This window comes from Rhodococcus sp. IEGM 1372, assembly GCF_030056835.1.
GTDB lineage: Bacteria > Actinomycetota > Actinomycetes > Mycobacteriales > Mycobacteriaceae > Rhodococcoides.
In genome coordinates, this window is record NZ_JASHKS010000012.1 from 1 (window position 1) to 56,593 (window position 56,593).

The following is a 56,593-nucleotide window of genomic DNA, read 5'->3' on the forward strand; positions in this document are numbered from 1 at the left end:
GGCCCTCGCGGCCTAGGATTTCCATTAACCGGTCCAACCCACGGGGACCAGTGCAATGCAACGGTCCATTGACGCGGCATGGGGGGCGGGCGGCATGGGGGGGCGGGCGGGAAGGGGCCGGCTAGATCAGCACCGCACCGTTCGAGGCCGATCCGACCAGCTTGGAGTATTTGGCCAACACTCCTCGGGTGTAGCGCGGCGGCAGTGGTGCCCAGCCCTGTGCGCGGGAGTCCATTTCGGCTGCGTCGACGAGCAGGTCGAGGGTGCCCTTGCCGACGTCGAGTCGGATCTGGTCACCGTCGCGGACGAAGGCGATGGGTCCGCCGTCGACTGCCTCGGGTGCCACGTGTCCGACGCACAGGCCGGTGGTGCCGCCGGAGAATCGGCCGTCGGTGAGCAGCAGGACGTCCTTGCCGAGTCCCGCACCCTTGATGGCTCCGGTGATTGCGAGCATCTCGCGCATTCCCGGCCCACCCTTGGGTCCTTCGTAGCGGATGACCACGACGTCGCCTGCTGCGATGGTGCCGTCTTCGAGGGCGTCCATGGCCGCGCGTTCACGCTCGAAAACTCGTGCGGTGCCGACGAAGACGTCGGAGTCGAAGCCTGCGGACTTGACGACGGCTCCGCCGGGGGCGAGCGATCCTTCGAGGATGGTGATGCCGCCCGTCGGGTGGATCGGCTTGTCGAGTGCGCGCAGTACCTTGCCGTCGGGGTCCGGGGGTGCGATGTGAGCGAGGTTCTCCGCCACGGTCTTTCCGGTGACCGTCATGCAGTCGCCGTGCATGAGGCCTGCGTCGAGCAGAGCCTTCATCACGACGGGAACTCCGCCGATGGCGTCGACGTCGGTCATGACGTGCTTGCCGAACGGCTTGACGTCGGCCAGGTGGGGAACCTTCGCGCCGACGCGGGTGAAGTCGGCGAGGGTCAGGTCCACCTGCGCCTCGTGGGCGATGGCCAGGAGGTGCAGTACCGCGTTGGTCGAGCCGCCGAAGGCCATGACGACGGCGATGGCGTTCTCGAAGGCTTCCTTGGTGAGGATGTCGCTGGTGCGGATGCCGCGTCGCAGAAGATCGACGACGGCCTCGCCGCTGGCGTGGGCGAATCCGTCGCGTCGGCGATCGGGAGCGGGAGGAGATGCGCTGCCGGGCAACGACATTCCCATCGCTTCGGCTGCGCTGGCCATCGTGTTGGCGGTGTACATTCCGCCGCATGCACCTTCGCCGGGGCAGATGGCGCGTTCGATGGTGTCGACGTCGGCGCGTGACATCAGTCCGCGCGAACAGGCACCGACGGCCTCGAAGGCGTCGATGATCGTCACCTGGTGTTCGCTGCCGTCGGACAGTCTCGCGAACCCGGGCAACGTGGAGCCGGCGTAGAGGAAAACACTCGCCAGGTCCAGACGCGCTGCGGCCATGAGCATTCCGGGCAGCGACTTGTCGCATCCTGCGAGCAGGACGGAACCGTCGAGACGCTCTGCGCTGATGACGGTTTCGACGCTGTCGGCGATCACCTCACGGGAGACCAACGAGAAGTGCATGCCCTCGTGGCCCATCGAGATACCGTCGGACACCGAAATGGTGCCGAATTCCAGCGGGTAGCCGCCGGCGGCGTGGACGCCCTTCTTGACGGCCTTCGCCAGACGTTCGAGCGAGAGGTTGCACGGGGTGATCTCGTTCCACGACGACGCAACGCCGATCTGGGATTTGCCCCAGTCGTCGTCGCCCATCCCGACGGCGCGGAGCATGCCGCGCGCTGCCGTTTTCTCCAGTCCGTCGGTGACGTCGCGGCTGCGGGGCTTGACGTCGATGTCTTCGGGGGGATTCTGCGGGGTCGTCATGACTCTCCTGAGCGGTCGGCGGACGGTCGCGTCCTCAGGTTCCGCTCCTGAGTCGCATTCACCGTCAACACTAAACCTGTGGTTGCGGCTCTCGATCGGCATGCACCCAACTCGTACGTCTCGAGTGCCCTTCATCGAGTGACGAATGGCCCTGTCGAGCACCACCAGCTCGGGGAGAGAGTGGGTGTGTCACCGCATCGCGGTGGGAGTCCGAGGAGAGACGATGAACGATCAGCCGGATACGGCCGTGGTGGAGATGCTGGTGGAGCTCGCGTGTCGCGCTCCGTCGGTGCACAACAGTCAGCCGTGGAGGTGGATCTACTCCGAGCACGTACTCGATCTGTACACCGACAGCTCGCGCGTGCTCGGGGCGATAGACCCGACCGAGCGGCAGATGGTGATGAGCTGCGGGGCTGCCTTGGACCACCTGCAGAAGGCCGCGGCAGCCAACAGGTGGACGGCAGAGATCGACCTGTTGCCGACCCCGGGTGCACCGGATCATCTGGCGCGTGTTCGTTTCGTACACGACGCGCATCCCCGGTCGCACGAGTTCGACCTGCTCACTGCGATCAATCGGCGGTACTCGGATCGGCGAGCGTTCGGGCCGGTGCCGAGCAATCGCGATCTGACGCGATACCTGGGTCAGGAGCACTACGGCACCGAGATGACCGTCCTGTCGGCCGAGTCCAAAGAGACGTTGGCGAAGGCATCGACTCTGAGCGCGAGCGTACGTAAGTACGACGCGACGTATCAGGCGGAGATCAGATGGTGGGCCGGGCACGCGTTCCGATCGGGAGGAATCCCGCCCGAGGCTCTGACGAACCGCGCGGATGCATCGAGGGTGCAGGTCGGACGAGTGTTTCCCGAACCGCACCGGGTCGCCGCGACCGTGACACACGAGCCGGTCGAGGACGAATCCACCGTGGTGCTGCTCGAGACGTCATCGGACGAACGCCTGGATTGGCTGCAGAGCGGTCGAGCCATGTCTGCCTTCCTCCTGGCAGCGACAGCGGACGGACTGGCGACGTGCCCGTTGACGCACATGACGGAACAGTCGGGGAGCAGGCGCTTGGTCGAGTCTCTCGCTGCACGCACAGGGGTGGCGCAGGTGCTGATTCGAGTCGGTAAACCGATGATCGGCTCACCGCCACCCCGAACCCCACGACACGCGGTCGCATCGGTGCTCTCGGCACCCGCCCGCGCAACGAACAGGAGACGATCGTGATTCTCGCAGGACACCAGAAAATCGTTGTCGGCGTGGACGGCTCGCCCGCCAGTATCGACGCGGCCCGCTGGGCGGCCACCCTGGCCGAGAAAGTGGATTCTCCGCTGCTGATCGCCGGGGCAGTACAGCAGCCCGTGTTCTACATGGGCGAGCCCGCATCGGTGGTGCCGAGGGAGGTGTGGGACGAGCAGCGGCGCACGGCCGAACGCGTCGTCATTGACGTTGCCACCGCGGTGCTGGCCCGTCATCCGAACCTGGCCGTGACCACCTCGGTGGAGGAAGCGACCGCATGCACGATGATGGTCGGACACTCCCGCACCGCGCGCATGCTCGTCGTCGGTAACTCCGGTTCCGGCCCGATCGTGTCGGCGTTGTTCGGGAGTACGGCGCAGGAGACCTCGAACGCGGCCCTGTGCCCGGTGATCGTCTGGCGGGAGGGAATCGGCACCGTCGACGCACCGATCCTCGTCGGTATCGACGGCAGTGCGACGAGTGAGGTGGCCGTCGAGCAGGCCTTCGATCTGGCGTCTCTGTTGGGTGTGCCGATGATCGCCGCGCTTGCCTGGAGTTCGTTGTCCCAGGGGGCGGCGCTCTCCCTGCCGGGATCGCCCGACAGTGCCGAGATCGAGCGCGAGCAGCGAATGCTGCTGTCGGAATCTCTTGCCGGATGGAGCGAGAAGTATCCGGACGTATCCGTCGAACATATTGTGCAACAGGGCAATCCAGCGCATCTGTTGATAGATCTGTCCAAGCGTGCCGGCCTCGTGGTGGTCGGTAGCCACGGACGGGGAGTGGTGGCGAGAGCACTGTTCGGATCGACCAGTAGCAACCTCACGCGGCACGCGCGCTGCCCGGTGATGATCTGCAGAGACACGACGACAGCGGGGACTCGACGATGACGAACGACGCACGAGCAGCGGCAGGCACCCGGCGGATGGAGACCGATTCCATCACCGTCGACAGTCCGGCATCGACAGGGTCGACGGTGTTTCCGGTGACCACTGCGTCGACCGGCGGCACCGTGTACGCGGTGATGATCGCCGAATACGGACCGCTCGCCGGAACCTCCCCGGACGGACACGATCTGAGAACAGCGGTGCTCGGCCGGTGGCCGGGGGTGCGCGTGTTCGAGCGGCGCAGCACCGGTGTCAGCGGGGCCGACCCGCGCGGCTACGAGACCTTCTACGTCGAGCTCGAATCGAGCGGATGCCGCACCGATATCGATACCGACGAAGTATCTGCCCTGTTCCACCCCTGACCGACCCGACGGCTTCCCATCGAGCCAGGAGCACATCATGAGCAATTCCACCGACCGCGTGCTTCCCATCCTGGTGGGCATCGACGGCTCCACCGAGGCCGATGCCGCAGCGCTGTGGGCGGCCACCTACGCCGCGAAGACACATGCGTCCGTTCGGTTGATCCACGCTGTCCCCGACGGGGATTGGTACGGATCGGCAGCGTTCGTCGACGGCGGTGCGCTCGAGCGGGATCTCCGCATGATCGGGCGAAAGCATCTCACCCGCGCGGCCGGAGCGATGCACGACGTTGCACCCGAGGTGTCCGTCGACATCGTCAGCGTCGACGGCACCATCGCGTCGTACCTGTCGAATGCCGACGCCGAATTGATCGTGCTGGGATCGAGGAAGTCGAGTGCACTACGAGACCTGACCCTGGGCAGCAACACCCTTCGGGTCGTCACGCACGCCCGTTGCCCCGTACTGCTGGTGCGTGGTGGCGGGGAGAGCAGCGATCCCGCCAGGCCCATCGTGGTGGGCGTCGACGGAAGTGAGCAGTCGGATCGAGCGTTGAGTGCAGCGCTCGAGTTCGCCCACACCGTCGGTGCACCGGTGGTCGCGGCGAACTACTGGGGATTCGCGGCCCAACCCGGTCTGGGAACGGGATTCGAGGGCGTCGACTGGGTGAGCATTCGCGCTCACGAAAAGCATTGGCTCGAAACGCATGTGGAGAAGATGCACGAGAAGTATCCGGAGGTTGCGCTGAGCACTGTGAGCGCGCAGTCGAGCCCGACGCGAGGCCTGCGCGCGATGTCGGCGTCGGCGTCGATGCTCGTGGTGGGTTCTCGGGGTCGAGGTGCTCTGCGTGGGACGATTCTGGGGTCGGTCAGTCAGAATCTCGTTCACCACGCCGACTGCTCGGTGCTGATCGTGCGATGACCCAGTGCGGTGAGTCACGCGCTCCGACGCGAGGCGGGTGGTGGTGAGCCGATGTCGCAGTGCGGTGGGCAGTTCGACGCGTCCTCGCCGGTGCCGCGAATCAGTACCGCCGCGATGACCGCACCGATCACCAGCAACCCGGCGCACATCAGCATCGCGGTGTGGAAGCCGTCCGAGAACACCTCCGGCGCAGCGTAATCGGATCCAGCGATACCGGCGAGCGCAGGGAGCGCGGCCACGGCGAGCAGTTGGCTGGTGCGGGCCACGGCATTGTTGACACCCGACGCGATTCCGGCACGATCGGTCGACACCGCGCCCAGAACCGCTCCGGTCAGCGGGGCCACCAGAGCGGACAATCCGAGCCCGAAGACGAGAACCGCGGGCAGAACGTCTGTGGCATAAGTGGATCCGGGTCCGATGCGCAACATCAGCAACAGCCCCAGTGCCGAGAGCAGCGGCCCGATGGTCATCGGAACACGAGGTCCGATGCGTCCGGCGATTCTGCCCGCGCGGGCGGACAGGACGAGCATCAGAGCGGTGATCGGCAGCGTGGCCACTCCGGCCGCGATGGGTGAGTAGCCCACGGCGAACTGCAACTGCAACACCAGAAGAAAGAACACGCCGCCCAGAGCCGCGTACACGGCGAAGGTGACGAGGTTGGCCGCCAGAAACACTCGGGATGCGAACAGCGACGGCGGAACCAGTGGATCGTGCGAGCGACGCTCGATCACCACGAACACTCCGGCCGCGACGACACCCAGAGCGAGCGCCAGGGCATGTGACTCGATCAGACCGTACGTGAGCAGACCCAGCGCTGCCGCGACGGTCACCGCTCCCGGTACGTCGAGTCGGCCGGATGCGTGCGGATCTCGGCTCTCGGGAACGTGTTTCGCTGCCACCCACACGACCACGACGGCGAGCGGGATGTTGATCAGGAACACCGAACGCCACCCGACGGCGTCGACCAACCAGCCGCCGAGCAACGGACCGACCGCGGACGCGACGCCGCCGAGACCCGACCACAGACCGATCGCAGCTCCTCGATCCTCGGCCCTGATGGAGGCCGAGATCAGCGCGAGAGAACCCGGCGTCAACAAGGCCGCGCCGACGCCCTGCAGTAGTCGCGCCGCGACCAGCACCTCGATGCTGGGAGCGAGCCCGCAGAGCACCGACGCGGCCGCGAACCAGACGGTGCCCCAGACGAACACCCGCCTGCGCCCCAGCCGGTCGCCTAGCGACCCGCCCAGCAGAATCAGCGAGGCCAGCGTCAAGGTGTAACCGCTCAGCGTCCACTGCAGACCGGTGACGCCCGAACCGAGATCGCGACCGATCGCGGGTAACGCGATATTGACCACGGTGGCGTCGAGCATCGCCAGAGCCGAACCGAGCACCGTGGCTGCGACGATCCAGCGCCCCCGAGCGCTCGAGACCGAGATGTCGGTGGCGGTCACAACCGTTCGACGCAGACGACGAAGTTGCGTGAGTCCTTCTCGAATCCGTACAGCGCGGGGTCGGGGCAGTCGTCGACGGACGAGGTGCCCTGCAGGATGGTCACGACGCGGCGGGTGTCGGCACCGGGGGTCGCGCAGTCGATCCGCTGAGCGAATTCACCGACGAGGTCCATGCATCCACCGACCTGCCAGTCGATGTCGAGGCACAGGGCTCCCTGTTCGATGTCGAAGTAGGTCTCGTAGTAGTACTGATCGGCATCCGCGGGGCACTCGGCCGAGGTGGGCGTCTTGGCGAAGACGACGTAGTTGGACTGCGGAGATCCGCAGGTCGCGTTGTCGATGGCCGCCTCGTCGACGGTTCCGCCCAGGGCCACGCACTCGCCGATCTCCACGTCGATGTCGACACTGCCGCCGTCGTCGATGTCGGTTTGCGGTGTGGTGGTGGGCGGGTCGGTGGTCGTGGTGGCGGGAATGGTGGCACCGGAGATGGCGACGGCGGTACCGGACACTTCCGAGGCGCATCCGCCGAGTATCAGCGCCGCGCACGACGACAACGCGAGCACGAGAGCGCGGACCGAACGACTGGATGACGCCATGGTGAGTCCTGCCCTCGTAGGTTCGACCGTGCTCGTGTAGAAAATATCGGACTCGCTCGTCGGCTGCATGAGGCAGGATGAACTGCGTGGATCTTCCTCTTGCCGTGCCGGTCGCACCGATGCTCGCCAAAGCCGCGAAAGTGGTGCCCGCACAGCCCGAGGACGGGCCCGCGGTGTGGTCGTACGAGCCGAAATGGGACGGGTTTCGCGCGATCGTCTTCCGTGACGGAGACGAGGTGGTGCTGGGGTCGCGTGGCGGTAAGGACCTGGCACGCTATTTCCCGGAGTTGGTGGAGGCGATCAAGGCCGAGCTACCCGAGAAGATCGTCGTCGACGGCGAGATCGTCGTACCTCGCGAGAAGGACGGATCCACTCGTCTGGACTGGGAGTCGCTGTCCGAACGGATTCATCCCGCGGCGAGCCGGGTGACCATGCTCGCGGAGAAGACGCCCGCGCAGTTCATCGGCTTCGACCTGTTGGCCGTCGGCGACGAGGACCTGACGGGTGAGCCGTTCTCGACGCGGCGAGCGAGGCTGCTCGACGCGGTGGGTACCGGCGGGACGAGCTGTCACGTCACCTCCGCCACCGACGACGCGGCGGTGGCCGAGGATTGGTTCGAGCGTTTCGAGGGTGCCGGGCTCGACGGTGTGGTGGCCAAGAAGCTCGACGGTCTCTATCTGCCGAACAAGCGCGAGATGGTCAAGATCAAGCATGCGCGTACCGCCGACTGTGTATTGATCGGTTATCGAATCCATAAGTCCGGCAACGGTATCGGATCTCTGCTGCTCGGTCTGTACGACGGTGACGACCTACGCATGATCGGCGGCGCGTCGGCCTTCACCGACAAGCGCCGGCTGGAACTGCTCGAAGAACTCGAACCGCTCCGGCTCGGCGACGACGTCACGTACGACGGCGAAGCGACCCGCTGGAATTCGTCCAACGACCGCAACTGGATCCCGGTGCGTATCGAGCGGGTCATCGAGGTGGCCTACGACCAGATGGAAGGGGCTCGGCTGCGGCACGTGGCGCGGTTCCTGCGGTGGCGACCCGATCGTGAGCCGCGCTCGTGCGCGTACGACCAGCTCGAGGTTCCGGTGCGCTACGACGTCGCCGACGTCATTGCCGGGGGACGGTAGCCATGGCCGCGAAAACACCACCGGCGTTCGTGCAGGCCGGCGAGCGCGAAGTGCGGGTGTCGAGCCCCGATCGCGTGATCTTCGAGGCCACCGAACGCACCCCGGAGATCACCAAACTGCAGGTGTGCGAGTATTTCGCGGCCGTCGGGGAGCCGCTGATGCGGGCGATCGGTGACCGCCCCACCGCGATGGAGCGTTGGCCCGACGGCTATCGCGAGGGCATGCGATTGGCACTCGGCCCCCAGGACAAGGAGGGCGACGGTTTCTATGAGAAGCGGTTGCCGAAGGGCGCGCCCGAGTGGATCGAGACGGTGAAGATCGCGTTCCCCAGCAAGCGCACCGCGGAAGAGCTGTGCCCGTCCGAATCCGCGTCGCTGGTGTGGGCGGCGCAGATGGGCACGCTGACATTTCATCCGTGGCCGGTGCGGCGACCGGACGTCGACCATCCCGACGAGCTCCGGCTGGACCTCGATCCGCAGCCGGGAACCACGTTCGAGGACGCCCTGCGAGTGGCCGATGTGACCCGAGAGCTGTTGGAGGAACTGGGTTTACGCGGCTACCCGAAGACGAGTGGGAATCGGGGCATTCACATCTACGTCCGCATCGAGCCGCAGTACACCTTCGAGCAGGTGCGCCACGCGGCCATCGGTCTGGGCCGTGAACTCGAACGGCGCGACGACGGGGTGACCACCAACTGGTGGAAAGAGGAACGCGGAGAACGCATCTTCATCGACTACAACCAGAACAATCGAGACCGAACCATCGCCAGTGCGTGGAGTCTGCGGGCCCGGCCGGGTGCGACGGTGAGCACTCCGATGACGTGGTCGCAGTTGGCAGAGGTCACCGATCCACGTGAGTACAACCTCGTCACGGTGCCGGAGCTGGTCCAGGACGGAGACCCGTGGGCCGATATGGACGAGCAGGCCTACTCCCTCGAACCCCTTCTGCACCTGTGGGAAACACTGCCGGGCGGGGAGCTGAACTTCCCGCCGGATTACCCCAAGATGCCCGGCGAACCGCCCCGAGTGCAGCCGTCGAAAAAGGTTGCCGAGCACTGGGATGCCGAGGGTAATCGCACGGAGAGCTGACGCAGCCGGGCAAGGTTGCACACTACGACGCCGTATCGACGGGATTCCGTCGATGCAGGCATGTTCTGTGCAATCGTGCCCGGGCGAGGTCCCGATGGCGATGTCTCTGCCGAGACTGCCTGCACGGAAATCCATCACTCGACGCGTGCATGTCTTTTCGCTTCGCGATCGGCCTTGATTCCGCTCAGGGTCAGGACGACGGCTCCGCCGAGTGCCAAGGCCGCCGAGAGCGTCAGCATGGCCGTGGCGGGGACGGAGCCCAGGACCAGTAGCCCCGCGATCAACACCGCTGATGCGAGGCAATGGGTGGCGCCCGCCATCATGTAGGGATACGCGGCTCTGTGGCCGGCGCCCCAGGCTTCCTTGCTGGACTTGGTGGCCCGCGTTTTGATGCCGATCAACGAATTGGGTTCTTGGTCCGGGTCTTTGGTCACCAGTGCGGTCGCGTACACCGTCAGCGACAACACGAACAGTGTCAGCGCGATCGCTCCCGTTATCGCGCGCGCGGATTCTGCGTCCACGGTGGTCCCTTCTGCCGCCCCTGCGCGTCACTGCAGCATACCGGACGGTCTGCTTCGAGTCGCCGGGCAACGTTGCACACTACGACGCCGTATCGACGGGATTCCGTCGATGCAGGCATGTTCTGTGCAACCTTGCCCGCGCTCACATGGATTCGAGTTCCCGGATCAGCGTCGCCGCATCGTATGGTCCGATGTGCCGGGTCAGGTTCTTGTCGCCGCGTCCCAGGTAGAACGTCGGGGTGCCGTCCACGTCCGAGGACGATGCGTCGAGTTCGTCGTCCTCGACGCGAACGACGTGGTCGCCGGTGCGGATGTCGTCCTCGAATTTGTCCATGTCGAGGCCGAGTTCGCGTGCGTAGCCGTCGATGTCGTCGGGTTCGAGAGCATCACTGTTGCGGAACAACATATCGGCCATCTCCCAGAACTTCCCCTGCGCTGCGGCGGCCTCGCTGGCGTACGCGGCGTAGCGGGCGTGCGGGTGATAGTCGTCGAGCGGCAGGTGTCGGTAGACGTAGCGCAGGTCGTCGCCGAAGTGTTTGCGTACCTCGGCGACGCTGCCGGTTGCCTTGCTGCAGAACGGGCACTCGAAGTCCGCGTACTCCACGATGGTCAGTGGTGCGTCGGCCGGACCGCGGATGTGATCGCGCTTGGCGTTCACCGGGCGCAGAATGCGCAGGGATGCCTCGGCTTTCGGTGGATGGATCTTCTCGTCGATGCGGAACAGGAGCCAGCCCAACACCGCCGCGATGACCGAGGCGGCCAACACTCCCACGCGTGCCTCGTCGGCCAGTAGTTCGTCGTCGAGGGCGAGGTCGATGATGAACAGGGAGATCGTGAACCCGATGCCGGACATCGCCGCACCGCCGGCGATGTGCGACAGCGTCAATCCCGGAGCCAGGGACGACGGCCGCAGTTTCGCGAAAACGGCGGAGGCAGCGGTGATTCCGACGAGCTTGCCGAGGACGAGGCCGGCGATGATGCCCCAGGTGAGCGTCGAGGTCGATGCAGCTTTCAATGTCTCGGAGCTCAGCACCACGCCGGCATTGGCGAGCGCGAAGATCGGCACGATGATGAACGCGGTGTACGGCTGATAGAGCCGCATGAGACGTTCGTTGACCGACACCGCGCGATCGAGTCCGAGACGGGCCGCGCGGGCGTATTCGGGATTGGGCGACTGTCGGAACGCGCGCGTCAGATCCGATGCGCGTTCGACCTCGGTGCGTCGCGGCGGGTAGACCGGAAGGATCAGCGCGATCATCACTCCGGCAAGCGTGGGGTGCACTCCGGACTCGTACATTGCGACCCACGTGAACAGTGCGACGACGAAGTAGCCGACTCCGCGCCACACCTCGAGCCGGCGCAGCAGGAAGATCAGTCCGAGCCCGACGAACGCCAGGATCAGCGGCACCACGTCGAGGTTGTCGGTGTAGAAGAACGCGATGATCGCCAGCGCGCCCACGTCGTCCGCGACGGCGAGCGTGAGCAGGAAGATGCGCAGCCGCGCAGCCTTCTTCGGTCCGAGGACGGCGAGCGCCCCGAGCAGGAACGCAGTGTCGGTGGAGATGACGACGCCCCAGGCCTGGGCGGCGGGCCCGGACGGATTGAAGGCGAGGAACAGCAACGCAGGGGCGGCGAGGCCGGCAACGGCAGCGACTATCGGAATAGCGGCACGGGATCGGTCGGTGAGCTCACCCATCGCGAACTCGCGCTTGACTTCGAGGCCGACGACGAAGAAGAACAGCGCCATGAGCCCGTCGTTGACCCAGTGGGCCAGGTCGAGAGAGATGCCGTGCTCGCCGATGGTGATCGACAGCTCCGTGTGCCAGAACGACTGATAGGTCTCGCCGAAGGGTGAATTGGCCCAGATCAGCGCGATGAGTGTCGCCGCGAGCAGAAAGCCCGCCGCCAGGGTCTCGCTGTTCCTCTCGCCGCGAGCTCGCGAGATCCGTTCGACGAAACGCGCCATCGGCCGATTCGTCGGCGTGATCTGATCTGCCATCTTCCGGCCCGCGTCCTCTCGGAGAGTGTTGTGAAGCAGTCTGTACCAACGCGGCGGTCGGCGCTTTGCTTCCACGCAGGTGGGAGACCGCAGAGTAACGTTATTGCGCCGCCGAATCCGCCGCACGGCGAGAGATGTGCACGACATATTCGACAAACGGCATTAGTCCGCACATAAACGGGAATACGAGTCCGACTCAACCCCTGCCACGAAGGAACATCCATGCGTGATTTCATCTGCCGCAAATGCGGACAGAAGCTGTCGTTCGAGAACTCACTGTGTCTGAGCTGCTCGAGCGCACTCGGCTTCCATCTGCCGAGCAGAGCCCTGCTGGTGCTCCCGGACAAGGCCGACGACGGCGTCGCCGAGGCAGAGGTGGACGGGGCCACGTGGAAGATGTGCGCCAACCTCAACACTGCTCGCTGCAACTGGCTCGTCGACACCGCCGACACCGACGATCTCTGCGTGTCCTGCCGGCTCACCCGCACTCGCCCCGCCGACGACGACGTCGACGCGATGGCCGCCTATGCCGACGCCGAGACCAACAAGCGTCGCGTCGTACTCGAACTGACCGAACTGGGACTGCCCATCGTGGGCCGGGACGAGGACCCCGCGACCGGCCTGGTGTTCGATCTGCTCTCGAGCGCCGAACAACAGGTGATGACCGGCCACGACAACGGTTTGATCACCCTCGACCTCGCCGAGGGAGACGACGTGCACCGCGAACAGTTGCGCGTCGCGATGTCCGAGCCGTATCGCACGCTCGTCGGGCACTTCCGGCACGAGATCGGCCACTACTACCAGATGGTGCTGGTCGGAGACGGTGAGCATCGCGCGGCCTTCGAGGAGCTGTTCGGGGATCCGGATTCGAGCTACCAGGACGCCCTCGACCGCCACTACAGCGAAGGTGCGCCCGAGGGCTGGGAAGACAACTACGTCTCGTCCTACGCCACCATGCACCCCGCCGAGGACTGGGCCGAGACGTTCGCGCACTACCTGCACATCCGCGACACCCTGGACACGGCCGCAGCGTTCGGCATGGCACCGGCCGGTTCGACGCTGGAGAGCCCGTTGCCCGGTGACGTCGGCTTCGATCAGATCGTCGACTGGTGGTTGCCGCTGTCGTGGGCGCTGAACCAGATCAACCGATCGATGGGACACCAGGACCTCTACCCGTTCGTGCTGCCGCCGACCGTCGTGAAGAAAATCGGGTTCGTGCACTCGCTGATCGCACCCAGCACACTCTGACGCCCCGCTAACGGTCGTTGAGCTTTGCCATCAGGGGCGTATCCTGTGTTGTCGGCACACCGCCGATGCCGGGATGCGCCCCTGCGCAGTAGCAGGGCTCGTGCAACAGCAGGACGAGGTGACGACCATCAGCGAGCAGACAATGGATTCGACGGGCACGCGCTCGCGGGTCACCGATTTCGAGCTGAGTCGACGACTGGCCGAGGTGGCCGAGAAGCTGCGGCGTCAGCATTCGGATCCGGATCGAGTTCTGGCCGTCATCACCGAGTCCGCGGTGGCCAATGTGCCGTCCGCCGAGTTCGCGTCCATCACCACCGTGCTGCAGGGCAAGTTCGTACACAGCGCCGCGCTGTGTGGGGAGCCCGCCGGCCACTGCGACAAGATTCAGGAGCAGCTGGGCGAGGGACCGTGCCTCGAATCGGCAATCGAACAGACGACCATCAGGATCGACGACATGGACAGCGACACCCGCTGGCCGCAGTTCGCCGACGCGGCGTCTGCGCTCGGGGTCAAGAGCATGATCTGCTTCCAGCTCTACGTCGAGGGAGTCAACTTCGGCGCACTGAACCTGCACTCCACTCGTACCGACGCGTTCAGTGCCGAGGCCGAGTCGATCGGTTCGCTGTTCGCAGCGCACGCGGCCATCGCGTTCTCCACCGCCCGCGAGGAGCAGCAGATCCGAGCCGCGTTGACCAGTCGAGACTTGATCGGTCAGGCCAAGGGCATGTTGATGGAGCGCTACAACCTGAACTCGCAGGCGGCATTCGCCTTGCTGGCCAAGCTGTCTCAGGACACCAACGTCAAACTCGCCGATCTCGCCGAACAGCTGGTCATCGACGCCGCGAAATCGACCGACTGAGCCCTGTTTCGGGAGGTCGAGCGCAGTCAGCGCACATCGAGGCCGTCGGTGCTCGCGACCGACACCGCCGGACCGTCCGAGGCGACGAAGACCTCGATCCGAACGTCCTCGTCCAAGTACCGACTCAGTAGCGCCAATCCCGGTGTAGCGGCGATGATCTCGTGCACACGATCACCCGAGATCGGATAGTCGTCCACGTCGTGACGCCAATGCGCGGCCACCAGAGTGCCCCCTGCTTCCAGGTGATCGACGGCGCGAGTCATCGCCGATGCGAGATCCGCGGCGTCGAGGTAGTAGCCGACCTCGCTGACGACGATCAGATCGAACGTCTCCTCGGGTGTCGGCAATGCCGACCAGTGGTCGGACAACGACCACAACGCGAATTCGACTGCGGCAGTCCTACCTACACGCACGCGGGCCGAATCGAGAGCACTGTCCACCACATCGGTCGACACCACGTGATCGCACCGGGTCACCAACTGTTCGGTGAGCACGCCGATGGAGCAGCCGGGTTCGAGTGCTCGCCGATAGTGCGGCTTCGGCAGCGAGGCCATGGTCAATGCGTACTTGCGCCGCTCGTACCACTTGCTGTCGAGCATGAACGGATCGTCCTTGGCCGCATAGACATTGCGGAAGTAGTCGGCACCCAAGCTGGTCGGAGAACCGTGGCTCGTCCGAGAATCCATGCTCATGCGAACACCACCTCGAACGGTCGCCGGTAGCGGGCCAATATGTGCGGCGGCAACACCGCTCGATCCGCGGGGTGATCGGACAGGGGCCGGATCTGAGAATCGAACTGCTCGATCGACGCGCGCTTGGCGTCGAGGGCGTGCGCCGGGAGATCGACACGGCGGCATCGTGTCCACGGAACTGCAGGATGGTTCGGAGTTGCCCAGTGCCACATCCAGATCGGGTACTCGACCACCGGTATCCCGACGGCGTTCGCCGCAGTGAGACAGGCCCGCGCGGTCGCTTCGTGGTCGGGATGACCGTCTCCGCGCCAGGGCGTCAGGCACCAGGTGCCCGGGGTGGCGTCGAGCAACGGCATCAACGCATCGGCCACCGCACCCTCGTGCTGCTCGACGGAACCGTCGGCGATCTGCAACCGCGTCGGAGAGTGGTCGATTCCCAACTCCGCCAACGCGCGTTCGGACTCGACGGGGCGTCGTGCCCGCAGATCCTCCGCCGTCACCGTCGGGGAACCGGGGTGCGAGCCGTCACCGTCGGTCACCGCGACCACCCTCACGTCGACCCCTGCCGCGGCCGCCAACGACAGTAGGCCACCGACGCCGAGCACCTCGTCGTCCGGGTGCGGGCCGACGACGACCATCGTGACGACGTCCTTCCACTGCAGACCGGGGATGGACCAGTCGGCCGACATCCAATCCGACTCGGCGGTACCGACATCGACTTCGGCGTCGAATGCGTTCTCTACCATGGGTTGTCCTCCTCGGCGATGTCCTGCCCGAGGGCTTCGAGATCGCGTTCGGCGTGGCTCTGCCTCAGATAGACGGTGAGATCTGCGACGCGCCGCGCGTGCTCGGCATCGCTGCACAGCGGGCCGGCACCGAGAGCGCGACCGACGCGGTCGATGCACTGGGTGGCCGCGTCCTCGACCACTGCCCGCACGATGCGGGCTCGGGTCCGGGCTCGACCGGAACGGTCGAACGGATCGGCGTCCACTTCGGCGGCCGCGGTGGTCAGTGCGCTCGACGCCGCACCGAGTGCCGCTGCGATGGCACCGAGATGTGCGGCACGGTGCGGGTCCGGCCTGGTGCGGACGGCGGCGTGCAGAGTGTCCGCCACCGCGCACGCGCTACCGAACCAGGCGGCCGACACCCCGATGGCACCGTGCCAGAAGCCAGGACGGGTGAGGTAATCGGTCGGTCCGCCGACCGCAACGGCCGGGACGCTGTCGAATGCAACCGAGCCGGAATCGCTTTCGCTCATCCCCACGGCATGCCACGTGTCGGGTACCGGAGTCGCGCCCGGATGCGTCAGATCGACGGCGAACAGCCGCGGACTTCCCTCGACGCGCGCAGTGACCAGAGCGTTCGTGCACAGTGACGCACCCGAGCACCACGGCTTCGTTCCGGTGAGAACCCAGCCCGAGTCCTGCAGCACCCCCTCGAGAATCGGAGCAGGCGGTTCCGCAGCCCACACTCCCCAGATCTGACCGCGCTGTGGCGTCGGGCCGTCGAGTTCGTGCAGGATCGCGATCGCGTCGGTATGCGCTTCGGACCACCGGCCCAGCACCGTGTTGTGACGGCTCAGGGCGGCGAGCGACTGCCAGCGCAGATCGGTGTATCCCGAGCCGGGCAGCGCGAGGTCGAGACGACCGTCCGCCTCGAACGCCAAGAACGCCTTACGCAGACCGGTGTCGATGTCTGCACGGTCGGTGGATTCGAGAAAATCGGTCTCGCTCATGCGGTGGCCTCCAGGGAACGCAGGAATCCGGCCATGCCGTCGGGTGCTCTGCCGCTGAGGCGACCCGACGTCGTGACAGGGATGTCGCACACTCGACGGCACTCGATGCCGCCGAGCTCGAGGCGTCGGACCAGATCGTGGTCCTCGCCGGTGGTCAAAGGTGCAAATCCCCCGACGGAGAAGTACTCGGTCGCTCGGACGCCGAGGTTGGCGCCGTGCACGTGTGGGTGGCCGAATTCGTGCCGGTAGTGCGCGTCGTACGACGATCGCAACCCGAGGTTCTCCTCGACGTGGCCCTCGAAATCGACCGCCACTGTTCCCGCTATCGCTCGAGCGCCCTCGGCGGCATGCCGGAGATGGCCGAGCAGCCAGTTCTCACCCACCCTGGTGTCCGCATCGGTGGTGACGAACCAGGTGGCGTCGAGCCGACTGCCGTCTCGCGAGCCGGTCGCGAACCCGGCGGCTCTGGCCGCTCCGACGTTGCGATGGGCTACCTCGATCGCCGACACCGACGGGTGACGTGCGGCGATGTGCGCCGAGTCGTCGGTGCAGGCATCGAGTACGACGACCGTCGAGACGGTCACCGCCGCCACTTCGACTGCGCGGCGCTCCGCCCGTGACAGGGCCGTCAGACAGGCGTCGAGCAGATCCTGCTCGTTGTGTGCGGGTACGACGACGACGATGTGACTGACTGGGGTACGGGGGAAAGCATCGGAGATCACGGTCCACCCTTTTCGGACACCGGACGAAGAAGAGTCCGTTTCGGAAACCGCCGGTGTCTGGACGGGATGTGCTCCCCTCGCACATACCCGTTCCCCGGCTGCCGACACATGCGTCCTGGCCTGCAAAGACAGTGCTCGGGACCGGTTGCGGGAAGATACTCGTACTCGCGGTTTCTTTCGCCCGTTTCAGAAATATCCGATTAGCAAATGTCGGGGCGGTATGTGTTAATGGGCTTTGCTCACGCACAGCTCTGTCGGTGGGCATCGCGACGCAGCACGAAGGATGGTCGGGTTACATGGCATCACCGGTTCGCACACGCAGATTCGCCCGTATCGGCGCGATCGTTGCAGGTACAGCCCTTGCTGCGTCCGCCGCATTCGGTTCGGCACAGGCCGCGCCACTGTGGCCGGGCGGCCCGGACGTCTCGATTCCCGGCATGCCGGGGTCCTCGGATCCGGCTGCGCCCGCTCCCCAGCAGCAGATCGTCCCGCAGCTCGCGCCCGCGAACTTCGCCGATCCGAGCATCAGCCCCTCCGGCGGCGAGGTCGTCGGAGTCGCGCAGCCCATCGCCATCCGCTTCGACGAGGCAATCGGTGATCGTGACGCCGCCCTGCGAGCCATTCGCGTCACCACGAACCCGTCCGTCGACGGCCACTTCTACTGGATCAACGACACCCAGGTCCGCTGGCTGCCCAACGAGTTCTACCCGGCGCACACCCAGGTGACCGTCGAGGCAGGCGGAGCGAAAGCCGAATTCTCCACCGGCGACTCCATCATCACCACGGCCGACGACAACACCAAGCAGATCACCGTCACCCGCAACGGCGAGGTCGTCCGCACCATGCCCACCTCGATGGGCAAGGTCGGACACGAAACCCCCAACGGCACCTACATCGTCGGCGAGCGGTTCCGCGACATGTACATGGACTCCTCCACGTACGGCGTCCCGATCGACTCCGAGGAGGGCTACCGCGCGTACGTCGAATACGCGACGCGCATCTCCTACAGCGGCATCTTCGTACACGCCGCCCCGTGGTCGGAATCGCAGCAAGGCTACTCCAACGCCTCGCACGGCTGCCTCAACGTCAGCACCGAAGACGGCAAGTGGTTCTTCGAGAACGTCCAGAAGGGCGACCCCGTCATCGTCGTCAACACCGACGGCGGAACCCTGAGCGGATCCGACGGTCTCGGAGACTGGAACCGCTAGAGCGGCTTCGCCGCACGTGAGCGAGGTGCCCTCGGGTCGTTCCGCAGGCTCCTCTCCCGCCTCGTAGCCCACTACGAAGTTCCACTCACATAGGTTGGTCTGCCCGACGGTGAGCGTTGGGGCCCAGTTCACTGTTCGTTAGCCGAGGCTGAGCACAGTCCTCGCAGTGAGTGCAACAACCGAACGAGTGCTGCCCAGGGCACGCGAGAAGCGTTTCTTCTCGCGGCCGTGGACCGATTACGCACTGTTCCTGATTCTGGTGGGCCCCAACCTGGTTCTGCTGGGCGTGTTCACGTATCGGCCGCTGGTCGAGAATTTCCAGTTCTCGTTCTTCGACTGGAACCTGTCCTCGCCCACCTCCACGTTCGTCGGCTTCGACAACTATCGCGAGTGGGCCTCCCGCGAGGACACCTGGCAGATCGTCGGCAACACCGTCGTGTTCACTGTCGCCGCGGTGGTGGGTTCATTGGTTCTCGGCCTGGTGCTGGCGCTGCTGCTCGATCGAAAGCTCAGGGGCCGCAACTTCGTTCGCTCCGCCGTCTTCGCCCCGTACGTCATCTCGGGTGCCGCGATCGGCATCGCGTTCCAATTCGTCTTCGACCCCAACTTCGGGCTGGTCCAGGATCTGATGCGACGCCTCGGCCTGGGCGCGGTTCCGGACTTCTATCAGGACCCGAAGTGGGCGATGGTCATGATCACTGTGACCTACCTGTGGAAGAACCTGGGCTACACCTTCGTCATCTACCTGGCGGCCCTGCAGGGCGTGCGCAAGGAATTGATGGAAGCGGCCGAGATCGATCAGGCGAGCCGCTGGACCACGTTCCGCAAAGTGCTTCTGCCGCAACTACGTCCGACGACGTTCTTCCTGTCGATCACGGTGCTGCTCAATTCGCTCCAGGTCTTCGACATCATCAACGTCATGACGCGCGGCGGCCCGCTGGGCACCGGCACCACCACGATGGTCTACCAGGTCTACGAGGAGACGTTCCGCAACTTCCGAGCCGGCTACGGTGCCACCGTCGCGACGATCCTGTTCCTCGTGCTGTTGATCGTCACGCTCGTGCAGGTACGAATCATGGATCGAGACGATCAGCGATGACTGTGACCGACAAGCCCGATACGGCGACGCCGGAGAAAGTGCCAGGACCGCGCGACCCGCAGCGTGCGCGTCGCAACGCGAACATCCTCGGATACGCGGCCTTGTTCGCCGTCCTGCTGATGATCGGGCTGCCACTGTTCTGGATCCTGATCACCTCCTTCAAGGATCGACCGGACATCTACGTGCAGCCGGTCACGTGGTGGCCCAGCGTCTTTCATCCACAGAACTACGACGAGGCGACGACGGAGGTGCCGTTCTTCACGTACCTGCGCAACTCCATCATCATCACCACGGCCGTGTCGTCCATCAAGTTCGTCCTCGGGGTACTCAGCGCCTACGGTCTGGTGTTCCTGCGCTTCCCGGGCAAGAACATCGTCTTTCTCGTCATCATCGCCGCGCTCATGGTGCCCAATCAGATCACCGTCATCTCCAACTACTCGCTCATCTCCGAGTTGGGTTGGCGTAACTCGTTCCAGGGCATCATCATTCCGCTGGCCGGCGTCGCGTTCGGTACCTTCCTGATGCGCAATCACTTCCTGTCGTTGCCGCCGGAGATCATCGAAGCCGCGCGGATGGACGGTGCCGGGCCGGTACGGCTGATGTTCCGGGTGATCCTGCCGCTGTCGGGCCCGACCATGGTGGCCTTCGCCATCATCACGATCGTCACCGAATGGAACGAATACCTCTGGCCGTTCCTGATGTCCGACGACTCCTCGGTCGCACCGCTTCCGGTGGGATTGACGCTGCTCCAGAACAGCGAGGGCTACACCAACTGGGGCGCGGTGATGGCCGCGACGGTGCTGACCATTCTGCCGATTCTTCTCGTCTTTCTCGTCCTGCAACGCCACATGATCAAGGGCCTCACCTCCGGTGCGGTCAAGGGCTGATTCACCTCACTATCAGGAGTCGAACACCATGGCACACATCATCAACCGGCGTGGCTTCCTCACGCTCACCGGCGCAGCTGCGGCCGCCGCAGCCCTCGCGGCGTGCAGCGGCCCCGGATCGGGCGGGTCGGGCGGCGAGGCTGTCGAAGGCGATGCGAACACCATCAACTTCTGGTCGAACCACCCGGGCAAGTCCCAGGAGTTCGAGAGGGAGCTGATCTCGCGCTTCCAGGCGGAGAACCCCGGCCTGACGGTCAATCTCATCGACGGTGGCAAGAACTACGAGGAGGTGTCGCAGAAGTTCAACGCGGCGCTTTCGGGCAACGATGTGCCCGACGTGGTCGTGCTCTCGGACGTCTGGTGGTTCAACTACGCGCTCACCGGTGCGATCGAGCCGTTGGACAAGCACTTCTCCGCAGCAGGCGTCGACCAGTCCGACTACGTGGATTCGCTGCTGGCCGACTACAACTGGAACGGCAACCACTGGGCCTTGCCGTACGCGCGCTCGACGCCGCTGTTCTACTACAACAAGGCCGTGTGGCAGCAGGCCGGACTGCCCGATCGCGGGCCGGCCACCTGGCAGGAGTTCGACGAGTGGGGCCCGCGCATCCAGGCCGTCGTCGGAGACGGCAAGCTCGCGCACGGTTGGGGTAACGCCGTCGACTACCTCGGGTGGACGTTCGAGGGTCCGATCTGGACGTTCGGCGGATCGTACTCCGATCAGTTCGAGCTGAAGTTCGACGACCCCAATACCATTGCGGCAGGCAAGTTCCTGCAGGACATGATCCACACGAAGAAGTACGCCGCGGTGTCCAACGACATCGCCAACGACTTCGCCGCGGGCATCCTGGCGTCCACCATCGCGTCGACCGGCGACCTGTCCACCATCAAGGCCGGTGCCGCGTTCGAGTTCGGTACTGCCTTCCTGCCGGCCACCGACGGCACTCCCGGCTGCCCCACCGGTGGAGCCGGCCTGGCCATTCCGGCGAAGATCTCGGAGGAGCGAAAGGTGAACGCGCTCAAGTTCATCGACTTCGTCACCAACGGTGCCAACACCGCCTACTTCTCGCAGAACACCGGCTACATGCCGGTCCGCAAGTCTGCGCAGCAGGACCCGTCGGAGATCGCATTCCTCCAGGCGAACCCCAACGCCAAGACGGCCGTCGACCAATTGGCGCTGACTCGCTCGCAGGACTACGCCCGCGTGTTCGTCCCCGGTGGCGACAAGATCATCGGCAGCGGACTCGAGCAGATCGCGCTGCAGAACGCGGATGTCGCAACGACGTTCGCGTCCATCTCGGATCAGCTGCAGCAGATCATCGACCGCCAGATCACCCCGAAGCTGCCGAAATAATGGCCGCCGTTCACTACGCCGGTGTCTCGCACCGGTACCCGGGTGCCGATTCGCTCGCTGTCGACAACCTCGAACTCGACATCGCGGACGGTGAATTCATCGTTCTCGTCGGACCTTCGGGCTGTGGGAAGTCGACGAGTCTGCGGATGCTCGCCGGTCTCGAGTCCGTCGAAAGCGGTCGCATCGACATCGGCGGAGTGGACGTCACCTCGCTGGCTCCGCGGGCCAGGGACGTTGCGATGGTGTTCCAGAACTACGCGCTGTACCCCAACATGACCGTCGGCGACAACATGGGCTTCGCGCTGCGCAATGCCGGAATGAGCAAGTCCGACACCGCAGCACGAGTACTCGACGCGGCGAGGATGCTCGAGCTCGAGCCGTTGCTGGGTCGCAAGCCCGGCAAGCTCTCCGGCGGGCAGCGTCAGCGAGTGGCCATGGGGCGCGCCATCGTGCGTCAACCCAAGGTGTTCTGCATGGACGAACCGCTGTCCAACCTCGACGCCAAGCTGCGGGTCTCGACCAGGGCCCAGATAGCCGGTCTGCAAAGACGACTGGGCACCACGACGGTGTACGTCACCCACGATCAGGTCGAGGCCATGACGATGGGTGATCGCGTCGCGGTTCTGCTCGACGGCAAATTGCAGCAGATCGCCGCTCCGCGGGAGCTGTACGACAACCCCGTCAACACGTTCGTCGCGGGATTCATCGGGTCACCCGGAATGAACTTGGTCGACGCCCCCGTGCGCGACGGCGCGGCCGTACTCGGCGAGTTGCGCATACCCGTCCCGTCCTCGGCGGGCGAGCGCGTCGTTGTCGGTATTCGCCCGGAGTCCTGGGATCTGGTGGGCGAGGGCAGTGGCCTGCAGCTGACCGTCGAGCTTATCGAGGAACTGGGTGCGGAGTCGTTCGTCTACGCCTCCGCGCCCAGCACCGACGGCGGTTGGTCGACAACCTCCGGCCGCATCGCGGTTCGCGTCGACCGCAAGTTGTCGATCGCCCTGGCCGAAACAATTCGACTGGTGCCCAAGCTGGACGAGTTGTTCTTCTTCGACTCCGTTACCGGCTTGCGGTTGTCGTAGCCGGTTCACCGAGGTCGATGGGCAGCGTGGCCCATCCGTGCAGGACTCGGGTGTTGCGACGGGTTCCTTCGCCTGCCGAGCGCAGGTGGGGGAATCTGTCGAACAACGCCTTCAAGCCCACTTCGGATTCTGCCTTCGCGAGCGCTGCCCCGAGGCAGTAGTGGCGCCCACCCGAGAACGACAGGTGTTTACCGGCATTGGCGCGGGTGACGTCGAACCTGTCCGGGTCATCGAACACCAGCGGATCCCGATTGGCACCGGCGAGCACCAGCACGACGAGTTTGCCCTCGTGCACCGTCACTCCCTCGACCTCGACGTCGTGCTTGGCCATCCGTGCGGTGAGCTGTACCGGCGATTCCATCCGCAACATTTCGTCGATGGCCGTCGGCCAGTGCGACGGGTCCTGCTGCAGTACGGCGAGCTGGTCGGGGTTGTCGAGCAGCAGTTGGATTCCGCTGCCGAGGAGGTTGACGGTGGTTTCGAAACCTGCGGCCAACACCAATCCCGCCGTGGCCCGGAGCTCCTCGTCGTTGAGGCCGACGCCCTCGTCCTTCGCGGCGATCAGCTGACTCATCAGATCGTCACCGGGATTGCGGCGCAGTTCGGCGATATGTTGCGAGAGCCAGGCGTCGAATCCGATCAGGCCACGCTCGACCTGCTTGAACTGATCCCACGACAAGCCGATGTCGAGACTGGGTGCAGCCATCTCACCGAATTCGAGAACCCGTTGATTGTCCTCGACCGGTACACCGAGGATGCGCCCGATCACAGCAACCGGCAGGCGCGCGCAATAGCGATCGACGATGTCGACGACCGGAGAGCCGTCGGACAGCTCGTCGAGCAGAGCATCGGCCGTTTCCTGCACCTGATCGCGCATCTTCTGCACCGCGCGGGCGGTGAAGACAGAGGACACCAGCTTTCGGTACCTGGTGTGGTCCGGCGGCTCCACCGAGAGCAGTGAGGGCGGCAGAATCGGGTGCAGTGCACCGGATCTGGTGTGCTCCTCGATCCACCGCAACGGCCCGGGAAGGGTCGCACCCAGCTGCGTGACGCGGAAGTCGTCCGAACGCAGCAAGTCGAACGCCACCCGGTGATGCACGGTGATGTTCGAGATCCGGGTCTTCACCAGCGGCGCGGTGGCGCGCAGCTTCTCGTAGACCGGCGTCGGATTCGCCCGCGTCGCCGGATCGGCCACCAGCATCGCCTGCGGATCGCCCGCGGCCGCTGCTCGTTTGGCCGCGAACCGAATCACCCCGTGAGCAGCCAGCCAGCGTGCGTATTCCCTCATCCGAAATTCCCTCCCCGATTGCCCTACCCGGAACTACCAGATCTTGACGCGCTTCCCCGGGTCCAAGTACAGCGCATCTCCGGGCTGTACGTCGAATGCTTCGTGAAAACTGTCGAGATTGCGCACGACGCCGTTGCAGCGGAATTCCGGCGGCGAGTGCGGATCGACGGCGAGTCGGCGGATTGCCTCGGCGTCGCGAGCCTTGGTGCGCCACACCTGCGACCAGCCGAAGAATACTCGCTGCAGGCCGGTCAAACCGTCGAGCACCGGTGCTTGTTTGCCTTCGAGCGAGATCTCGTACGCCGCGACGGCGATCGACAGACCACCGAGATCGCCGATGTTCTCGCCGATGGTGAACTCGCCGTTGACCTTGTGGCCGGGCAGGGCCTTGGGCTCGAACTCGTTGTACTGCTCGATCAGGGCCGTGGTGCGCTTGCCGAATTCGGTGCGGTCGCTGTCGGTCCACCAGTCGACCATGTTGCCGTCACCGTCGTACTTGGCACCCTGATCGTCGAATCCGTGGCCGATCTCGTGGCCGATCACCGCTCCGATACCGCCGTAGTTGGCCGCATCGTCGGCCTCGGGGTCGAAGAACGGTGGCTGCAGAATGGCTGCGGGAAAGACGATTTCGTTCATGCCGGGGTTGTAGTACGCGTTGACGGTCTGGGGCGTCATGAACCACTCGTCGCGGTCGACGGGTCCGCCGAGCTTGTCGAGGTCGCGCTGGTAGTCCGCGGTGTAGCCGCGGCGGTAGTTACCGAGCAGGTCGTCGGCGCTGATCTCGACGCCCGAGTAGTCACGCCACCGATCGGGGTAGCCGATCTTGGGGGTGAACTTGCCCAGCTTGTCCAACGCCTTCTGTCGAGTCTCCGGGCTCATCCATTCGAGCTCGGAGATGTTGCGGCGGTACGCCTCGGTGAGATTGTCGACCAGCACCTTCATTCGAGCCTTGGAGTCGGCCGGGAAATGGCGTTCGACGTACAGCTTTCCGACGGCCTCACCGAGCACGTCCTGCACCAGGGAGACGCCGCGCTTCCAGCGCTCGCGGTTCTCCTCGGTTCCGGTCAGGGTCGTTCCGTAGAACGCGAAGTTCTCGTCGACGATCGCGCTCGTCAGAAACGGTGCCCGTGAATGCACGACGCGCCAGGCCAGCCACGCCTTCCACGCTTCGATGTCCTCGGAATTCCACAGCGAGACGAAAGTGGTCAGGAACGGAGGCTGCCGAACCACGATCTCGGCGAACTGCTCGGTGGTTGCGCCGAGACCGGAAATCCATGCGGCCCAGTTGAATCCGGCACCGCTCTTGACCAGCGTGTCGAAATCGACGAGGTTGTAGCTCTTCTCGGCATCACGCCGGGCGACGACATCCCAGTGACCGGCGGCGATCTTCTGCTCGAGGTCGAACACCGTCTGCGCGTCGTACTCGATACCGCTGAGCGCGAACATCTTCGAGATGTGCGCGATGTAGCTCGAGCGGATCTCGGCGTACTCGTCCTGGCGGTAGTACGACTCGTCGGGCAGGCCGATTCCGGACTGGCTGAAGTGCACGAGGTAGCGGTCGGACTGCTTGGCGTCGGTGTCGACGTAATGGCCGATGGCCCCGCCGACGCCCGTGCGCTGCAGGGAGCCGAGAACGCCTGCGAGGGTGACGAGGTCGGTCGCGTCGGAGATGGCGGTGAGCTCGTCGGCGATGGGAGTCACGCCGAGCTGCTCCGCGCGGTCGGCATCCATGAAGCTGGAGAACAGGTCGCCGATCTTCTGCGCGTCGCTTCCGGCGGGCGGGTTCGCCGCGGCGGACTCTTCGATGATGGTCTGGACGTCGACCTCGGCCCGGTCGTACAAGGTGCGGAACGCGCCGTCGACGGCCCGGTCGGCCGGGATGGCGTATTCATCGAGCCATTTGCCGTTGACGTGCACGAACAGGTCGTCCTGTGCGCGTGTGTTCTCGTCCTGGTAGCTGAGATCGATGCCCGAGTTCACTACTGAAGTCATCCGTCCATCTTTACACTCTTGCGCTCGATTGAACGGGTGTTTAATGTGCTGTACATGCGTACAGCGTCGGAGGATCTCAGCACCAGGGCTCGAATCCGTGACACCGCGATCGGCGTGTTCGGCTCGCAGGGTTTCACCGCGGGCGTGCGGTCCATCGCCACAGCGGCAGGTGTCTCTCCCGGGCTGCTCAACCACCACTTCGGGTCCAAGGACGGCCTGCGCACTGCATGCGACGAGCACGTCCTACGGGTGATCCGGGAGTCGAAGGCCGCCTCGGCCGCGCCCACCGCGATGATGGAACAGCTCGCGGCCATCGACGAGTACGCACCGCTCGTGGCCTATATCGTCCGCAGTTTCGCTGCCGGCGGCACGTTGGCGCGAGAGTTGTTCGAGCACATGGTCGCCGACGCCGTCCGCTACATCGACGACGGTGTTCGCGACGGCCGTTTCACGCCCAGTCGAGACCCTGCGGCACGCGCCCGATTCCTGACGCGGCAGAACGTCGGCGGACTGCTGCTGTACGTGCAGATGGCCGGCCCCGACGTCGATTTCCGCGAGGCCCTGAGCGCGCTCGGTGACGAGATCATGCTTCCTGCACTCGAGCTCTACACCGACGGATTGTTCACCGACTCCCAGGCTTTGGACACCTATCTGGAGGCCACGTCATGACCGAAGCAATTTCCGTGGACGGCCTGGTGAAGACGTTCGGTTCGGTCCGGGCGCTCGACGGACTGGACCTGCATGTACCGACCGGTGAGGTGCACGGATTCCTGGGCCCCAACGGGGCAGGCAAATCCACGACCATTCGGGTTCTGCTCGGTCTCGTCCGCCCCACGTCGGGACAGGTGCGGTTGCTCGGCGGCGACCCGTGGGCCGACACCGTGGCGCTGCATCGACGCCTGGCCTACGTTCCCGGCGACGTGACCCTGTGGCCGTCGCTCACCGGCGGTGAGGTGATCGATCTGCTCGGCCGGATGCGCGGCGGACTCGACCCCGCCCGCCGCGCCGAACTGCTCGAACGGTTCTCTCTCGACCCGGGCAAGCGCACCCGCACCTACTCCAAGGGCAATCGGCAGAAGGTCGCGCTGATTTCGGCCCTGGCCTCCGACGTCGAGTTGCTGATCCTCGACGAACCCACATCGGGACTCGATCCGCTGATGGAACAGCACTTCGGCGACTGCGTGAAAGATGCTGCCCGACGCGGAGTCACGGTGCTGTTGTCTTCGCACATCCTGTCCGAGGTGGATGCGCTGTGCAGTTCGGTGACCATCGTCAGAGAGGGGCGGACGGTCGATACCGGGACTCTGGCCTCGATGCGGCACCTGACCCGCACCACGATCACCGCGGTGCTCGACCGAGTGCCCGACGGTCTGGCGGCACTGCCCGGTGTGAGCGCGGTGAGCGTGGACCGTTCCTCCGTCACCTGCACCGTCGAGAACGACGCCCTCGCGGCGACGATGCACGTGCTGGCCGACGCGGGAGTGCAGAGCTTGGCCAGTTCCGCGCCGACGCTCGAGGAACTGTTCCTGAGGTACTACGCATGAATGCCCTGACCGGAACGGGGGCGTTGCTGCGGTTGTATCTGCGCCGCGATCGTCTGGTGGCACCGGTGTGGATCGTTCTGCTCGGCGCGCTGCCCTTGCTCTACGCGGTCAGCTTCGAGGGTCTGTATCCGACGGCGGCGGATCGTCAGGCCTTCTATCTCGGCACGCTGTCGGCACCGGCACAGGCAGCACTCGTCGGCCCGATCTTCGGCAGCGATCTCGGTGCCCTGGTGGCGTGGCGCTCGGGGCTGGTGTTGGCACTGGTTCCGCTGGCGGCGATCCTCACCGTGGTTCGGCACACCCGCGGTGAGGAGGATGCGGGTCGGACCGAGCTGATCGGGTCGACGGCCGTGGGACGGCACGCGGGCCTGGCGGCAGCGATGCTGGCGGCGGGCGGCGGGGTGGCGGCGACGGGCGCGTTGTCGTCGATCTCGCTGTGGGGATTCGGGCTCCCGTTGGCCGGGAGCGTCGCATACGGGGCGTCGGTCGTCGTGGTCGGAACGGTTTTCGTCGGCTGTGCGGCCGTGGCGGCACAGGTGGCGTCGGGGGCACGAGCGGCTCGCGGTTACGCCCTCGGCGTGCTGGCCGTGGTGTTCGCAGCGCGTGCGATCGGCGACGCTGGCTCGGGCACCCTCTCGTGGTTCTCGCCGATCGGCTGGTCGTCGCAGGTGCGGCCGTTCGCCGACGAGCGGTGGTGGCCGATGCTGCTGTCACTGACGACCGCCACAGCATTCTGCGTCGGCGCGTTCGCCGCTGCGAGTCGACGCGATCTCGGTGCCGGCTTGCGGGCCGAACGCCGCGGCCGTGCAGCGGCCCTACCTTCTCTGTCCGGGCCGATCGCTCTCGCGTGGCGTCTCTCGCGCGGGACCGTTGCCGTCTGGACCGTCGGGCTCGCTCTGTTCGGCATCGCCATCGGATCGTCCACCGGCGGGATCGGCGACCAACTCGGCAGCAGCGCTGCCATCGGCGACGCACTGGAGAAGTTCGGTGGCAGCACCGTCGAACAATCGTTCATCGCCGCTGTGCTGAGCATCGTGGGCGTCGTCGTCGCCGCGTTCGCTGTCTCGGCCCTGCTGCGGTTGCACAGCGAGGAAGAGGCGGGCCTGGCCGAGATCGTGCTGGCCACCGGGGTCTCGCGCCTGCGGTGGCTGGCAGGTCACCTGGTGTGCGCCGTCCTCGGCGCAGCGTGGCTGCTGCTGGTCGTCGGTTTCACCATCGGGCTGACGTACGGGTCGGCCACCGGCGACATCGCAGGCGAACTGCCGTCCGTCCTGGTCGGTGCACTCGGCCAGCTGCCGGCCGTATGGGTGGTGACGGCCATCGGCGTGGCACTGTTCGGCGCTCTCCCCCGATTCGCGACCGTTCTGTGGGCCGTTCTGGCCGGTTTCGTCGCGCTCGGCCAGGTCGGGTCCGTGGTGGGCTTGCCTCAGCCGTGGCTCGATCTGTCGCCCTTCACCCATGTTCCGAGACTGCCGGGAGCAACGCTCACCCTGGTGCCGGTCGGCTGGCTCGTCGCGGTTGCCATCGTCGTCGGCATAGGAGGTTTCACAGCATTCCGGCGAAGAGACATCCGAGGCTGACGGCGGTCGAATAGCATTCTCCGTGGCCGATATGTCCGGCCCGGTCCGACGACGAAGCGTCCGGTCCGGTGATGGTCGGCTGGAACGTGCATGGAGGTTATGTGCAAACGACATTTTTGCGCACGTGGTGGCACCAGCCTCACAGTTACGAGTCGGTTGTCAGTTACCTGGCACTGCACGGTGCGCTCGCGCCGTATCGCCTCGCTGCAGCTCTGAGCACGTTCACGTACGGACTCGGCGCTGCCGCGCTGCTGTTGCTCACCGACGCCCCGCCGACCTCGGCGATCGGTAGGTCGATCTTTTTCATTGCGATCGTGTCGACACTCCTGGTCGGTGTCATCTGGCTGAAGGCTCCGTGGCCGACGAAGCGCGTGTCGTTGATGTTCGCCGCGTACTCGGACATCGGAGTAACGCTGATTCTGTTGTCCTACGGATCGCCACAGGACACATTCGTGGCCCTCGCGCTGCTCGCAGCCAACAGCGTGTACATCCAGCTCTTCCACAGTCCGAAGGTCATGGCCCTGCATCTGCTCTGGGCCGGAGCGAGCGTGACTCTGTTCTTCGTGCTGATCCTGCTCTCACCCGAGGCCGATCACGGTCTGGCCGTCGCGCAATTCGTAGTGCTCGTCCCCATCACGTTCATGGGCCCCACCTTCTTCCAGTACCTGATCCTCAAACTGCAGGTCCAAGCGCAGGCCGCCAATTTCGACCCACTCACTCAGGTGCGCAATCGACGAGGTCTCGACGAGGCGCTCCCGGTGTATTTCCTCGGTGCGACCGATGTGTCGGTGATGGTCGTCGACGTGGATCGATTCAAGTCGATCAACGACAGATTCGGTCACCACCAGGGCGACGCGGCCCTGCAGCTCGTTGCACGCCGGTTGACCACGGACGGTGTGCTGGTCGCGCGGGTGGGCGGTGAAGAATTCGCAGTGGTGACCAAATCAGCCGAGAACGAGGCCCTCGCACTGGCCGAGAAGTATCGGAATGCCGCGTATTTCGCGGAGGACCCCGCACCACTGACAGTGAGCATCGGCGTCGCGCACTGCACGTATCCCGTTGCCGAAGGTATCGGTTTCGACGTCGTCGAACTCACCACACTGTTGCTGCGACGAGCCGATGCGGCGATGTACGAAGCCAAACAGCAGGGCGGCAACCAGGTGGTCGTGGCGGGCTCGACGCCCCGAAACGATCGGACTCCGTCAGGCACCGAGACGTGAGTGCGGCGACGCTGCGACTCAGTTAGGAGTCGAGTCGTCGTACTGGTTCTCCACGTTCTGCTGGAATTCGTCGGCACATTGCTGTTGCGCCGCAGTATCGCTGCCTGCGTTGCTCAGGCAGTCGGTGAAGTCCTGGCCACCGACTGCGTTGAACAGGCCGACGCCGACGACGACGAGAACGATCGACAGAGCTGCGGCCACGAAGCCGAGAATGATCGCGACGAGCGACACGGTGCCGTTGGTGGCGGTGCGCTTCTTGTACCGGGACCGTCCGATGAAGCCGAGAACGATGGCGATCAGGCCGAGAAGAATTCCGCCGACGATGGTCCAGGAGAACAACAAACCCAGAATCGCCAGGACCAGAGCCACGGTGCCGACGGTGTTCTTCGGGGCTACCGGCTGTTGTGGGTACCCGCCTTGCTGCGGGATCCCGCCCTGCTGGGGGTACTCACCAGGTGAAGGATAGTTTCCGGGCGGGGGATAGTTTCCGGGCGGCGGATTCTGATTCGACACGTCGAGTACCTCCGAGATCGGCGATCGTGAACGCTCGGAGTGTATGCAGGTGTCTGCTGTGCGCACAGGCCCCCACGCGCTCCCGTGATCAACTTGTCATCGAACGTGGTTGTCAACCGCCCAGTCGCGAATGCATCTCCCAGATCAGCACCTCGGCCGGCTCGGTAGCGGTGATGGTCTGTCCACCAGTCGAACTCATGCGGACGGCGTCGCCCTCCCAGAGCTCGCCCACCCCCTCGAGCGTGACGGTGCCGCGCGCGACGAACAGGTGCACGAACGGGGCGTCGGGCACCGTCACCGAATTTCCGGGCAACAGCCTGGCGGCGTGCAGTGCCGCCGACTTCTGTGAGATGCCGATCGCCGCCTGCCCGCGGTGCTTGTCCATGCCCGACGCGACGGTGACCAAGCCGCCTCGCAGTAATTCGTCGCCGATTTCGAGCTGTTCGTACCCGGGAGTGACACCGGGACTGTCTGGAAGTACCCACATCTGCACGAAGCGAACGGGTTCGGTGTGCCTGTTGCCGTCGATGCTCCAGGAGTCGTTCTTCTCGGAGTGCATGATGCCCTTGCCCGCGGTCATCCGTTGCGCGAGGCCGGGGTAGATGATTCCGGAATGACCGATGGAGTCCTGATGCACCAGTGAACCCTGCATCACCCACGTGACGATCTCCATGTCGCGATGCGGATGCGTCTCGAATCCCTGACCGGCAGTGACGATGTCGTCGTTGTTGACCAGCAGCAGACCGTGATGGGTGTTGTCGGGGTCGTAGTGCTGGCCGAAGGAGAACGAATGTTTCGAGTCCAGCCAGGACACACGGGTTTTCGATCGATCACCGGCACGATGTACGTCGATGTGGGCGGTCAGTGGAGCGGACATGAGACCACTCTACGAGCATGTCTGTGCACCGGCGTACGACCTGCATAACGTTCGGGTGTCTTTGCCGTCGGTGTGTGGGCGGCACCGGGAGTGGGTAGGTTTCGCTACGTACGCTCACATGCTTCGCAAACTCCGAAGAAGGCGGCGAGAGATTCTCATGGTCGGTTCCAGCTCGAGTGTGGCACACACGGTCGAACCCCAGCTCGAGGACGCTTTGGCGGCGTGGTTGCCAGGTCAACGGTGGTTCGGCGCAAAGGGTTCGACGGTGAGTTCGGTGCGGATCGTCGCGCGCGACGTGCTCCGAGACGAACCGCACTTCGCGGCCGAGCATCTGCTGGTGGAGGTGCAGTTGACGCAGGACGGCGCGGCCGTGGTGCAGACCTACCAGGTGCCCCTGGGCTTCCGAACCGAACCGGCCGACGACCTCCGACCGTGGTTGCTGCCCGTGGCGGGCGACGTGGCCGTGTACGACGGTCTGCGCGACCCCGAGGTCATCGGCCTGTACGGAGATGCGCTTGCTGCCGGAAAAGCCACTGGCAGCATCGAATTCAAGGTCGTCGACGGTTCGAGTGTGCCGAGCGGTCTGCGTGGTCGGGTTCTCGGGGCCGAGCAGTCCAACACCTCGGTGATTCTCGGTGATCTGCTGTTGCTCAAGCTGTTTCGTCAGGTGCCGCCGGGAATCAGTCCGGATGTGGAACTGCATCGCGCGCTGGCACAGGCGGGGAGCGTCAACGTTGCACCGCTTCGGGGCTGGCTGGAAACCGAAGTCGGTGGTGAACCCACGACGCTCGGAATGGCTCAGGATTTCGCCGCGAACTCCGCCGAGGGGTGGACTGCGGCGCTGGCCAGTGTGCAGGAGGTGTTCGACTCACCGGAGACGCCGATCGAAGACCTGCCCGCAGATTTCGCCCCGGACGCCCACCGAATCGGAGCAGCCGTGGCGCAGGTGCACCACGACCTCGCATCGGTGCTGGGCACCGCCGAACGGTCGGTCGAATCGACCGCCGTCGAGGAGATCCTCGCCCGCATCTCGGGAGTCGCCAGGGTGGTGCCGGAGATCGCGCAGTACATCCCGGCGGCGACCGCGCTGATCTCCCGGGCGGAGGCGTCGAACAGCACCACGGTGCAGCGCATCCACGGCGACCTGCATCTGGGTCAGGTGTTGGGCATTCCCGAACGGTGGCTGCTCATCGATTTCGAGGGTGAGCCGGCGAAGACCTTGGCCGAGCGTCGGCAGATGGACAGCGCTCTGCGTGACGTGGCGGGAATGCTGCGCTCGTTCGACTATGCCGCCAACCACCTGCTGGTCGATCTGCCCGAGGACCATTCGGCGCGAGAGCGAGCCGAGAAGTGGGCGGCCCGCAGCATCGCTGCATTCTTCGACGGCTACGCCTCGGTGGCCGGGCACGATCCCCGCGAGGAGGCCGACCTGTTGCGCGCATACGAGCTGGACAAGGCCGTGTACGAAGTTCTCTACGAGGCGCGCAACCGGCCCACCTGGCTGTCGTTGCCGCTGCGCGCCGTGGCGCGCCTGGTGAGCTGATCGGTGAGCTGGGGGTGCGGGAGTGGAGCCTGCAGCAACGACCCAGGGGTCGTGGTCGACCGGCCTGTCTACGACAAGTACCGTATTGCCTGACACGGGAGGCAGGACATGAACGGTATCTTGGCAATTTTCGGCATCGCGGTGGTCGTCATCACCATCGTCGTGGTGGTCGTGCTCGTTGCGGTGTTGTTCGTCGCATCGATCAAGCCCAACAGTCTCAACATCGACCTGGACCGCAAGAAGCGCGCTCGGGAAGAAAGTTCCACGAAGGCCTGAGACTTCCGTCACGCCCGAGACCGATTCGTTCTCGGGCGGAGTTGTATCGAGTCGAAGCGCCGACCGACGCTTCCGGTTCTACAACTGGAGTCCTCGTGAGCACTTCCCTGAAAGCTCCGGCCGCGTCCGGATCGTCGGGCTGTGCGCCCCGCATCAGGTCGCGGATGCTCGGCGAGTCGGTGCTCGCTCAGTTCGCGCGCTTCGTGATCGTCGGGGTATCGAGCAACGGTGTGTACGCCCTGCTGTTCGTCGCTCTCGCTTCACTCGGATCGTTCACTGCCAACCTCGCAGGTGTGGCCGCGAGTACCGTGCTCGCCAACGAGCTGCACCGCCGTCACACCTTTCATGCGGCCGGTCGTGTCGGCTGGTTCCAGACGCAGTGGGAAGCCGGGGGACTGGCCCTGATCGGGCTCGGCCTGAGTACCGCCTCACTGGCCGCAGTGCACATCCTGTTCCCGGCAGCGCCGACGTACGTCCAAGTTCTGGTCGTCATCGCTGTGGGTGGCATCTTCGGAGCCGCCCGGTTCCTCGCTCTCCGTGGCTGGGTGTTCCGTCCGGCGACGCTCGCGTCCTCGGGTTCCGGTCTGGCTGCTCGCTGAGCTGTGACGTTGCACCATTGCGTGCAGACATCGATTGCTACCTCTAACAGAATCCGGGCAAGCCTCCGCGTGTCGCGCATCGATCGCCCTAGGCTTGCGAGCTGACGTCAACGCGAGGAGGCATCTCGATGGCCAGGGATCTGACACAACTCGAACTTCTGCAAGAGCTGGTGCCCACTGCCGAGGACAATGTGAACCGTCACATCTCGATGGCGCGGGAGTGGCACCCTCACGACTACGTCCCGTGGGACGAAGGTCGCAACTTCGCCGCACTCGGCGGCCAGGACTACGACCCGGAGCAGTCCAAACTCTCCGACGTCGCACAGGCCGCGATGATCACCAACCTGCTCACCGAGGACAACCTGCCGTCCTACCACCGTGAGATCGCCGAGAACTTCTCCCAGGACGGCGCCTGGGGAACCTGGGTCGGCCGCTGGACCGCCGAGGAGAACCGGCACGGCATCGTCATGCGCGACTACCTCGTGGTCACCCGCGGCGTCGATCCCGTCGCCCTCGAAGAAGCCCGCATGATCCACATGACCAACGGCTACGTCTCGCCCGCGGGGTCGCAGGTCGGTCTGCTGCACTCGGTCGCCTATGTGACCTTCCAGGAACTCGCCACCCGCGTCTCGCACCGCAACACCGGCAAGGTCTGCGACGATCCGATCGCCGACCGGATGCTCCAGCGCATCGCCGCCGACGAGAACCTGCACATGATCTTCTACCGCAACATCACCGGCGCAGCGATGGACATCTCGCCCGATCAGACGTTGCAGGCTGTCTCGGACATCGTGACGAACTTCGTCATGCCCGGTGCCGGGATGCCGAACTTCCGCCGCAACGGTGTGCTGATGGCCAAGCACGGCATCTACGACCTGCGTCAGCACCTCGAGGACGTCGTCTGGCCGGTCCTGCGCAAGTGGAGCGTCTTCGAGCGCAACGACTTCACCGCACGCGGTGAGAACAAGCGCGAAGAACTCGCCGCATTCCTCGAAGACCTCGAGCGGCAGGCCACCAAGTTCGAGGAGATGCGTGATCGGTCCCTCGCCCGCGAACGCGCGAAGGCCGAAGCACGCGCGTCCTAGTGCCTGCGGCGAAGCCGCTGTTCAGGTCGAGTCGGTTGCTCGGTATCGGTGTACCGGCCTTCCGGCGCGGCCGTATTCGAGTCGGACCGTGAGGACCCCCGTAGAGGCATAGTGCTCCAGGTATCGCCGCGCGCTCACCCGCGAGAGACCGGCGAGGTCTGCGCATTCACTGGCCGATACCTCGCCGCCCTCGCGAACTGTCCGTAGCACGAGCGACCCGGTTTCCTGGCTCAGCCCCTTCGGCAGGCTCGGGCCCGCGGACGGACTCGGTGCCCCGAACAGCGAGTCGATCATCGACTGGTTCATGCCTTTCGAGCTCGACAGCGCACGAGCTCGTCGGCGGAAGTTTCCTAGTTTTTCCAGTAGCTGTGGGTACTCGAACGGCTTCACCAGATAGTCGGCGGCTCCACCGTGCAGCGCACGGCGCACGGTGTCCAGCTCTCGGGCTGCGGTGACGACGACGACTGCCACGCCGTTACCTTCGCTGCGCAGACGTTGCAGCGCGTCGAGTCCCGAGCGGTCCGGGAGGTGGACGTCGAGAAGCACCAGATCGGGTGCAAGCGTGCGGACTGCAGCGACCGCATCTGCCGCGGTGTGAACCACGCCGACGGTGCGAAAACCAGGGGTGGCATCGACGAATCGTCGGTGTATGTCTGCAACCATGAAATCGTCGTCGACGACGAGGACCTCGTAGGTGCGGTCCGATTCACTCATCTGTCCCGTCACTTCCGACGCCTGCCACGCGCGCGTTCCCGTGTCGCGGTGATTCGTGGTCGTACGGAATACGCACGGTGAATCGTGCACCGCCGGTTCCCGGAGCATCGTCGACCTCGGCGGTGCCACCATGCTGGGTGCTGACGATCCGGACGAGCGCGAGTCCGATGCCTCGCCCTCCGGGTGTCTCCGTCTTCGATGTGACGCCGCGCGAGAAGATTTCGGCGCGCATGCTGTCGGGAACACCTGGTCCGGAATCGGCGACCTGCATCTCGATGCCGTCGGAATCATCGATGTCGACCACGACGCGGGCACCCGTGCTTCCGGTCGACGCATCCACGGCGTTGTCGATCAGGTTGCCGAGCACGGTGATGATGTCGGTGGCGAGCATGGGATCCAAGGTCTGCAGCCGAGAGGTCGGATTCAGTTCCAGCGCAACACCGGTCTCGGCAGCCAACGATGTCTTCGCGATCAACAATGCCGCGACGGCCGGGTCGGAGATACTTCGGGTGACGGCGTCACTGATTTCTGCTCGACGGCGTGTCAGTGCACCGACGAAGTCCGTCACTGCGTCGTGGTCGCCGAGTTGAGTCAGACCCGAAATGGTGTGCAACTGGTTGGCGAATTCATGAGTCTGCGCACGCAATGTGTCGGTGACCGACTTGTGGGAGGACAGCTGACTCTGCAGCCGAGCCAGCTCGGTGCTGTCACGCATGGTGGTGACCGTACCGATACGTCGGCCCCTGCTCGAGGCCGACCGCCGACTGAGCACCAGCATTCTCGTCGCCGTCGGGAGCACCACATCGCCGCTGTCCTGAGCGTCGATCAGGTACCGGCGGACAACTGGATCCAAGGGAACCTCGTGAATACTGTGGCCGATCACCGTGGCTGCACCGGAAGCATGCTCGGTCAGGCCGAGGAGTTCGGCGGCGCTGTCGTTGAGGACCGTGATCACACCCTCGGTGTTGACTGCAATCACACCCTCACCGATGCTGTGCAGCAACGCTTCTCGATGATCAGCGAGACTGGCGATCTCCTCGACCTCCAGCCCGCGTGTGTGGGTCTTGATACGCCGAGAGAGCAGCAAGGAACCGATGAGCCCGAGGACTGCTCCGAGTCCGAGATACAACAGCAGCGGTGCCCCGGCATCGGCGACGAGGCGCCAGGTGGACGGGTACGTCGAGCTGACGGCAACAACGGCCAGAACCTCGCCTGTCGGCGCGAGAACCGGGACGTGACCCGAGATCGATTCTTGTCCGTCGACCCGGACATCGCCGGTCCAGGCCCGTCCGTCCTCGGCATCACTCGCACCGAGTTCCCCGGCGATCCCGACGCGATCCGGAACGGAGGAAGCGACGATCACGGATCTGCCCACGTCGGTCGCGTCCAACACGACGACGTCGGCGACGGATGCCCCGGACAGGTCGACGGCCCGGTCCACCTCCGGTGCCAAGACCTTGTCTGCTTCGACGGATGCAACCTGTTCGCGGACAACAGGAGTCGAGGCGAGGTTCTCGGCAACGGCGAGGAGGCGTCCGCCCTGGGTGTCGCGGAATTCCACACCGGCCTGGTGCACCGAGACGCCTGCTACCGCGACCAGGACCACGGCGACGACGACCAGCTGCAACAGCAGAACCTGGCCTGCCAGGCTGCGCGGTGCCGGTCGTCGTCGCATGTGCCTCATGATGCCTGCAACCCCCTCCGACCGTGGCGAGTACGGAGTCAGATCGACGCCAGGACGTACACGACCGACGACAAGGCGAACCCGACGAGCGAGATCAGGGTCTTGATGACACTCCACGTCTTGAACGTCGTCGGGACGTCCATACCCAGAAGCTTGCCGATGAGCCAGAAGCTGGCGTCGTTGACGTGGGGGAAGATCGACGACCCTGCAGCGAGGGCGAGGATCATCGCGACCGTCTGAACCGGATTCAGCCCCGCTGCCATGATCGAAGCACCGAGGAGCCCGGCCGACGTGGTGATGGCCACGGTGGCAGTGCCGAGGGCGATGCGCAGGATGGCTGCGACGGCGAAGGTGGAGACGATGAGCGGAAGACCCAGGTCGCGAAGCGTCTCGGCGAGGGCGTCACCGATGCCGCTGGCGAGCAACACCGCGCCGAACATCCCGCCGGCCCCGGTGATGAGTACGACGGGAGCGATCGGCTTGAGCGCGTTGTCGAGCAGATCCTCCACGAATGTGGCCGTGCGGCCGCGACGAAGTGCGAGCACATAGATCGAGACCATGACCGTGATGAGCAGGGCGACGGGTGTGGATCCGATGACCTGCGGGACGGTGACCAGCGGCGAGTTCTCGTCGAGGCTGCCGGTTCTGGCCGCTGTTGTGAGCGCCGTGTTGGCGAAGATGAGCAGCAGCGGGAGCATGAGCAGCGCGATGATCACACCCGGCTTGGGAGGGTTCTCCACCGTCTCCACCTGCGGGCCACCGCTCAGCAGATCCGGCACCGGGAGGTAGATCCGCTTGCCGATGAAGGTGCCGTACAGATGGCCGGCGATGAACCAGGTGGGCACTGCCACGAGGATGCCGATCAGGATCGTCAGTCCGACGTCGCCGCCCAACAGGATGGTCGATGCGACGGCACCTGGGTGCGGCGGCAGAAAGACGTGCATGGTCGACAGTGCTGCTGCAGCGGGCAGGGCGTACAGCAGGACGCTTCCGCCGAGCCGGCGAGCCACGCCGAAGATGATGGGGAGCATCACCATGAATGCGGCGTCGAAGAAGATCGGGAACCCGAACAGCAGCGACGCGACTCCCAGTGCGAACGGGGCGCGCTTGTCGCCGAACTTTCGGACGAGCGCACTGGACAGCGCCTGTGCTCCGCCGCTGATCTCGGCGAGCCGGCCGAACATGGCACCCAATCCCACGAGAAGTGCAACTTCACCGAGGGTGGTACCGAATCCGTCGATCAGTACGTCCTGGATCTCCGAGATCGGAATGTGCGCAGCGAAAGCCGTTCCGAGAGAGACCATCACGAGTGCCAGAAGCGGATGTACCTTCAGCTTGATGATCATCAGCAGTAGTACCGCGATGGCGATGCCGGCGATCGACAGCAGCGCCGTTGTGGAAAGGGTTTGGACCCAGTCGTCCACGAGATGTCCTTCCGTGATTCGATCAGCGCACGGCGAAGCCTCGCAGTGCACTGTTGGACGCCGACCTCGATCGGCAGTTCGGGGTGGTTGTTACCGGGTGATGCCGAATTCGGCCAAGGTGGTTCTTACTCGAATATCTTCTGTCGCAATGAATTCCGAGAAATCAGCCCCAGTGAGGAACGAGTCGGTCCATCCGCGCAGAGGCATCGCGGCCTGCCATTCGTCCGTGTCGCGCATACGGGTCAGCGCGTCGACCAAGCCGTTCCGGGCCGAGTCCGAAATGCCGGGTGGAGCTACGAATCCGCGCCAATTGGTGAATTCGAGCGGGATACCGGACTCGGTGAGTGTCGGGGCGTCGTACGCGGCGGTGACACCGCGGGACCGTGCGTCGGGTGCCTTCGATACTGCGAGGATGCGAAGCGAACCACTGTCGACTTGATCGATGTACTCACCCGCTCCTGCCACGCCCACGTCCACAGTGCCGTCGAGTACTGCCGCGAGGAGATCGCCGGCACCGTCGAACGTCACCAGGTTCAGGGCCTCGGTGTCGATGTCGGCTGCACGGGCCAACTCCACGGTGAACAGGTGATCGGGCCCGCCCAACGCAGAGCCCACGCCGACGACCACCTGCTGCGGTCCGCGACGCCAGGCGTCGAGGAAGCCATTCAACGACGGCATCGGAGAGCCCGATCGAACGACGAGAGCTTCCGGTTCGTCCACCAGCCGTGCAAGTGCGGTGGCGTCCGACAGTCCCCAAGGTGCCTCGGCCACCTGCGCGACTCCGACAACACCCACCCCGACCATGCCGATCAACGCACTGTTGCCTGCCTCACGAACGAGCCTGGCCAGCGCGACGGAACCGCCACCGCCGATGACGTTGAACTTCTCGATGGGCCCGGTCAGGCCGTGCTTCTCGAGAATGCGCGACGCGGTTCTGGCAGTCACGTCGTAACCGCCGCCCGGAGTGTTGGGAATGAGCATCCGTAGATCCGACGGAGTCGTCGACCGACCGAAACCGGTACACCCGGCCGAGAATGCCATCGGCAACGTCGCCAGGCACGCCAGCGCGCGCCGTCGCGTCATCGAGCTCGGTGGATTCGTCATCGTGCGTTCATCTTGACCCACGGCCGTGACCGCCGTCACCCATAGGTAACCAATGATCACAAAGTTCTTTGTGGTCCTGCGGTGCTTCGGCGTTGCCGCATACTGGGGTGTGAACGAATTCTGGGACCGCATTTCCGCGGTGAGTCCTGATCCGCCGGTGTGGATCGTCCAAGTTGCCGCGCTGGCCGCTCTTGTCATCGTGGTACTGCCGCAGACCTGGCGCATCGCCCGCAACGTCGTGACCATCGCGCACGAGGGTGCGCACCTGTTCGTTGCGCTGATCACCGGCCGACAGCTGATGGGCCTGCGACTGCACTCCGACACCTCGGGCGTCGCTATCTCGAAGGGCAAGCCCACCGGCCTCGGCGTCATCGCGATGACCTTCGCCGGATACGTGGGGCCGTCGCTGCTCGGTCTCGGCGCCGCGTTCGTGCTCGGAACCCAGCATGCAGTCGCGGTGTTGTGGATCGGCGTCGTGTCGATTGCGTTGATGCTGTTGATGATTCGCAACATCTACGGGCTGCTCTCACTCGTCGTCGTCGGCGCTGCCCTGTTCGTCGTGTCCTGGTGGGGCACCGGAGAGCAACAGGTCGCGGCGGCGTACTTCATAACGTTCTTCCTGCTGATCGCCGGTCCGCGTCCCGTTCTCGAACTGCAGAAATCACGCAGCGCAGGACGGGCCAGGGACTCCGACGCCGATCAGCTGGCTCGGTTGACCTTCCTCCCCGGCATCGTCTGGGTCGGCCTGTTCCTGCTCGTCACCGTCGGCTCACTGGCATTGGGGGCGTGGCGAATTCTGATGCCGGTGCAGTGACGGGAAGCCGGGTGGTCCTACCGGTCTACGAATTGTCGGTCAACATCCTCACCAGTCGGGCCACCCGATCTGCGCGGGTCTGCTCGCGCGCCGCGTTGTCGATCGGCATCAACAATTGGCGCCGTTCGCTCGCGCGCTTGCGCTCCCAGGCCGCTGTGCACTGTGCGTTCTCCATCGCCTCCTCGAGGTCTTTCGGAACCGGCACCAGATCGGGGTCGGCCGGCTCGAACTCGCACGACAACAGATCACCGATGTGGACGCCCAATCGGCGCTGAAGGCCCGCACCGACATAGACGAAGGACCCGGGCATCACATCTGCATCAGCCTTGTTCAGTCCCAAGTTGAGGCTGAGGCCGTCGATCGAACCGTCGATCCGGCGCGTCGGCCATCGCTTCGCAGCCTCGACCAATTCTGCCGGGACTCGGACGATGGCATACGTGTTCTTGCCCCACGTCAACGGTTCGAGCACTCCGTCGAATCGAATGCGATCACTCACGATTACCTCGCATCGTAGACACACCGCTGAGGGAAAATTCGCCCACGATCGCAGCATAATCGAGTAGATGTCTCCGAGACGAAGACGGACATTCGAGGCAATGAGGGAAGGGATGCTCATGGACGACGCACCGAGAGTGCATGCCGAGACACGTGCGCAGTGGCGGACGTGGCTGTCCGCCCATCACGGAACTGCGGAATCGGCGTGGCTGGTGTCGTGGAAGAAGGCCACTGGAAAACCGGCGATCAGCTACGACGACGCCGTCGCGGAAGCGCTCGCGGTGGGGTGGGTGGACAGTCGACCCCGCAAGCTGGACAACGATCGAACCATGTTGTATTTCTCGCCCCGCAAACCCGGGAGCGCATGGTCCCGTCCGAACAAGATCCGTATCGAGGCCCTTCGCGAAGCAGGCCTGATGCTTCCGGCGGGAGAGCGCGCCGTCCAGGCTGCCGTGGCCAACGGAGCATGGACCGTTCTCGACGAGGTCGAGGATCTGATCGTTCCCGAGCACCTGGCCGCCGCCTTCGCCGAACACGTTGATGCGGAGAGCAATTGGAACCAGTTTCCGCCGTCCACGCGTCGCGGGATTCTGGAGTGGATCGTGACCGCCAAGCGGCCCGAGACCCGAGCCTCTCGAGTGCGCGAGACTGCTCGGCTCGCATCGATCGGCGAGCGCGCAGCTCGGTGGCAACCCAGGCGGGACCGACAGCCGGGGTAGCCGGCCGTCACGCGCGAAGCGATCCTCGAAAGATGATGTCCAGCAATCGGTGTCGCGCCTCGGTAGGTGATAGCTGTTCCTCCAGCACGTGGGAGGTCATCGAGGTGATCCCCGCGATGACAAGCCCGGCCAGCATCTCGACGTCCACATCGGCCCGAAGACGTCCTTGCCTGCCCAGAACAGACAGCAGCCCGTGTACGTCTGCGCGGAACCGCTCGATGTGTCCGGTGACGGCCTGCGGCGGCGATCCCAGTGCGGCCGTCGTGAGCAGGGCCCTCGTCGGAGATTCGACGAAATAGTTCAACTGCAGGTCGATGTAGTCACCCAGCACCGTCATCGGATCCGACCCTGCGCCCCGGTCCAACACGTCCTGAAGCCGCGCCTCGACGCGCACCACTTCCTGCTCGACCCAGGCTTCCAGAATCCGAGGCACGTCCGGAAAGTAGCTGTACAGAGTAGGTCGGGACACCTTCGCACGCGCGGCTACCGCGGACATCGTCATGCGCCCGGTCCCCTGCTGACCGGCCAATTCGATCGCGGCGAGCATGATCCGTTGGCGAGCGGACAGCTCTTCGTCCGTCTTCACAGCGTTCTCCCCACCACTCCTTGTCAGCAGCCTTACAACCTGTAAGGCTATCGGTCATGGCACGCACTCCGCACCCGGCCGTCGCGACCGAGCATCCTCTGTCTCCGGACAGGCTGAGGCGACTCCGCATCTGGAACCTCTCGCTGTCCGCGCTGCACGCTGTTCAGGCCGTCGCGGTGCTCGTCATCGCATCCGACTTCGCCATCGATGTGACCACCGCCTACCCCGCGGGACCGCCGGGAACGGTGGTCCCGCAAGCGCAGGAAGCGTTCGCGGTTCCCCATCGGTATCGCCGTCGCCGTCTTCCTCGCACTGGCGGCGGTGGATCACTTCGTCACCGGGGTTCCACTACGAAAGTCCTACGAACGCAACCTCTCTCGCGGTATCAACCCGTTTCGATGGCTCGAGTACAGCGTCAGCGCCACGATCATGGTGGTCCTCATCGCCCTGTACGCCGGCATCACGCAGATCAGCGCGCTGATCGCGATCGTGGGTGCCAACGTCGCGATGATCCTGTTCGGTTGGCTCCAGGAGCGCTTCAACCCACCTGGACACCGACCGGACCTCACCGCGTTCTGGTTCGGCTGTGTCGCCGGTGCCGCACCCTGGGTAGCGATCACCGTGAACCTCGTCGGTGCTTCGGAAGTTCCCGGGTTCGTCTACGGAATCTTCTTCTCGCTGTTCGTCTTCTTCATGAGCTTCGCGGCCAACCAATGGCTGCAGTACCGAAGGATCGGGCCGTGGCGGGACTACGCATTCGGCGAGTTCGTCTACCTCGTACTCAGCCTCGCCGCGAAATCTGCTCTGGCCTGGCAGATCGTTGCCGGGTCGCTCGCATGATCGGACGCGGAAGGTCACACCCGGGGTCCTTCGACGACGGCGTGGTTCTCATCACCGGCGCGACATCGGGCATCGGTGCCGGACTCGCCACCCGGTTCCACGCGCGTGGGGCCAACGTCGTCATCACCGGTCGCGACAGCGTGCGCCTGAGTGCGATGGCCGCGGAGCACCCCGGCATGACGCCGATCGTCATGGACGTCTGCGACCCGGAATCCGTGGGCCGCGCGATGGCGGAGATCGCCGCGTCGATTCCGCATCTGACGACTCTGATCAACAATGCCGGAGTCCAACGCCCACTGGACTTCTCGGCGCAGGAGCAGCCGGCGAGTGCCGACATCGCCGACGAGATCGCCACCAATTTCACCGGCCTCGTGAACGTCACCTCGGCAGCGCTGCCACTCCTGCGTCGTGCTCCTCGCGCGAGGGTGGTGCACGTGGGCTCCGGCCTCGGCTTCGTTCCGCTCACCGGCGCTCCCGTGTACTCCGCGACCAAGGCAGCCGTGCACTCGTTCACCGTCAGTCTTCGGCATCAACTGCGCCGAACCACCGTTCAGGTCGTCGAACTCGTCCCGCCGATAGTCGACACACCGTTGCACCGCAACATGGACAGCGCGCCGCCGATGGCGATGCAGTTGGAGAAGTTCCTCGACAAGACGATGGCCGGACTCGACAGAGGCCGCGACGAGATCGCCATCGGACTGGGCCGAGTGTCGATCATCGGGTCGAGGCTCGCTCCGTCGGTCTTGCTCGGACTCGTCAATCGAGGCAGTCCACCCCGCTAGAACACCACCCACAGCAGTGATGCCAGGGCGAAGATAGCCAGTCCCAGTGTCGTTTCCATGACGGTCCAGGTCTTGATGGTCGTCTTTTCGTCCATTCCGAAGAAGCGGCTGACGAGCCAGAAGCCGGAGTCGTTGACGTGGGAGAGCACGGTGGCTCCAGCGGCCAGGGCGAACACCAACAGCGCGATCTTGAAGTTGCTCAGATCCAATTCGGCCACCTGCACCGAGATCAGTCCTGCGGTCGTGGTGAGCGCGACGGTGGCCGAACCCTGCGCGACGCGTAGCGCGGTGGCGATCAGGAAGGCCTGCAGCAGGATCGGCAGTCCGAGGCCGGACAGCGAGGAGGTGAGCGACTGCCCGATGCCGCTGGCCCGGAGCACGCCACCGAACATGCCGCCGGCACCGGTGATCAGGATGATCGAGCAGATGGGGCCGAGGGCCTGATCCATGTACTTGGCACCGTCGGCGACGGGGAAGCGTCCCGGCGCGAGGATGAACAGAGCCAGCAGCAGCGTGATGAGCAGCGCGATCGGTGTCTGACCGATGAGCGTCAGCGCTGCGGCCCAGGTCTCGTCTCCGGTCAGCACACCCGACGTGGTCAGTGTGTTGACGACGGTGTTGAGAGAGATCAACACCAGAGGCGTCAGCAGAATGAACAGCACCGCACCGAACTTCGGAGCCGGATCGCGCAGCGCGGCCATTTCCTTGTCGTGCTCCTCGGAGCCGGCAGCGCCGTCGGAGAAGAGATCTGCAGGCAAGGTGTGGAACCGCTTGCCGAGCTGGGTACCGACGAGGTACGAGCCGACGAACCAGGAGACGACGGCAACGGGAACGCCGACGAGCAGTACCGAACCGATGTCGCCGCCGAGCAGTTCGGTGGCAGCGACCGGACCGGGGTGCGGGGGAACGATGGCGTGCATCGCGGCAAATGCGCCTGCGGTCGGGAGGGCGTACAGCAGCACCGATCCGCCGAAACGTTTGGCGACGGTGAAGATGATCGGCAGGAAGACGACGAGGCCCGCGTCGAAGAAGATGGGGAAGCCGAAGATGAGTGCGGCGACACCGAGCGCCAGAGGTGCGCGTTTGGCCCCGAATCGGTTGATCAGGGTATCGGCCAATACCTGTGCGCCACCGGTGATTTCGAGCAGTCTCCCGACCATCACGCCGAGCGCGACGAGCAGCGCCACCGAGCCGAGCGTGGAACTGAAGCCCGAGAGCAGGGCCGACGGCACGTCCGCCAGCGGGATCCCGGCCGCGACGGCAGTGACCGCGCTGACCAGGACCAGGGAGACGAAGGCGTGCAGTTTCACCTTCATGATGAGGAAAAGCAGGATTGCAACGGCTGCGGCGGCGATCAGCAGCAGAGCTGTCGTTCCGTATGCCGGTTCGATCGGATCCATCGGTATACCTCGTTCGCTCGGCTCGAATTCTGACCATAACGGACACTCGGGACGTCGCGCGGGGTTACGAGCGCTGGTTGTGAGTCGGCTTCGGACGGGTGGAGTACCGTGCGGGTATGAGTGATGGGGATCACGTACTGGGTGGGGACGGCTCCGAAGAACCGACGAAGGAGCAGCTGCGCGAGCAAGCGCAGCGGTACGCCGCGGCTGCGCGTCTGAAGATGAAAGAGCGTCGGGAGAAGTCGTCCGGGGGCCTCGGAGCGGTGGTTGCCGAACGCGCAGGCGACTGGGACCTCGACGATCAGAACACCGTGGCGATGGACCGGCAGCAGCGACTCTGGAACGGGGTGATGGACCGCTACTTCCGGATGGAGATCGACGGTTGGGAGACCATTCCGGAGTCGCCGGTGCTCGTCGTCGGCGTGCATTCGGGTGCGCCGTTCGTCTGGGACGCGTGGACCGTCGGCGCTCAGTGGTGGCGGCACTTCGGTGAAAGACGCATCCTGCACGGAACCGCGCACGATGCCTTGATGGCGTTCCCCCTGATCGGAAAGGTCTTTCGATCCATGGGGGTGCTTCCCGCGGCACCGGACTCGATGTCGACGGCACTGGCCGAGGGCCGAGACGTCATCGTGTGGCCGGGCGGCGAGGTCGATTCGCTGCGGCCCTGGAGCAAACGGGACGAGGCGACCCTCGGTGGACGAACCGGCTTCATCAAGCTCGCCATCCGGATGGGTGTTCCCATCGTGCCGGTGGCAACGGTGGGTGGGGCCGACGCGATGCCGGTGCTCATCCGCGGCGACAAGCTGTCGAAAGCGTTGAAGCTGGACAAGATTGCGCGGTTGAAGGTCTTTCCGATAGCGATCTCGCTGCCGTGGATCATTGCGCCCGCGGCGCTACCGCAGATTCCGTTGCCCGCGAAGATTCGCACTCGATTCATGCCGCCGGTCGAACTGGACCATGATCCGGCGCGGTGCGAGGACGAGGCGTACGTCGACGCCAAGTACGACGAGGTACGCGCGAGCATTCAGTCCGGGATGGACGCCCTGGCCCGTAAACGAAAGTTCCCCGTCTTCGGTTGATCGACCGCCGCAGTGGCATCGCGGACCGAAGCTGACCGCGATCGTTTCTAACGTCTCCGTCGTAGGGATTCACCGCTACGACGAGGGGCGTCACAGATGATCGAAACTTCGGGATTGACCAAGACTTTTCAGCAAGGCAAGAAGACCGTCGAGGCGGTGCGCGGCATCGATCTGACGATCGGTGAGGGAGAGTTGGTGGCTCTGCTCGGCCCCAACGGGGCAGGCAAGTCGACCACTCTGCGGATGCTGACCACGTTGCTGGCACCGACGTCGGGATCGGCCCGCATCGCCGGATTCGACGTGGGCAAAGACCGGGATCGAGTCCGCCGCAGCCTGGGCTACGTGGGTCAGGGCAACGGTGCGGGCCACAATCAGCGCGTCCGCGACGAGCTGGTGGTGCAAGGGCAGTGCTACGGCATGACGCGTCGCCGATCAGGCAGTCGTGCAGACGAATTGATCGAGGCACTCGAACTCGGCGAGCTCGCGACTCGTACCGTGTCGACGCTGTCCGGCGGGCAGCGTCGACGCCTCGACATCGCACTGGGTCTGGTGCATCGGCCGCCGTTGCTGTTTCTCGACGAACCGACCACCGGCATGGACCCGCAGAGCCGGGCGAACCTGTGGGACCACATTCTGCGGCTGAGGCGAGAGATGGGCACCACCATCGTGCTCACCACGCACTATCTCGACGAGGCCGATTCGATGGCCGAGCGGGTGATCGTCGTCGATCGCGGCACCGTCATCGCCGACGACACCGCCACCGCACTGAAATCGGAACTGGCAGGCGATCTGATCGTCCTCACCGTGTCCGACGCGTCGGCGCTGGCTGCGCTTCTCGGCGGTGCAGCCGGTGTCAGAGACGTGACGGTGGCGGGTTCGCGTCTGAACATCCGGGTCGAGCGGGCCGAGATCGTTCTTCCGGATCTCCTGCGGCTGAGCGAGTCTCATGGGATCACGGTGCACACGGCAGACACGACGCGACCGACCCTCGACGACGTGTTCCTCGGCCTCACCGGGCGCAGTCTTCGTGAGAGCGCCGCGACGGATTCCGCACCTCTCGAAACCGCAAGCACGGCAGGAGAACTCCGATGAGCGTTCTGTCGGGAAGTACGTTGGTGATGGGCCGCGAACTGCGGCCGATGGTCCGCGATCCGTTCACGGTGATCTTCAGTCTCATCCAACCGTTGATCCTGCTCGCACTGTTCGGCCCACTGCTCACCGAGGTGCCCGGCCTCGGGGACGGAAGCGTCTGGGACTGGTTCGTTCCGGGGGTGCTCGCGATGATCACCATCTTCGGAACCTCCATGACGGGCTCGAATTTGTTGGCGGAGTTGCAGCAGGGGTCTCACGAACGGATGTTGGTGACCCCGTTGCCGCGGTCGGCGCTGCTCGTCGGGCGCGCGTTCAAGGAGATGGTGCCGCTGGGCTGCTCAGGCCGTCTTGATCATCCTGGTGGCGTTGCCACTCGGCCTGTCCGTGAATCCGATCGGTGCGGTCGTGGGCATCGTGCTGCTCGGCGTGTTCGGGGTCGGTCTGGGCGCGTTGTCCTACACGCTGGCTTTGGCTGTGCGCGGCCAGGATTGGGTGTTCTGGTCGATACAGCAGACTCTGATGTTCCCACTGCTCATCCTGTCGGGCACGATGCTGCCGCTCACCACTGCCCCGGGATGGATGCAGTTCCTGGTGAACATCAACCCGCTCGGGTACCTGGTCGATGCCGAACGCGCACTGTTCGCGGGCGACTTCACGAGTTCGACGGTGACGGCCGGCGTCGTCGCGGCCGTGGCTACCGCTGCGGTCGGACTTACCGTCGGGATCCGGGCTATGGGTTCCTCGCGGGTGTGAGGCTAAGCTCGGCTCATGGATCGGCCTGCGGTAATTCTCGAAAACGATGTGACCGTGTACGACTTCTATCTGCGTCATCAGCAGAATCGTCAGGTCGCGAGGTTGGCTTATGCCACCCTGGCCAGGCGATTCCGCCCGCGGGTGTCGTATCCCGACGGTGCCCGTGAGGAGTTGCGTCGTCTCGTCTACGACAACACGCGTCTACTCATCGCGGTCAATCATCTGACCGAGAACGATCCGTACACCCTCGCAGCGGCGGCATGGGCGTCGCCGCTGCGTCCGGTCATCGGTCGCACCCGGGTGCTGGCCAAGGACGAGCTGTTCCAGGAACCCAAGCAGCGCAAGCGAATCGACATGATGGGCGGTATCCCCGTCTTCCGCGGCAAGAACCACGGCATGCGGGCCGTCAGCGCCGCGGGCAACCGCATGATGGACGTCAGTGCCGAGCGGATGAAGCGAGGCGACGATCTTGCGGTGTTCCCCGAGGGAACCTGCAATCTCGAGGATCCGACGACGGTGCAGCACGTCGGCAGCGGCATCGGCCACATCGCGATGCGGGCGCGCAAGCTCGGGGTCGAGCCGGTGCTGATCTGTATCGGTCTGAGCTACGGTCCCGGTGCGCCGAAGGTGAAGCAGGCCAGCGTCTACATCGACACGCCCATCACCGATTTGCCCGAGAAGCCGATCGACTTCACCCGAGTGGTGGCAGAGGGAATGCAGAAGGCACTCGACGGAGCGGTGGCTGCGTACTGATCGCGTTGTCGGTGTTGATAGAAACAGAGGACAGTTATCGAGTTCGGCGTCGTAAGGGAGATATTCGTGAGTGATCAGATCAAGACGGCCATTGTCACCGGTAGTGCACAGGGAATCGGTGCTGCGGTCGCCAAGCGGCTGGCCGAGGACGGTTTCGGAGTTGCCGTGGTCGACCTCGACGAGGCCGCGTGCAGCGACACCGTCGGTGCCATTCAGTCCGCAGGCGGGCAGGCAGTGGCCATCGGTGCCAACGTCGCCGACGAGGAATCGGTGCAGACCGCCGTCGATCGCATTGCGAGCGAATTCGGTGCGCCGACCGTACTGATCAACAACGCGGGCATCACTCGCGACAACCTGCTGTTCAAGATGACGGTGCAGGACTGGGATTCCGTTCTCGGCGTCCACCTGCGCGGATCGTTCCTGATGACCCGCGCGGTCCAGAAGCACATGATCGACGCCAAGTGGGGCCGCATCGTCAACCTGTCGAGTACGTCTGCTCTCGGCAACCGCGGACAGGCCAACTACTCCGCAGCCAAGGCCGGCATGCAGGGCTTCACCAAGACCCTCGCCATCGAGCTCGGCAAGTTCGGCGTCACCGCCAACGCCATCGCCCCGGGATTCATCGAGACCGAGATGACGGCAGCCACCGCAGAACGCGTCGGCATGCCGTTCGAGGACTTCAAAGCCGCTGCTGCGTCGCAGATTCCGGTCAATCGCGTCGGACATCCCGATGACATCGCGCACCTGGCGTCGTTCTTCGTCAGCGAGGGTGCCGGCTTCATCTCGGGCCAGGTCGTCTACGCCGCCGGTGGGCCCAAGGACTGACCTCTCCTGAACACGTGAATGGACCATTCACCAGCCCAGACGGGTGTGAATGGTCCATTCACTCAATACGGGTGACAATCTACGGCGTCGGCATACCACCGTTGACGTTCAGTGTGTCGCCGGTGACGTAACCCGATTCGGCCGACGACAGATAGACGTACGCACCGGCGATCTCGGCGGGCTGCCCTCCGCGTCCGAGCGGTGTTTCCTTGCCGAATTCCGGCAGTGCCGAGGTCGGCTGGCCGCCGGCTGCCTGCAGCGGTGTCCAGAACGGTCCCGGCGCAACGACATTGACGCGGATTCCCTTCGGTGCCAACTGTTGTGCGAGGGCCTTGCTGATGGTGTTGATGGCCATCTTCGTGGTCGCGTAGTCCACCAGTCCCGGTGACGGTGTGTATGCCTGGATCGAGCTGGTGTTGACGATGGTGGAGCCGGCGGGCATGTGCGGCACCGCTTCCTGGATGATCCAGAACAGTGCGTAGACGTTGATTTTGAACGTCTGATCGAATTGCTCGGACGTCAGGTCGGCCAGATCTTCGACGAATTGCTGCTTACCTGCGACGTTGATCAGCAGGTCGAGGCCACCGAGCGCGTCGACGGCAGTGCGCACGATGCCGCGCGCGGCCTGCTCGTCGGTGAGATCTGCCGGTGCCAGGACTGCGGTGCGGCCGGCGTCGCGGATCAACTGCGCAACTTCCTGCGCGTCCTTCTCTTCTGCCGGTAGGTAATTGAGAACCACGTCGGCACCCTCGCGTGCGATGGCAATGGCTGCTGCTCGTCCGATTCCGGAATCGGCACCGGTGATCAAGGCCTTGCGGCCGGTGAGGCGTCCGGATCCACGGTATGTCTGCTCACCGTGGTCGGCGAGGGGCTGAAGATCTGCGGCCAGGCCGGGCGGATCCTGGTGCTGCTCCGGGAAGCCGTCCTGGCGGTACTGCGTGACGGGGTTGGTGAAGGTGTACTGATCGCTCACTGTGGAATCGTCTCCGAATACGGTGAAATGCGTGAAGAACCTCTGCTTGATTCCGTGTATCTCACGCATGCCCCGAAGCGGTCGGCCACAAACTGTGACCGACCGGACCGGCCCTACGAGAAACTCAGGGCAGTATCGAATCGACGTAGCCGCCGTCGACGCGTAGAGCGCCACCGGTGGTCGCAGAGGCCTGCTCGGAGCTCAAGTAGACGATCATGTTGCCGATCTCCCTCGGCTCGATCAGGCGTCCGATGAGCGATTGTGGCCTGTGCTCCTTCATGAACTGCGCCTGCGCCTCGTCCCAGGGGAGGTCGTCGCCGACGAGCTCGCCGACGAACTTCTCGACGCCCTCGGTGTGGGTGGGGCCCACGATCACGGAATTGACCGTAACTCCGCTTCCTGCAGCAGCTTTCGCGAATCCGCGGGTCACTGCGAGCAGGGCGGTCTTCGTCATTCCGTAGTGGATCATCTCCTCGGGAATCACGACCGCGGAATCGCTGCAGATATTCTGGATTCGGCCCCAGCCCGCCTCGGTCATCGCCGGCAGATACGTGCGGATCAGCCGGATTGCCGAGAGCACGTTCACCTCGAAATAGCGACGCCATTCGTCGTCGTCGATGTCGAGAGCGGGTTTGGCTCCGAAAATACCGAGGTTGTTCACCAGAATGTCGACCACCGGCACCTTCGCGAGCAACGTCTCGACTCCGTCGGCCGTCGCGAGATCGGCAGCGACGACGATCACCCGCGCACCGGGGACTTCTGTCATCAACTGTTCCTCGGCCGAATCCAGCGCCGACTCGCTACGGCCGTTGAGGACCACGCGCGCACCGGCGCGGGCCAATTCGGTGGCAATCGCCAATCCGATGCCCTGACTGGAGCCGGAAATCAAAGCGGTGCGGCCGTCGAGATCGATGTTCATGAAGCCTCCCAAAGTTGTGGAACGACTCCAGTGTGCGCCTCCCGAACGGATGAATGTGGCATTCAGCTTCTCCAAGAAGCTGAATGCCACATTCATCCAGAAGGGGGCGGGGGACTACTACGAATACGAGTAGAAACCCTTACCGGTTTTGCGACCCAGCATTCCGGCGTCCACCATGCGCTGCAGCAGTGGCGGCGGGGCATAGTGCGGTTCGCGGAACTCCGCGTACAGCGACTCTGCGACCGCGAGGGTGACGTCGAGGCCGACGGTGTCGGTCAGACGCAACGGTCCCATGGGGTGTGCGCAACCGTTGACCATGCCCTCGTCGATGTCCTCGGCGCTGGCGAAGCCGGACTCGAGCATGCGGATGGCCGAGACCATGTACGGGATGAGCAGTGCGTTGACGATGAATCCGGCGCGATCGCCGGCGCGAATCGTCTTCTTGCCCAGCGTGTTTCCGGCGTAGTCCGTCACCGCTGCGACGGTTTCCTCGCTGGTCAGCAGGCTGACGACGATCTCCACCAACGGCAGTACCGGCACCGGGTTGAAGAAGTGCACTCCGACTACCTTGTCGGGACGCTTCGTCGCGTTGGCCATCTTGATGACCGGGATCGACGAGGTGTTCGTGGCCAGGATTCCCTCGGGCTTGACGATGGAATCGAGCTTGCCGAACAGGTCCAGCTTGAGCGACTCGATCTCCGGTGCTGCCTCGACCACGAGATCGCGGTCCGCGAAGTCGCCGATCTCGAGTGTCAACGTGATTGCAGCGCGGGCCTTCTCGGCTGCGTCGGCTTCGGTGCGACCGGACTTGACGGCGCGAGCAAAGGACTTGTCGAGGCGAGCCTCTGCGGCGTCGGCCGTCGCCTGGCTCGTTTCCAGGATCAGTACGGAACTGCCGGAGCGAGCACACATTTCGGCGATGCCGGCACCCATCGTGCCGCCGCCGATGACGCCTACGAGGTTGATGTCGCTCATTTGAGCAGCGCCCGCGACATGACGACACGCTGAATCTGGTTGGTGCCCTCGTAGATCTGGGTGATCTTCGCGTCGCGCATCATGCGCTCGACCGGGAAGTCGGTGGTGTAGCCGGCACCGCCGAAGAGCTGCACGGCGTCGGTGGTGACCTCCATGGCCACGTCCGAGGCGAAGCACTTGGCAGCCGCGGAGATGAACCCGAGGTTCTTCTCGCCGCGCTCGGCGCGGGCTGCGGAGCTGTAGACCATCAGGCGGGCGGCTTCGACCTTCATCGCCATGTCGGCGAGCATGAACTGCACTGCCTGGAAGCTCGAGATCGAGGTGCCGAACTGCTTGCGGTCCTTGGTGTATGCGATGGCCGCGTCGAGGGCACCCTGTGCCAGGCCGACGGCCTGTGCGCCGATGGTGGGGCGCGTGTGGTCGAGTGTTTCCAGCGCGGTCTTGAAGCCGGTACCGGGCTCGCCGATGATGCGATCGCCGGGAATCTTGCAGTTCTCGAAGTACAGCTCGGCGGTGGGCGAACCCTTGATGCCGAGCTTCTTCTCCTTGGGGCCGACGACGAATCCCTCGTCGTCCTTGTGCACGATGAACGAGGAAATGCCGTTGGCACCCTTGTCGGGATCGGTCACGGCCATGACGGTGTACCAATCGGACTTGCCGCCGTTGGTGATCCAACACTTGGAGCCGTTGAGGATCCAGTCGTCACCATCGGCCTTGGCGCGGGTGCGCATGCTCGCCGCGTCGGATCCCGCTTCGCGCTCGGACAGGGCGTACGACGCCATCGCGCCACCGGCGAGGGACGGCAGAACCTGCTTCTTGAGTTCCTCGGACCCCTTGAGGATCAGGCCCATCGTGCCGAGCTTGTTGACCGCGGGGATCAGCGAGGACGAGCCGCAGACGCGTGCGACCTCTTCGATGACGATGCAGGCAGCGACGGAATCGGCACCCTGGCCGTCGTATTCCTCGGGAACGTGGATGGCGTTGAAGCCGGAAGCGTTGAGTGCTTTGAGTGCTTCCTCGGGGAAGCGGGAGTCCTCGTCGACCTCTTTGGCGTACGGAGCGATCTCCTTCTCCGAGAGCGCCCGAATGGCTGCGCGCAGTTCGTTGTGCTCGTCGGGCGATTGGTACAGATCGAAGTCGGGATTTCCGGCCATGTCGGCCACGCTCCTCGGTGTGTCGGGGGCGGCACTGCCCACGGAGGGCACTCAGTGCCAAGGATTGCCCCAGTGTACGTCCGAATTCGGACCTGTTCAAGACCGGGTCTCCGGCATCCGGCACTCAGTGCCATCGCGTCGGGTGGCTCAGGTGCTTGTGTGATCGGCCAAGGCGTCGACGACTTTGCTGACGGACGTGCCCCGGGGGAACGACGCGACGACGATCTCACCGAAGAACTGCGCGCGCACCTGCGCGAGTGCCGAACGCAGATCCTCCACGGACGTCGGGAGGCCGTCGCGGATCATCCGACGAAGGATGTAGTTGTGGGTCGCGGTCACCGTGGCCGAGAACTGCAGGATCTCGAGGTGCGGGTGATCGGGCAGAACACGCTGCAGATAGTCGACGAAGAGTCTGTCGTAGCGGAACACGGTGACGATTTCTCGATCGCGCAGTGCGGGGATCTTGTGCACCACCTGGTAGCGCAGGCGCGACATGTCCTGCCAGTCGGAAAACCGCTCGTACACCAGCTGCGCGGCATCGCACACGGCCCGCCAGGGATCGCCCTCGTTCGCTTCCAGGAACGCGCCGGCCTGCTCGAGCAGTATTTCGTGATCGGCGAAGACGACGTCTTCCTTGGCGCGGAACTGACGAAAGAATGTCCGACGCGAGATGCCTGCGGCACCGGCGATGTCGTCCACCGTCGTCGACTCGTAGCCCTTGACGGAGAACAGGTCGAGGGCCGCCGTGGCCACGGTGAGCCTGAAGTCGGTGGATTCTTCGGGGTCTCCGCGCATGGGTGTGAAGGTAGCCGAGTTTCGGGACGGGCAGGGAGGTCGTCCACTTCGGTCTGTTGATTGCTAGTGTTCGCAAGTAGCCTGCTGCGCGGTGGCGGGTGCCACGGGAGGACTTCATGGCCACGGATTCGAGCCGGCCGCTCTACAGAATGAAAGCCGATTTCTTCAAGACGTTGGCGCATCCCGCGCGTATTCGCGTGCTGGAGTTGTTGAGCGAGCGTGAGCACGCCGTGTCCGAGATGCTTCCGGAAATCGGCATCGAGCCGGCCAATCTGTCTCAGCAGTTGTCCATCCTGCGGCGCGCCGGTCTCATCGAAGGCACTCGGGAAGGCCTGTCGGTGTCCTACACATTGACGTCGCCGAAGGTGGCCGACCTGTTGGTCGTCGCGCGGGAAATACTCACGGGAGTGGTGGCCAACCAGGCCGAGCTGCTGGACGGCGAGTCCGGAGCACGTACCTGACTCGACGGCCCGGGATGGTCTGGCTCACGTCCCTGTTCACCTGATTCATTACTTGCTAAACTTAGCAAGTAGATCGATCAGGATCGATGAGTTCTCAGAAAGCGTCACATGTCCGAACCGACGAAACCTTCCCGCACGACCGACGCCGTCAGGGCTGTGACCGCGCTGCTGCCCAGGTGGAGCGAGTGGAAACCGGCCTTCCGCGCACCCGGCGCGGATCTGCTGGCCGGGCTGATCGTGGCCCTGGTCGCGTTGCCTCTGGCACTCGGCTTCGGCGTCAGCACCGGGCTGGGTGCGGCAGCGGGTCTGACCACCGCGATCATCGCGGGAGTCGTCGCCGCGGTGTTCGGCGGATCGAGATTTCAGGTGTCCGGGCCGACCGGCGCCATGACGGTGGTGCTCGTGCCGATCGTCGCCGAGTACGGGCCGACCGGAGTGCTCGCCGTCGGGCTGATGGCCGGAATCATTCTGCTGGCGCTCGCCGGTGCAGGCGTCGGACGAGCCGTCCGGTACATGCCGGCACCCGTCATCGAAGGGTTCACCGCAGGCATCGCCGTCGTCATTGCGCTGCAACAGGTTCCGTCGGCCCTGGGTATCACCGACGCCGAGGGCGAGAAGGTGTGGCAGTCCGCGTTCGACGCCGTGCGCTCGTTCGTCTCGAATGCGAGCGTTCTGACGCCCACCGTGGCCGTCACGGTCGCGATCGTCATGCTGGTCGGCGGCCGCTTGGCTCCGAAAATCCCGTTCTCCCTTGTTGCGGTCGCCGGAGCAACGGTGGTCACTCAGTTGTTCGACCTCGACATCGCCCGCATCGGCACCATT

Annotated in this window: 55 protein-coding genes and 3 pseudogenes (1 of these 58 cut by a window edge); 33 read left to right on the plus strand and 25 right to left on the minus strand. The window is 64.9% G+C overall.

The features are described 5' to 3' along the window. Positions 1-121: 121 nt before the first annotated feature. Entirely contained in the window at positions 122-1,837 is a 1,716-nt protein-coding gene (gene ilvD, locus QM590_RS12725; protein ID WP_269595221.1) for a dihydroxy-acid dehydratase, read from the minus strand. A 223-nt stretch (positions 1,838-2,060) separates the two neighbouring features. Here ilvD and QM590_RS12730 point away from each other — a divergent pair, with 223 nt between their 5' ends. Genes QM590_RS12730 through QM590_RS12745 form a run of 4 tightly spaced genes read left to right on the plus strand, consistent with a single transcriptional unit; the run spans position 2,061 to position 5,236 of the window. Next, positions 2,061-3,062, plus strand: a complete 1,002-nt coding sequence (locus tag QM590_RS12730; protein ID WP_269595220.1) for an Acg family FMN-binding oxidoreductase — start codon at positions 2,061-2,063, stop codon at positions 3,060-3,062. After that, entirely contained in the window at positions 3,059-3,961 is a 903-nt protein-coding gene (locus QM590_RS12735) for a universal stress protein (RefSeq protein ID WP_269595219.1), read from the plus strand. The genes QM590_RS12730 and QM590_RS12735 overlap by 4 nt, the downstream gene beginning before the upstream one ends. Then, on the plus strand, positions 3,958-4,320 hold the full coding sequence (locus tag QM590_RS12740; RefSeq protein WP_269595218.1) for a hypothetical protein: 363 nt from the start codon (positions 3,958-3,960) through the stop codon (positions 4,318-4,320). Before QM590_RS12735 ends, QM590_RS12740 begins: the two co-directional genes overlap by 4 nt. Before the next feature lie 37 nt (positions 4,321-4,357). After that, entirely contained in the window at positions 4,358-5,236 is an 879-nt protein-coding gene (locus QM590_RS12745) for a universal stress protein (RefSeq protein ID WP_269595217.1), read from the plus strand. Between the two features lie 14 nt (positions 5,237-5,250). Here the strand turns inward: QM590_RS12745 and QM590_RS12750 are convergent, their stop codons facing one another. Then, positions 5,251-6,687: an MFS transporter gene (locus QM590_RS12750; RefSeq protein ID WP_269595216.1), complete on the minus strand. Its 1,437-nt coding sequence runs from the start codon at positions 6,685-6,687 to the stop codon at positions 5,251-5,253. Beyond that, entirely contained in the window at positions 6,684-7,283 is a 600-nt protein-coding gene (gene lppU, locus QM590_RS12755; protein WP_269595215.1) for an LppU family putative lipoprotein, read from the minus strand. Before lppU ends, QM590_RS12750 begins: the two co-directional genes overlap by 4 nt. A gap of 86 nt (positions 7,284-7,369) precedes the next feature. Between lppU and QM590_RS12760 the strand changes: the two genes are divergently transcribed. Then, positions 7,370-8,419 carry an ATP-dependent DNA ligase gene (locus tag QM590_RS12760; protein ID WP_094669158.1) on the plus strand — a complete coding sequence of 350 codons (1,050 nt, stop codon included), beginning with the start codon at positions 7,370-7,372 and terminating at the stop codon, positions 8,417-8,419. Positions 8,420-8,421: 2 nt separating this feature from the next. Then, positions 8,422-9,507: a DNA polymerase domain-containing protein gene (locus tag QM590_RS12765; RefSeq protein WP_269595214.1), complete on the plus strand. Its 1,086-nt coding sequence runs from the start codon at positions 8,422-8,424 to the stop codon at positions 9,505-9,507. Positions 9,508-9,641: 134 nt separating this feature from the next. Here the strand turns inward: QM590_RS12765 and QM590_RS12770 are convergent, their stop codons facing one another. Then, on the minus strand, positions 9,642-10,028 hold the full coding sequence (locus tag QM590_RS12770; RefSeq protein ID WP_269595213.1) for an SdpI family protein: 387 nt from the start codon (positions 10,026-10,028) through the stop codon (positions 9,642-9,644). 142 nt (positions 10,029-10,170) lie between these two features. Next, positions 10,171-12,027, minus strand: a complete 1,857-nt coding sequence (gene nhaA, locus QM590_RS12775) for a Na+/H+ antiporter NhaA (protein ID WP_269595212.1) — start codon at positions 12,025-12,027, stop codon at positions 10,171-10,173. 222 nt (positions 12,028-12,249) lie between these two features. Between nhaA and QM590_RS12780 the strand changes: the two genes are divergently transcribed. Together QM590_RS12780 and QM590_RS12785 are read left to right on the plus strand one after the other, a co-directional pair. Further along, a complete protein-coding gene (locus tag QM590_RS12780) occupies positions 12,250-13,275 on the plus strand; it encodes a zinc-binding metallopeptidase family protein (protein ID WP_269595211.1) in 1,026 nt (341 codons plus the stop codon). Between the two features lie 118 nt (positions 13,276-13,393). Then, a complete protein-coding gene (locus QM590_RS12785) occupies positions 13,394-14,134 on the plus strand; it encodes a GAF and ANTAR domain-containing protein (protein WP_269595231.1) in 741 nt (246 codons plus the stop codon). 26 nt (positions 14,135-14,160) lie between these two features. Here QM590_RS12785 and QM590_RS12790 read toward each other — a convergent pair whose 3' ends face one another. Genes QM590_RS12790 through QM590_RS12805 form a run of 4 tightly spaced genes read right to left on the minus strand, consistent with a single transcriptional unit; the run spans position 14,161 to position 17,283 of the window. Then, a complete protein-coding gene (locus QM590_RS12790; RefSeq protein WP_269595210.1) occupies positions 14,161-14,826 on the minus strand; it encodes a class I SAM-dependent DNA methyltransferase in 666 nt (221 codons plus the stop codon). Then, entirely contained in the window at positions 14,823-15,572 is a 750-nt protein-coding gene (locus QM590_RS12795; RefSeq protein WP_269595209.1) for a PIG-L deacetylase family protein, read from the minus strand. Before QM590_RS12795 ends, QM590_RS12790 begins: the two co-directional genes overlap by 4 nt. After that, positions 15,566-16,561 (minus strand): acyl-CoA dehydrogenase family protein, encoded by a 996-nt coding sequence (locus tag QM590_RS12800; RefSeq protein WP_269595208.1) that lies wholly within the window; start codon positions 16,559-16,561, stop codon positions 15,566-15,568. Before QM590_RS12800 ends, QM590_RS12795 begins: the two co-directional genes overlap by 7 nt. Continuing rightward, entirely contained in the window at positions 16,558-17,283 is a 726-nt protein-coding gene (locus tag QM590_RS12805) for a glycosyltransferase family 2 protein (protein ID WP_149406890.1), read from the minus strand. Before QM590_RS12805 ends, QM590_RS12800 begins: the two co-directional genes overlap by 4 nt. Positions 17,284-17,579: 296 nt before the next feature. Between QM590_RS12805 and QM590_RS12810 the strand changes: the two genes are divergently transcribed. The 5 genes from QM590_RS12810 (at position 17,580) to QM590_RS12830 (ending at position 22,910) form a co-directional block, all read left to right on the plus strand. Next, positions 17,580-18,491, plus strand: a complete 912-nt coding sequence (locus tag QM590_RS12810; RefSeq protein ID WP_269595207.1) for a L,D-transpeptidase — start codon at positions 17,580-17,582, stop codon at positions 18,489-18,491. Between the two features lie 166 nt (positions 18,492-18,657). Further along, the gene (locus QM590_RS12815; RefSeq protein ID WP_176460333.1) at positions 18,658-19,590 is read left to right on the plus strand and encodes a carbohydrate ABC transporter permease; all 933 of its coding nucleotides are present in this window, start codon (positions 18,658-18,660) and stop codon (positions 19,588-19,590) included. Then, a complete protein-coding gene (locus QM590_RS12820) occupies positions 19,587-20,477 on the plus strand; it encodes a carbohydrate ABC transporter permease (RefSeq protein WP_269595206.1) in 891 nt (296 codons plus the stop codon). The genes QM590_RS12815 and QM590_RS12820 overlap by 4 nt, the downstream gene beginning before the upstream one ends. Before the next feature lie 28 nt (positions 20,478-20,505). Beyond that, the gene (locus tag QM590_RS12825) at positions 20,506-21,831 is read left to right on the plus strand and encodes an ABC transporter substrate-binding protein (RefSeq protein ID WP_269595205.1); all 1,326 of its coding nucleotides are present in this window, start codon (positions 20,506-20,508) and stop codon (positions 21,829-21,831) included. After that, positions 21,831-22,910 (plus strand): ABC transporter ATP-binding protein, encoded by a 1,080-nt coding sequence (locus QM590_RS12830; protein ID WP_269595204.1) that lies wholly within the window; start codon positions 21,831-21,833, stop codon positions 22,908-22,910. Before QM590_RS12825 ends, QM590_RS12830 begins: the two co-directional genes overlap by 1 nt. Here QM590_RS12830 and QM590_RS12835 read toward each other — a convergent pair. Beyond that, positions 22,888-24,198, minus strand: coding sequence for a cytochrome P450 (locus QM590_RS12835; protein WP_269595203.1), 1,311 nt, complete (start codon positions 24,196-24,198; stop codon positions 22,888-22,890). The two genes, QM590_RS12830 and QM590_RS12835, sit on opposite strands and share 23 nt — an antisense overlap. A 33-nt stretch (positions 24,199-24,231) precedes the next feature. Continuing rightward, positions 24,232-26,190 (minus strand): M13 family metallopeptidase, encoded by a 1,959-nt coding sequence (locus tag QM590_RS12840; protein WP_269595202.1) that lies wholly within the window; start codon positions 26,188-26,190, stop codon positions 24,232-24,234. A gap of 54 nt (positions 26,191-26,244) precedes the next feature. On the opposite strand from QM590_RS12840, the gene QM590_RS12845 reads away from it, so the two are divergent. The 4 genes from QM590_RS12845 (at position 26,245) to QM590_RS12860 (ending at position 30,534) form a co-directional block, all read left to right on the plus strand. Next, positions 26,245-26,859, plus strand: a complete 615-nt coding sequence (locus QM590_RS12845; RefSeq protein ID WP_149406897.1) for a TetR/AcrR family transcriptional regulator — start codon at positions 26,245-26,247, stop codon at positions 26,857-26,859. After that, a complete protein-coding gene (locus QM590_RS12850) occupies positions 26,856-27,734 on the plus strand; it encodes an ABC transporter ATP-binding protein (protein WP_269595201.1) in 879 nt (292 codons plus the stop codon). The genes QM590_RS12845 and QM590_RS12850 overlap by 4 nt, the downstream gene beginning before the upstream one ends. Continuing rightward, positions 27,731-29,314: an ABC transporter permease gene (locus tag QM590_RS12855; RefSeq protein WP_269595200.1), complete on the plus strand. Its 1,584-nt coding sequence runs from the start codon at positions 27,731-27,733 to the stop codon at positions 29,312-29,314. Before QM590_RS12850 ends, QM590_RS12855 begins: the two co-directional genes overlap by 4 nt. 101 nt (positions 29,315-29,415) lie before the next feature. Continuing rightward, on the plus strand, positions 29,416-30,534 hold the full coding sequence (locus QM590_RS12860) for a GGDEF domain-containing protein (protein ID WP_269595199.1): 1,119 nt from the start codon (positions 29,416-29,418) through the stop codon (positions 30,532-30,534). 18 nt (positions 30,535-30,552) lie between these two features. Here the strand turns inward: QM590_RS12860 and QM590_RS12865 are convergent, their stop codons facing one another. Next, positions 30,553-31,047 (minus strand): DUF4190 domain-containing protein, encoded by a 495-nt coding sequence (locus QM590_RS12865; protein ID WP_269595198.1) that lies wholly within the window; start codon positions 31,045-31,047, stop codon positions 30,553-30,555. Between the two features lie 112 nt (positions 31,048-31,159). After that, complete coding sequence (locus QM590_RS12870) at positions 31,160-31,924, minus strand: pirin family protein (RefSeq protein ID WP_269595197.1); 765 nt, start codon at positions 31,922-31,924, stop codon at positions 31,160-31,162. A gap of 157 nt (positions 31,925-32,081) precedes the next feature. Between QM590_RS12870 and QM590_RS12875 the strand changes: the two genes are divergently transcribed. The 4 genes from QM590_RS12875 (at position 32,082) to QM590_RS12890 (ending at position 35,427) form a co-directional block, all read left to right on the plus strand. Continuing rightward, complete coding sequence (locus tag QM590_RS12875) at positions 32,082-33,467, plus strand: maltokinase N-terminal cap-like domain-containing protein (protein WP_269595196.1); 1,386 nt, start codon at positions 32,082-32,084, stop codon at positions 33,465-33,467. 108 nt (positions 33,468-33,575) lie between these two features. Continuing rightward, the gene (locus QM590_RS12880; protein ID WP_156516139.1) at positions 33,576-33,743 is read left to right on the plus strand and encodes a hypothetical protein; all 168 of its coding nucleotides are present in this window, start codon (positions 33,576-33,578) and stop codon (positions 33,741-33,743) included. Positions 33,744-33,907: 164 nt separating this feature from the next. Continuing rightward, positions 33,908-34,342 carry a GtrA family protein gene (locus QM590_RS12885; RefSeq protein ID WP_411741334.1) on the plus strand — a complete coding sequence of 145 codons (435 nt, stop codon included), beginning with the start codon at positions 33,908-33,910 and terminating at the stop codon, positions 34,340-34,342. A 128-nt stretch (positions 34,343-34,470) separates the two neighbouring features. Next, positions 34,471-35,427, plus strand: a complete 957-nt coding sequence (locus QM590_RS12890; RefSeq protein ID WP_269595194.1) for an acyl-ACP desaturase — start codon at positions 34,471-34,473, stop codon at positions 35,425-35,427. Between the two features lie 21 nt (positions 35,428-35,448). Here QM590_RS12890 and QM590_RS12895 read toward each other — a convergent pair whose 3' ends face one another. The 4 genes from QM590_RS12895 to QM590_RS12910 all read right to left on the minus strand — a co-directional run bounded on the left by QM590_RS12895 (position 35,449) and on the right by QM590_RS12910 (position 40,353). Next, a complete protein-coding gene (locus QM590_RS12895; RefSeq protein WP_269595193.1) occupies positions 35,449-36,141 on the minus strand; it encodes a response regulator in 693 nt (230 codons plus the stop codon). Next, positions 36,134-37,816: a sensor histidine kinase gene (locus QM590_RS12900; RefSeq protein WP_373454803.1), complete on the minus strand. Its 1,683-nt coding sequence runs from the start codon at positions 37,814-37,816 to the stop codon at positions 36,134-36,136. Before QM590_RS12900 ends, QM590_RS12895 begins: the two co-directional genes overlap by 8 nt. 47 nt (positions 37,817-37,863) lie before the next feature. Beyond that, positions 37,864-39,249 (minus strand): GntP family permease, encoded by a 1,386-nt coding sequence (locus tag QM590_RS12905; protein WP_269595192.1) that lies wholly within the window; start codon positions 39,247-39,249, stop codon positions 37,864-37,866. Between the two features lie 90 nt (positions 39,250-39,339). Then, complete coding sequence (locus tag QM590_RS12910; RefSeq protein ID WP_269595191.1) at positions 39,340-40,353, minus strand: Bug family tripartite tricarboxylate transporter substrate binding protein; 1,014 nt, start codon at positions 40,351-40,353, stop codon at positions 39,340-39,342. Positions 40,354-40,462: 109 nt separating this feature from the next. Here QM590_RS12910 and QM590_RS12915 point away from each other — a divergent pair, with 109 nt between their 5' ends. Next, the gene (locus QM590_RS12915) at positions 40,463-41,167 is read left to right on the plus strand and encodes a M50 family metallopeptidase (protein ID WP_094640494.1); all 705 of its coding nucleotides are present in this window, start codon (positions 40,463-40,465) and stop codon (positions 41,165-41,167) included. A 25-nt stretch (positions 41,168-41,192) separates the two neighbouring features. Here the strand turns inward: QM590_RS12915 and QM590_RS12920 are convergent, their stop codons facing one another. After that, entirely contained in the window at positions 41,193-41,663 is a 471-nt protein-coding gene (locus tag QM590_RS12920) for a YdeI/OmpD-associated family protein (protein ID WP_068048844.1), read from the minus strand. A 118-nt stretch (positions 41,664-41,781) separates the two neighbouring features. On the opposite strand from QM590_RS12920, the gene QM590_RS12925 reads away from it, so the two are divergent. Beyond that, positions 41,782-42,381, plus strand: a complete 600-nt coding sequence (locus QM590_RS12925) for a YdeI/OmpD-associated family protein (protein ID WP_269595190.1) — start codon at positions 41,782-41,784, stop codon at positions 42,379-42,381. Positions 42,382-42,388: 7 nt separating this feature from the next. Here QM590_RS12925 and QM590_RS12930 read toward each other — a convergent pair whose 3' ends face one another. Beyond that, positions 42,389-42,967, minus strand: a complete 579-nt coding sequence (locus tag QM590_RS12930; protein WP_269595189.1) for a TetR/AcrR family transcriptional regulator — start codon at positions 42,965-42,967, stop codon at positions 42,389-42,391. A 56-nt stretch (positions 42,968-43,023) separates the two neighbouring features. Here QM590_RS12930 and QM590_RS12935 point away from each other — a divergent pair. The 3 genes and pseudogenes from QM590_RS12935 to QM590_RS12945 all read left to right on the plus strand — a co-directional run. After that, a pseudogene (locus QM590_RS12935) lies at positions 43,024-43,161 on the plus strand (hypothetical protein); the annotation flags it as partial. Between the two features lie 118 nt (positions 43,162-43,279). Next, positions 43,280-43,807, plus strand: a complete 528-nt coding sequence (gene heR, locus QM590_RS12940) for a heliorhodopsin HeR (RefSeq protein ID WP_269595230.1) — start codon at positions 43,280-43,282, stop codon at positions 43,805-43,807. A 50-nt stretch (positions 43,808-43,857) separates the two neighbouring features. Further along, a pseudogene (locus QM590_RS12945) lies at positions 43,858-44,589 on the plus strand (SDR family oxidoreductase); the annotation flags it as partial. Here the strand turns inward: QM590_RS12945 and QM590_RS12950 are convergent. Next, positions 44,586-45,989: a GntP family permease gene (locus QM590_RS12950; protein ID WP_269595188.1), complete on the minus strand. Its 1,404-nt coding sequence runs from the start codon at positions 45,987-45,989 to the stop codon at positions 44,586-44,588. The pseudogene QM590_RS12945 and the gene QM590_RS12950 sit on opposite strands and share 4 nt — an antisense overlap. A 116-nt stretch (positions 45,990-46,105) precedes the next feature. Between QM590_RS12950 and QM590_RS12955 the strand changes: the two genes are divergently transcribed. The 5 genes and pseudogenes from QM590_RS12955 to QM590_RS12980 all read left to right on the plus strand — a co-directional run bounded on the left by QM590_RS12955 (position 46,106) and on the right by QM590_RS12980 (position 50,494). After that, positions 46,106-47,071 (plus strand): lysophospholipid acyltransferase family protein, encoded by a 966-nt coding sequence (locus QM590_RS12955; RefSeq protein WP_269595187.1) that lies wholly within the window; start codon positions 46,106-46,108, stop codon positions 47,069-47,071. Between the two features lie 96 nt (positions 47,072-47,167). Further along, positions 47,168-48,163, plus strand: coding sequence for an ABC transporter ATP-binding protein (locus QM590_RS12960; RefSeq protein ID WP_269595186.1), 996 nt, complete (start codon positions 47,168-47,170; stop codon positions 48,161-48,163). Continuing rightward, a pseudogene (locus QM590_RS25850) lies at positions 48,160-48,916 on the plus strand (ABC transporter permease). The gene QM590_RS12960 and the pseudogene QM590_RS25850 overlap by 4 nt, the downstream one beginning before the upstream one ends. A gap of 15 nt (positions 48,917-48,931) precedes the next feature. Continuing rightward, positions 48,932-49,669 carry a lysophospholipid acyltransferase family protein gene (locus QM590_RS12975; RefSeq protein ID WP_149406915.1) on the plus strand — a complete coding sequence of 246 codons (738 nt, stop codon included), beginning with the start codon at positions 48,932-48,934 and terminating at the stop codon, positions 49,667-49,669. 66 nt (positions 49,670-49,735) lie between these two features. After that, entirely contained in the window at positions 49,736-50,494 is a 759-nt protein-coding gene (locus QM590_RS12980) for an SDR family oxidoreductase (protein WP_269595184.1), read from the plus strand. A gap of 79 nt (positions 50,495-50,573) precedes the next feature. Here the strand turns inward: QM590_RS12980 and QM590_RS12985 are convergent, their stop codons facing one another. The 5 genes from QM590_RS12985 to QM590_RS13005 form a co-directional block, all read right to left on the minus strand. After that, entirely contained in the window at positions 50,574-51,467 is an 894-nt protein-coding gene (locus QM590_RS12985) for a glucose 1-dehydrogenase (protein WP_269595183.1), read from the minus strand. Between the two features lie 124 nt (positions 51,468-51,591). Continuing rightward, positions 51,592-52,386: an SDR family NAD(P)-dependent oxidoreductase gene (locus QM590_RS12990; RefSeq protein ID WP_269595182.1), complete on the minus strand. Its 795-nt coding sequence runs from the start codon at positions 52,384-52,386 to the stop codon at positions 51,592-51,594. A gap of 117 nt (positions 52,387-52,503) precedes the next feature. After that, positions 52,504-53,352 carry a 3-hydroxybutyryl-CoA dehydrogenase gene (locus QM590_RS12995; protein ID WP_269595228.1) on the minus strand — a complete coding sequence of 283 codons (849 nt, stop codon included), beginning with the start codon at positions 53,350-53,352 and terminating at the stop codon, positions 52,504-52,506. A gap of 5 nt (positions 53,353-53,357) precedes the next feature. Beyond that, positions 53,358-54,515 (minus strand): acyl-CoA dehydrogenase, encoded by a 1,158-nt coding sequence (locus tag QM590_RS13000; protein WP_068048956.1) that lies wholly within the window; start codon positions 54,513-54,515, stop codon positions 53,358-53,360. Positions 54,516-54,662: 147 nt separating this feature from the next. Then, positions 54,663-55,310: a TetR family transcriptional regulator gene (locus QM590_RS13005; RefSeq protein ID WP_094640460.1), complete on the minus strand. Its 648-nt coding sequence runs from the start codon at positions 55,308-55,310 to the stop codon at positions 54,663-54,665. Positions 55,311-55,426: 116 nt separating this feature from the next. Here QM590_RS13005 and QM590_RS13010 point away from each other — a divergent pair, with 116 nt between their 5' ends. Both QM590_RS13010 and QM590_RS13015 read left to right on the plus strand, forming a co-directional pair. Next, positions 55,427-55,771, plus strand: a complete 345-nt coding sequence (locus QM590_RS13010) for an ArsR/SmtB family transcription factor (protein ID WP_149406920.1) — start codon at positions 55,427-55,429, stop codon at positions 55,769-55,771. A 108-nt stretch (positions 55,772-55,879) separates the two neighbouring features. Next, positions 55,880-56,593 carry the 5' end (the start) of a SulP family inorganic anion transporter gene (locus QM590_RS13015; RefSeq protein WP_269595181.1) on the plus strand. Its footprint extends 984 nt past the window's final position, so 714 of the gene's 1,698 nt are visible here — the first part of the coding sequence; the start codon lies at positions 55,880-55,882; the stop codon falls past the right edge of the window.

What these genes read in the sequence shown, in the direction of transcription:
- QM590_RS12960 (WP_269595186.1), top strand. Translation starts at nt 47,168, where the DNA reads ATGATCGAAACTTCGGGATTGACCAAGACTTTTCAGCAAGGCAAGAAG.
- QM590_RS12800 (WP_269595208.1), bottom strand. Translation starts at nt 16,561, where the DNA reads ATGAGCGAGACCGATTTTCTCGAATCCACCGACCGTGCAGACATCGAC.
- QM590_RS12745 (WP_269595217.1), top strand. Translation starts at nt 4,358, where the DNA reads ATGAGCAATTCCACCGACCGCGTGCTTCCCATCCTGGTGGGCATCGAC.
- QM590_RS12855 (WP_269595200.1), top strand. Translation starts at nt 27,731, where the DNA reads ATGAATGCCCTGACCGGAACGGGGGCGTTGCTGCGGTTGTATCTGCGC.
- QM590_RS12910 (WP_269595191.1), bottom strand. Translation starts at nt 40,353, where the DNA reads ATGACGAATCCACCGAGCTCGATGACGCGACGGCGCGCGCTGGCGTGC.
- QM590_RS13005 (WP_094640460.1), bottom strand. Translation starts at nt 55,310, where the DNA reads ATGCGCGGAGACCCCGAAGAATCCACCGACTTCAGGCTCACCGTGGCC.
- ilvD (WP_269595221.1), bottom strand. Translation starts at nt 1,837, where the DNA reads ATGACGACCCCGCAGAATCCCCCCGAAGACATCGACGTCAAGCCCCGC.
- QM590_RS12975 (WP_149406915.1), top strand. Translation starts at nt 48,932, where the DNA reads ATGGATCGGCCTGCGGTAATTCTCGAAAACGATGTGACCGTGTACGAC.
- QM590_RS12790 (WP_269595210.1), bottom strand. Translation starts at nt 14,826, where the DNA reads ATGAGCATGGATTCTCGGACGAGCCACGGTTCTCCGACCAGCTTGGGT.
- QM590_RS12885 (WP_411741334.1), top strand. Translation starts at nt 33,908, where the DNA reads ATGCTCGGCGAGTCGGTGCTCGCTCAGTTCGCGCGCTTCGTGATCGTC.
- QM590_RS12880 (WP_156516139.1), top strand. Translation starts at nt 33,576, where the DNA reads ATGAACGGTATCTTGGCAATTTTCGGCATCGCGGTGGTCGTCATCACC.
- QM590_RS12850 (WP_269595201.1), top strand. Translation starts at nt 26,856, where the DNA reads ATGACCGAAGCAATTTCCGTGGACGGCCTGGTGAAGACGTTCGGTTCG.
- QM590_RS12810 (WP_269595207.1), top strand. Translation starts at nt 17,580, where the DNA reads ATGGCATCACCGGTTCGCACACGCAGATTCGCCCGTATCGGCGCGATC.
- QM590_RS12835 (WP_269595203.1), bottom strand. Translation starts at nt 24,198, where the DNA reads ATGAGGGAATACGCACGCTGGCTGGCTGCTCACGGGGTGATTCGGTTC.
- QM590_RS12875 (WP_269595196.1), top strand. Translation starts at nt 32,082, where the DNA reads ATGGTCGGTTCCAGCTCGAGTGTGGCACACACGGTCGAACCCCAGCTC.
- QM590_RS12730 (WP_269595220.1), top strand. Translation starts at nt 2,061, where the DNA reads ATGAACGATCAGCCGGATACGGCCGTGGTGGAGATGCTGGTGGAGCTC.
- QM590_RS12830 (WP_269595204.1), top strand. Translation starts at nt 21,831, where the DNA reads ATGGCCGCCGTTCACTACGCCGGTGTCTCGCACCGGTACCCGGGTGCC.
- QM590_RS12740 (WP_269595218.1), top strand. Translation starts at nt 3,958, where the DNA reads ATGACGAACGACGCACGAGCAGCGGCAGGCACCCGGCGGATGGAGACC.
- QM590_RS13010 (WP_149406920.1), top strand. Translation starts at nt 55,427, where the DNA reads ATGGCCACGGATTCGAGCCGGCCGCTCTACAGAATGAAAGCCGATTTC.
- QM590_RS12840 (WP_269595202.1), bottom strand. Translation starts at nt 26,190, where the DNA reads ATGACTTCAGTAGTGAACTCGGGCATCGATCTCAGCTACCAGGACGAG.
- QM590_RS12780 (WP_269595211.1), top strand. Translation starts at nt 12,250, where the DNA reads ATGCGTGATTTCATCTGCCGCAAATGCGGACAGAAGCTGTCGTTCGAG.
- QM590_RS12990 (WP_269595182.1), bottom strand. Translation starts at nt 52,386, where the DNA reads ATGAACATCGATCTCGACGGCCGCACCGCTTTGATTTCCGGCTCCAGT.
- QM590_RS12845 (WP_149406897.1), top strand. Translation starts at nt 26,245, where the DNA reads ATGCGTACAGCGTCGGAGGATCTCAGCACCAGGGCTCGAATCCGTGAC.
- QM590_RS12900 (WP_373454803.1), bottom strand. Translation starts at nt 37,816, where the DNA reads ATGCGACGACGACCGGCACCGCGCAGCCTGGCAGGCCAGGTTCTGCTG.
- QM590_RS12890 (WP_269595194.1), top strand. Translation starts at nt 34,471, where the DNA reads ATGGCCAGGGATCTGACACAACTCGAACTTCTGCAAGAGCTGGTGCCC.
- QM590_RS12820 (WP_269595206.1), top strand. Translation starts at nt 19,587, where the DNA reads ATGACTGTGACCGACAAGCCCGATACGGCGACGCCGGAGAAAGTGCCA.
- QM590_RS12870 (WP_269595197.1), bottom strand. Translation starts at nt 31,924, where the DNA reads ATGTCCGCTCCACTGACCGCCCACATCGACGTACATCGTGCCGGTGAT.
- QM590_RS12950 (WP_269595188.1), bottom strand. Translation starts at nt 45,989, where the DNA reads ATGGATCCGATCGAACCGGCATACGGAACGACAGCTCTGCTGCTGATC.
- QM590_RS13000 (WP_068048956.1), bottom strand. Translation starts at nt 54,515, where the DNA reads ATGGCCGGAAATCCCGACTTCGATCTGTACCAATCGCCCGACGAGCAC.
- QM590_RS12925 (WP_269595190.1), top strand. Translation starts at nt 41,782, where the DNA reads ATGGACGACGCACCGAGAGTGCATGCCGAGACACGTGCGCAGTGGCGG.
- QM590_RS12765 (WP_269595214.1), top strand. Translation starts at nt 8,422, where the DNA reads ATGGCCGCGAAAACACCACCGGCGTTCGTGCAGGCCGGCGAGCGCGAA.
- QM590_RS12795 (WP_269595209.1), bottom strand. Translation starts at nt 15,572, where the DNA reads ATGGTAGAGAACGCATTCGACGCCGAAGTCGATGTCGGTACCGCCGAG.
- QM590_RS12895 (WP_269595193.1), bottom strand. Translation starts at nt 36,141, where the DNA reads ATGAGTGAATCGGACCGCACCTACGAGGTCCTCGTCGTCGACGACGAT.
- QM590_RS12825 (WP_269595205.1), top strand. Translation starts at nt 20,506, where the DNA reads ATGGCACACATCATCAACCGGCGTGGCTTCCTCACGCTCACCGGCGCA.
- QM590_RS12955 (WP_269595187.1), top strand. Translation starts at nt 46,106, where the DNA reads ATGAGTGATGGGGATCACGTACTGGGTGGGGACGGCTCCGAAGAACCG.
- lppU (WP_269595215.1), bottom strand. Translation starts at nt 7,283, where the DNA reads ATGGCGTCATCCAGTCGTTCGGTCCGCGCTCTCGTGCTCGCGTTGTCG.
- nhaA (WP_269595212.1), bottom strand. Translation starts at nt 12,027, where the DNA reads ATGGCAGATCAGATCACGCCGACGAATCGGCCGATGGCGCGTTTCGTC.